We start from the raw sequence: 57311 nt of genomic DNA, 5'->3' as shown, positions 1-57311 counted from the left end.
CGGTCGAGGCGTCGAAGCAGGCCCTCCAGCGGGCCGGCCTGACCACGAGCGACATCGACCTGGTCGAGATCAACGAGGCGTTCGCCGCCCAGGTGATCCCGTCCTACCAGGACCTGGGCTTCGACCTGGACAAGGTCAACGTCAACGGCGGCGCCATCGCGGTCGGCCACCCCTTCGGCATGACGGGCGCCCGCATCACCGGCACGCTCATCAACAGCCTCCAGTTCCACGACAAGCAGTTCGGCCTGGAGACGATGTGCGTGGGCGGCGGCCAGGGCATGGCCATGGTCATCGAGCGGCTGAGCTGAGCCGTAGCGGAGGGTAGGGGTCGCCCGAGGAACGAGGGCGGCACCTGCCCGCAGCGGTGGCGAAGCTCAGCGCGACCAAAGATCGAGCGGCTGAGCTAGTCTCCCGGGCACGACGGACTAACCCCGCCGCGTCCAAGCCGTGACCGAATCTCCCCCAGGATGTGACATACGTCCCGGGGGAGAGTCGTTTTCCCAGGTCACGGCAGTTTCAGGACCGAACACCAGGCACAAATACCTGTCCATTTCGTGACGTAATGCACTGACAGACGACGCCACCCCACGACAAGCTGATGTAGGAAGTCGGGGGATCGACTCGAATCGGGAGTACGTCAGTGAGCGCACTGTCTCTTGCCCTGCTGGTGACCACGGCTGCTGCGACGGCCGTGGGCGCCGCCGCCCTGCACGCCGCCCACGGTCTCCGCAAGCAGGTCACCGCGCTGCGTGGCGAGCTCGCCGCGGCGCACGGCGTGACCGTCCCCCATGCCCGGCAGACGCCCGCCGACGAGATACGGGCCGCGGTGGCCGAGGCACTGGCGGAGGAGCGCGAGCGCGAGCTGGCGGAGGCGCGGGCCTTCTGGGCCGCGCAGGAGGCCCGGGACGCCGCCGACGCCCCGTCGCTGCTCGGCGGGCTGGCCGGCCCGGCCGAGGAGGGTCCCTTCTTCGTACCGCGGCAGTCCGACTTCGTGGGCCTGGAGGCGATGGCCCTGGAGGCCATGGAGGCGGAGGCCGCCGCGCTCGACGGCCGCGAGACGCTCGAGGGTCGGGAGACCTTCGACGCGCGCGAGACGTTCGAGGGACGCGAGACGTTCGACGGACGCGAGGCCTTCGACGGCCGTGACCCGCTGGACGTGTTCGACACCTTCGACGCCCTGGAGGAGTTCTCCGAGCTCAGCGGGGAGCTCACCGGGCCGACCGAGTACCCCGAGGACTCCCCCGAGCTCGCCGCGGCCCGCCGCCGGCACCCCTCGCACCCGGACTTCGTGCCGGTCCAGACCCCGGTGGTCACCGACCACGAGCGCACGGTGTCCCGCCTGGAGGAGCTCGCCGACACCCGCACGGCGCTGACCGACGTCCGCCCCGGCCCGCTGGGCACGCTGGACGTGTACGTCTTCGCCGACGGCACCACGCTCTGTATGACGCCGGGCCACCGCGAGACCGCCGAGCGCCTGGCCGAGGCGCTGCGGGCCGGCCGGACCCCGGTGCTGCTGGGCGGCTCGGGCGTGTCCGGCGCCTACGCGCTGACCTTCTCGTGCGGCGAGGCGGCCGAGGACAACGTGTACATCCTCGCGGACCGCGTGATCGCCAGCCTGTAGCCCTGGGGGGCGCCCCGGGGCCGGGCTCTACAGCCCGGACCTGGCCTCCGCCTCCCGTACCAGCCTCACGGCCTCGTCCAGGTCCCCCTCGGGAGCACCGGCCGGGGCCGTTCGCAAAGTTTCGGCCAGATCCGTGGCGGCGACCGTCAGCTGGTCGGCGACCGTGAAGACACCCGCGTCCGGCATGGTCACCGGCTCCCGTCCGGGGAACTCCAGACGCTGCGCCCGGTTGGCCAACTCCCTTGCCAGGGCGAGCCCTTCGGCGGCGGCGCCGCGCTGGAGGCGGCTCTGCGGGGCGGCCCGCAGGCGGTCGGCGAACCGCTCTGCGGCGGCGGTCAGTTCACTCGTATCGCGCACCGTGCGACCCTATGCGCCCTCCGGGGGCCATTGCCAACGGGCGGACGCTCGGGCACGGTGACGTGAAGGAGCACACGGCACAACGCGTCCGGAGGCGCCGATGTCCCACGCATTCTCCGAGGAAACCCACCGCAACCTGCTCGCCCGCATCCCCCATTGCACCGGTCGTGAGATCGCCGACTGGCTGAGGGCCGTCGAGGAGGGCCCGTCCCTGATCCGCTTCGAGGAGAAGGTCAGCTGGCTGCGCGGCGAGCACGGCCTCGCCTACGGCCACGCCAAGGCGATCATCCACGAGTACGACCTGCGTCGGGCGGCCCGCCGCATGCTCTGACGGCGGGCGGCCCCACCCGCCGGCCCGCATCCGCCGCCGGCCCCACCCGCCGGCCCCGGCCCGCCGCCGGGCTCAGTCCTTCACGTGACGGCCGAGGAAGTCGCGGACCAGTGCCGCGATCTCCTCGCCGTGCGTCTCCAGGGCGAAGTGCCCCGCGTCGAGGAGGTGGATCTCGGCGTCCGGCAGGTCCCGGGCGAAGGCCTCGGCGCCGGCCGGGCCGAAGATCTCGTCGCCGCGGCCCCAGGCGGCGAGCAGCGGCGGCCGGTGGGTGCGGAAGTACTCCTGGAAGGCCGGATAGGCGTCCAGGTTGAACTGGTAGTCCCAGAACAGCTGGAGCTGGACCTCCTTGTTGCCGGGCCGGTCGAGGCCGGCCTGGTCGAGGGTCCAGGTCTCGGGGCCGATGCGGTCGAGCCGGTCGGCGGGGACGCCGTGGGTGTACTGCCAGCGGGTGGCCTCGGCGGTCAGCAGCGCGCGTACGTCCGCCTCGTGCGCCTCCCGGTCCTTCGCGTGGGCGAAGAGGACGTCCCAGAAGGGCGTGAAGCCCTCCAGGTAGGCGTTGCCGCTCTGGGTGACGATCGCGGTGACCCGCTCCGGGTGGCGGGAGGCGATGCGCAGGCCGATGGGTGCGCCGTAGTCCTGGATGTAGAGGGCGAAGCGGTCGAGCCCGAGCCGGTCGAGGAGGGCGAGGGTGATCTCGGTGAGCCGCTCGAAGCCGTAGTCGAAGGCGTCGACGGCGGGTGCGGCGGAGGCGCCGAAGCCGATGTGGTCGGGCGCGATCAGGTGGTACGCGTCGGAGAGGTCGGCCATCAGTCCGCGGTACATGTGCGAGCTGCTCGGGAAGCCGTGCAGCAGCACGAGGGTGGGCCGGGACGGGTCGCCGGCCTCCCGGTAGAAGACCTCCAGGCCGTCGATGGTCACGGTGCGGGCGCGCAGGGCGAAGCCGGACATGGGTCATCCCTCCAAGAAGGGGAGAACGATCGTTCTCCCGATGCCCTGTAGAGTAGGAGAACGATGGTTCTCTACGCAACGGGCTTGTCGAGGAGTGAGCGGTGATGGACGCGGAGACCGCCGAGCTGAGGCTCCTGGAGACGGCCGAGGCCCTGTTCGACGAGAAGGGCGTCCAGGCCGTCGGCATGGACGCCATCCGCGGCGCCTCCGGCGTCTCCCTCAAGCGCCTCTACCAGCTCTTCCCGTCCAAGGACCACCTGGTCTGGGCGGTCCTGAAGCGGCGCGACGCGGCCGTGCGCGAGGCCATCGCCGCCCATGGCGCCACCCACGCCACCAACCCGTACCAGCGGGCGCTGGCGGTCTTCGACTACCTCGGCGACTGGTTCGCCGCGCCCGACTTCCGGGGCTGCGCCTTCATCAACACCTTCGGCGAGATGGGCGGGATCTCCCCGGACATCGCCGAGATCGCCCGCGGGCACAAGCAGGCCCTGCGGGACTACTTCGCCGAGCAGACCGACGCCCTGAACGCCCCGCCCGCCCTCGCCGACCAGCTGGCTCTGCTCGCCAACGGCGCCATGGTCGTCGCCGGCATCCACGGCACCTCCGAGCCCGCCGCCCGGGCCAAGGACGCCGCCAGGGTGCTGCTCGACGCCCACGTCGACTAGGACCTCGCACCGGCGGACACGCGGAAGGGCCCGCCCGGCGGATGCCGGACGGGCCCTTCCCTGGTCACGCGGTGCGTCAGTCGTCGCCCTGCAGGATCGACAGCAGACGCAGGAACTCCAGGTAGATCCACACCAGGGTCAGGGTGAGGCCGAAGGCCGCCATCCAGGACTCCTCGCGCGGAGCACCGTAGGTGATGCCGTCCTCGACCTGCTTGAAGTCCAGGGCCAGGAAGCAGGCGCCGAGGATGATGCCGATGACGCCGAACAGGATGCCGAGGCCGCCGCTGCGGAAGCCGAGGCCGTCACCGCCGCCGAAGACGGCGAACAGCAGGTTGACCGCCATCAGGAGCACGAAGCCCATCGCGGCCGCCATCACGAAGCCGTAGAAGCGGCGCGTGACGCGGATCCAGCGCATCTTGTAGGCGATCAGCACGCCGGCGAAGACCGCCATCGTGCCGAGCACCGCCTGGGTGACCACGCCGTCGGCGATGTAGGTCGAGACGGCGGCGGAGATCACGCCGAGGAAGACGCCCTCGAAGGCCGCGTAGGCCAGGATCAGCGCAGGCGACGGCTTGCGCTTGAACGACTGGACGAGCGACAGCACCAGGGCGACCAGGGCGGCGCCGATGGCGATGCCGTAGGACTTGTTGATGTTCGCCGGGTCGACCGGCAGCAGCAGCCAGGACAGGACGGCCGTCAGCACGACCGTGCCGAGCGTGATCGCCGTGCGGCTGACCACGTCGTCGATCGTCATGACGTTGGCGCGGGCCTGCTGCGGCGCGCCGAGGTGGGTGTCCGCCTGCGCGTACGGGTTGGTCGCGTACGGGTTCGCCGCACCCTCGGCGTAGGGGTTACCGGTGGCGTACGGGTTGGTTCCGACGGCGGGGCCCCCGGCCTGCGGCTGCTGCGCGTTGAAGCCGGCGTAGCCGTTGTCGCGGCTGAACCCCCGTCGCGAGAAGACCGGGTTGCTGCTCCTCATCTCACTCCTCCATGGCCGCACTGCGCGGCCTTGCGTCAAGAGTAATGCGACGGCAAAAGAAACTCCCTCGTGCTGGGGGAGGATCTTTATACGATCGTGTCGGGGAGGGCAGGTCGGCGGGGGTGAGCGGTGTGCCCGGAACCGGATTCGAACCGGTACGGCCCGAAGGCCAGCGAGGTTTAAGCTCGCCGTGTCTGCATTCCACCATCCGGGCGTGACGCGATGCTCCGCGTTGGCACAGGAGCCTATCGGGGCGCGTCGCCCGTTCAGCGGAACGGTCGCCCGATGTTGTCTTATTTTATTGACGCCTGAGGGTGCGTCAGCGCAGGTGGAGTGCCCTGTGGCGTAGTGCGGCGGGGATCGCGGCCGCAAAGACCCGGCCGCCGGATTGACGAAAAGTCGCCGCCGGATCCGACCCGACTTCGTCACCTCTGCACCCCCTCCCCGGGGGCCCTCGGCGGGGCCGTTCGCGGGCCCCTTCCCCGCGCCCCCTCTCGGGGTCGCCGTCATACCTCAGGATGACCGCGCGCCCCCGCGGTCCGACTCCAGTCGCCCCCGGGAACGGGCATGTGGACGGACGCCGGGTGCCATAACGCTCGACACGATGGAGTGGTTCCCGAACGCCAGCAGTGACAGGAGTCGCCGACGTGAAGACCACCAGCCACACCGTGCCCCGCACCACCGCGGTCGCCGCCCGTGCCACCGACCTCTCGAAGGTCTACGGACAGGGCGAGACCCAGGTGGTCGCTCTGGACCGGGTCAGCGTGGACTTCCGGCAGGGCGAGTTCACCGCGATCATGGGCCCCTCCGGCTCCGGCAAGTCGACCCTGATGCACTGCGTAGCCGGCCTGGACTCCTTCAGCTCCGGCTCCGTCCGGATCGGCGAGACCGAGCTCGGCAGCCTGAAGGACAAGCAGCTGACCCAGCTGCGCCGGGACAAGATCGGCTTCATCTTCCAGGCGTTCAACCTGCTGCCGACGCTGACCGCCCTGGAGAACATCACGCTGCCCATGGACATCGCGGGCCGCAAGCCCGACAAGCAGTGGGTGCAGCAGGTCATCGACATGATCGGCCTGTCCGGCCGGCTCAGCCACCGCCCCGCGCAGCTCTCCGGCGGCCAGCAGCAGCGCGTCGCCGTGGCCCGCGCGCTCGCCTCCAAGCCCGAGATCATCTTCGGTGACGAGCCGACCGGAAACCTCGACTCGCGCTCCGGCGCCGAGGTGCTGGGCTTCCTGCGCAACTCGGTGCGCGAGCTCGGCCAGACGGTCGTCATGGTGACCCACGACCCGGTCGCCGCCTCCTACGCGGACCGGGTCGTCTTCCTCGCGGACGGCCGGATCGTCGACGAGATGCTCCACCCGACGGCCGACGGCGTGCTCGACCGCATGAAGGCCTTCGACGCCAAGGGCCGCACGAGCTGAGCCGAGCCCCGCCCTCCTCGCTCTTTCGACCCCTCCCCCGCGCCGCGCGCCCGAGACGGCGCCGCCGGGGCCCACTCCAGGACTCCCACCATGTTCCGTACCGCCCTGCGCAATGTGCTCGCGCACAAGGCCAGGCTGCTGATGACCGTCCTCGCCGTCATGCTCGGCGTGGCCTTCGTCTCCGGCACCCTGGTCTTCACCGACACCCTCTCGAACGCCTTCCGCGCCCAGTCCTCCAAGAGCTACGACGACATCGCCGTCGCCGTCACCACCGCCCCGAACCAGCAGGACCCGAACGCGACGCCGGGCCTGTCCGAGCAGACCCGGCAGAAGATCGCCGCGCTGGACGGCGTCGCCGACGCCACCGGCCGGGTGAACGGCTTCGCGGGCGTGCCGGACAAGGACGGCAAGCTGATCGGCGTCGGCTGGTCCAACAAGGGCACCAACTTCGCCCCGGGCCGCGACGGCAAGGACCCCGCGTACGACTTCACCTCCGGCACCGGCCCGGTGAAGGACGACCAGATCGCCCTCGACAAGGACACCGCCGCCAAGGGCGGCTACCAGGTCGGCGACCGCGTCCGCGTCGCCACCAACGGCCCGGTGGAGACCTACACCCTCTCCGGTGTCTTCACCACCGAGGACGGCGCGGTGAGCGCCGGCGGCAGCCTCGTCCTGTTCGACACCGACGTCGCCCAGAAGCTGTTCCTGCGCCCCGGCCACTTCATGGACATCAGCGTCAGCGCCGAGCCGGGCGCGGACGCCGACAGGATCCTCGCCGCCGTCAAGCCGGTCGTCGGCGACACCGCCGACGCCCAGACCGGTCAGGCCCTCGCCGACCAGCAGGCCAAGGACATCGAGGAGGGGCTGAGCAGCCTCAACCAGATGCTGCTCGGTTTCGCCGCCATCGCCCTCTTCGTCGGCGTCTTCCTGATCTCCAACACCTTCACGATGCTGGTCGCCCAGCGCACCAAGGAGCTGGCGCTGATGCGTGCCGTCGGCGCCTCGCGCAAGCAGATCACCCGCTCGGTGCTGGCGGAGGCCGGTCTCGTCGGCGTGGTCGCCTCCCTGGTCGGCTTCGGGCTCGGCATCGGTCTCGCCGCGGCGCTGCGCGCCGGCATGAACGCCTTCGGACTGAAGATCCCGGCCGGTGACCTGGTCATCGGCGCCACCCCGCTGCTCTCCGCGCTCGCCGTCGGCGTCCTCGTCACCATGCTGGCCGCGTGGCTGCCCGGCCGCCGGGCCGCCAAGATCCCGCCGGTCGCCGCCATGAGCAGCGTCCACGCGGTGGCCACCACCAAGTCGCTGGTCGTGCGCAACACCATCGGCGCGCTCATCACCGCCGCGGGTCTGCTCGGCATCGTGCTCGGCGCCGGCCAGGGCGGCGACGAGGGCCGGATGCTGATCGCCGGCGGCGCCTTCCTCGCCCTCATCGGTGTGATCGTGCTGATCCCGCTGCTGTCCCGCCCGGTGATCGCGCTGGCCCGGCCGTTCCTGAAGCCCTTCGGCGTGGCCGGCTCCCTGGCCGGGCAGAACGCGGTGCGCAACCCGCGCCGGACCGGCGCCACGGCCTCCGCGCTCGCCATCGGCCTCACCCTGGTCACCGGTCTGTCGGTGCTCGGCGCCACGGTCGGCTCGGCCGTCGACCGGATGACGACGGACCAGATCAAGGCCGACTACATGATCACCATGGCGAGCGGCGAGGGCCTCAGCCAGGCCGCGCTCGACGCCGTGCGCAAGGCGCCGGGCGCCACGGCGGTCTCCCCGCAGCAGGCCGGATACCTCCAGGTGAAGGGCGACTTCGCGTCCGTCTCCGGCGTGACCCCCGGTGACGTCGAGAAGGTGCTCAACCTCCACGTGATCGACGGCTCGCTCGGCTCGCTCGCCGACGGCCAGGTCGCGGTCGCCGAGAAGACGGCGAAGAAGCGGGGCTGGAAGGTCGGCTCGACGCTGCCGGTGGAGTTCTCCGACAAGAAGAAGGGCTCGCTGAAGGTCGGCGCGGTCTACGAGGACAGCGAGTTCGTCTCGCCGCTGCTCCTGGACACCAGGGTCCTCAACGCCCACGACCCCAAGCCGTACATCCCGCAGATCTTCGTGAAGACCGAGGGCGGCGCGTCGGCGGCGGCCGAGAAGGCCGTGACGAAGTCCCTCGGCGACAACCCCGCCATCACGGTCATGGACCAGAAGGACATCCGCGACGAGTTCGGCGGCGTCATCAACATGATGCTGAACATCATGTACGGCCTGCTGGCGATGGCCCTGATCATCGCGGTGCTCGGCGTCGTCAACACCCTGGCGATGTCGGTCTTCGAGCGGCAGCAGGAGATCGGCATGCTGCGGGCGATCGGTCTGGACCGGCGCCGGGTGAAGCGGATGGTCCGCCTGGAGGCCGTGGTCATCTCGCTGTTCGGCGCGGTGGTCGGCATCGCCCTCGGCTCCTTCCTGGGCTGGGCGATCGGCGAGACGCTGAGGAGCAGCCTGCCGGACTACGCGCTGGTCCTGCCGTGGGGCCGGATCGGGATCTTCCTGCTCCTGGCCGGGCTGGTCGGCGTCCTGGCCGCCATGTGGCCGGCCCGCAGCGCGGCGAAGCTGAACATGCTGGCCGCGATCAAGGCCGAGTAACCGCCCGTACGGACACGAAGGGCCGGTCTCCCGCTCGGGGGGACCGGCCCTTTCGCGTACGCGGTACGGGTCGGCCGGTACGGGTCGGCCGGTACGGGTCAGCTGCCGGCGCAGTACGCCATCAGGTGCTCGTGGTTGGCCTTGTACTGGGCGAAGAGCGTCGGGTGGTCGATCTTCAGCAGGGTCTCGTCGTTGGCCCGCAGCGCCGGGTAGGTGTAGTTGTGGCTGCCGGTCCACACCAGCTTCTTCCCCGCCACGCCGTCGTAGGTGCCCTCCACCAGCAGGTACTTGGAGTGCAGTCCGGCCTTGGCGACGCCGGTGCCGCGGTCCTCGTAGCACTGGACGCGCTGGGTGAGCTTGCCGGAGATCACCGACTCGACGGCGCTGCCCAGGGAGCCGGGGTAGCCGTCGTGGGCGAGGATCACCGAGCAGCCGGCGTTCTTGAGGGAGACCAGCTTGGTGGCGACCTCGTCGCGGGTGAAGAGGTTGGCGGCCATGCGGATCTGGGTGCCGCCGGCGCAGGAGACGTTGTCGAGGATCAGCTTGACGGTGTCGGTGGAGGCGTCGGCGTCGTAGGAGCTGCCCGCGGCCTCCTGGCGCGGGAAGAAGTACGTCTTGTACGGGCCGGTGGCGCTGGTCGGGGTCTTGTAGTAGTGGCTGAGCCCGCCGGTGGACGTGCCGTGGTGCAGGAGGTCGGTGAAGTAGGACTGGTAGATGCCGTAGAGGCCGCTGTCGACGATGGTGACGGCGTTGTTGAACAGGTCGGTGCGCTGGACGCCGGTCATGTTGGCCGAGGTCTGCACGACGACGTCGCTCGCGCCGCCGGTGTGCGAGAACAGCCAGAACTTGTTGTGGTTGATGGCGCCGTCGGTGTCGCTCGGCAGCTTCCGGGAGCCGATGCAGCCACGGCCGGCCGGGCAGGCGAAGACCCAGGAGGGCTGGGTGCGGTCGGTGCCGAGGCGGGCGGCCAGGCGCTCGTACTCGCCTCCGGTCATGGTGGCGGAGGTGTGGTCGACGATGACCCTGACCTTGACGCCGCGGGTCTTGGCGGCGCCGAGCGCGTCGGTGACGGGGTCGTCGGTGAAGGTGTAGAGCCCGGCGGTGATGGTGGAGCCGGCGGGGGCCCGGCCGATGAGGTCGATGACGTGGTCACGGACCCGGTCCTGGGCCGCGGTGTCGCCCGCGGGGTCGTTGAAGGTGGCGGTGGTGGTGACGGCCTCGGCGGCCGTGTCGGCGGCGCCCGCCGGGAACTGAGCGGCGGTCAGCAGCCCGGCGGCGGCGGTCAGGGCGAGCAGGAGACGGGCGGGGCGGCGCAAGGATTTCCCCCTCGAACGACAAACAGGGCAGATACATGACAAGGAACGTCACAGCGGGGCGGGGCACCGGCTCTCACCGGCACCCCGCCCCGCGCAACGTATCAACGCGCCTCGGACTCGCTCCACACCCTCGGCCGCAGCGGCAGTCCCGACCCGCCCGACGCCGGCGTCTTCACCGCGAGGAACTGGTTCACGCCGATCCGGTTGCGCTCGAAGGACACCGCGGACGCCGCCATGTAGAGCCGCCAGATCCGCGCGCGGCCGGGCGAGACCAGCCGGACCGCCCGCTGCCACTCCCGCTCCAGGTTCGCCACCCAGCGGCGTAGCGTCAGCGCGTAGTGCTCACGGATCGCCTCCACGTCCCGCACCTCGAAGCCCGCGTCCTCCAGGGTCGTCAGGGTGCGGCCCATCGGGGCGAGTTCGCCGTCCGGGAAGACGTACGCGTCGATGAACGGATCCACCTCGTAGGCCGACTCGTCCGGCTCGGGGCGGCGCGAGATCTGGTGGTTGAGCAGCCGCCCGCCGGGCTTCAGGAGCCCGTACAGCGTGTCGGCGTACTCCCGGTAGCGCACCGCGCCCACGTGCTCGGCCATGCCGATCGAGGAGATCGCGTCGTACGGCCCGTCCGCCACGTCCCGGTAGTCCTGCACCCGGATCTCGATCCGGTCGGTCAGGCCCTCCTCCGCGATCCGCTTGCGGGCGTAGGCGGCCTGCTCGCGCGAGAGGGTGACGCCGACGACCTGGGCCCCGTACTCACGGGCGGCGTGGATGGCCATGGAGCCCCAGCCGCAGCCGACGTCGAGCAGCCGGTCGCCCTCCTTCAGGTTCAGCTTGCGGGCGATCAGGTCCAGCTTGTCCCGCTGGGCCTCCTCCAGGGTCCCGCCGTCCGTCCAGTACGCGCACGAGTAGACCATCGAGGGGCCGAGGACCAGCTCGTAGAAGTCGTTGCCCACGTCGTAGTGGTGACTGATCGCCTGCTTGTCGCGCCGCTTGCTGTGCCGGACGCCGCTGCGGCCGCGGATCTCCTCCACGGGCGGCTTCGGCGGCGGGAGGGGGCCGGCCAGCTTCAGCAGGGCCTTGGCGGCCGCGCGCACCTTGGGGTCGCGCACGGTCTCCAGCTTGCCGCGCGGCTCCTCGTCGCGCTCCCAGATGAATCCGGCGAGCCGGTCCAGGACTTCGTACAGATCCCCGTCGACGTCGATCTCCCCCGCCACCCACGCGCGGGCCAGGCCCAGTTCCCCCGGCTTCCACAGCAGCCGGCGCAGGGCGCGGCGGTCGCGGACGATCAGTACGGGGCCGTCGGCGGGGCCGGCTTCGCTGCCGTCCCAGGCCCGCAGGCGCACCGGGAGCCTCGCTCCCAGCACCTCCTCGGCCAGGGCGGTCAGCCGCGACGCGGCGTCGGCCATGGTGCAACACCTCCGTGATCTCGTGCCCCAGAAATGCTCGTCACCAGGAGAACACCGTCCGTAGGCGAACCCATCCCCTCGCGCGCGTAAACGGCGTGAAAAACACGCGAAGGGCCGTCCGCACCACGGATGGCGGACGGCCCTTTTACGGCCTTGCGTGTACCTCTGGGTACTTCTGGTACTGCTGAGTACTGCTGGTGCTGCTGATGTCGCCGGGGTACCGCCGGAGAGATCAGGCCTTGGCCTTCTCCTGCGCCGGGGCGGCCGGCTGCGGGGCGGGCTTGGCGGCCTCGTAGAACTCCTCGCGCGGCGACTCGATGGCACCGAGGGAGACGACCTCGCGCTTGAGGAACATCGCCAGGGTCCAGTCGGCGAAGACGCGGATCTTGCGGTTCCAGGTCGGCATGGCCATGCCGTGGTAGCCACGGTGCATGTACCAGGCGAGACGGCCCTTGAGCTTGATCTTCATCTTGCCCATGACGATCATCGCGACGCCCTTGTGCAGGCCGAGACCCGCGACCGCGCCCTTGTTGGAGTGCGCGTACTCCTTCTGCGGGAAGCCGCGCATGCCGGCCACGACGTTGTCGCCGAGGACCTTGGCCTGGCGCAGGGCGTGCTGGGCGTTCGGCGGGCACCAGGCGTTCTCGACACCGGCACGGCGCGCGGCCATGTCCGGGACCTGGGCGTTGTCGCCCGCGGCCCACACGTAGTCGAGACCGTTGACCTGGAGCTTCTCGTTGCAGTCCACGTGACCGCGGGGGCCGAGCGGCAGACCGAAGCGGGCGAGCGCCGGGTTCGGCTTCACACCGGCGGTCCACACGATCGTGTTGGAGTCGACCTCCAGGCCGTTCTTCAGCACGACGTGGCCGTCGACGCAGGAGTCCATCGAGGTCTGGAGGTAGATCTCGATGCCGCGGCTCTCCAGGTGCTCCTTGCCGTACAGGCCGAGCTTCGGGCCCACCTCGGGAAGGATCTTGTCGGCGGCGTCGACCAGGATGAAGCGCATGTCCTCGCGCTTGACGTTCTGGTAGTACTTCGCCGCGTCGCGGACCATGTCCTCGACCTCGCCGATGGTCTCCGCGCCGGCGAAGCCGCCGCCCACGAAGACGAAGGTCAGCGCCTTGCGGCGGACCTCCTCGTCGGTCGTCGAGTCGGCCTTGTCGAGCTGCTCGAGGACGTGGTTGCGCAGGCCGATGGCCTCCTCGATGCCCTTCATGCCGATGCCCTGCTCGGCGAGGCCGGGGATCGGGAAGGTGCGGGAGACGGCACCCATCGCGATGACCAGGTAGTCGAACGGCAGCTCGTACGCCTCGCCGACCAGCGGCGCGATCGTGGCGACCTTGCGGTCCTGGTCGATGGTGGTGACCCGGCCGGTGAGCACCTCCGCTCCGCGCACGACGCGTCGCAGCGGGACGACGACGTGGCGCGGCGAGATGCTGCCGGCGGCGGCTTCGGGGAGGAAGGGCTGGTAGGTCATGTACGACCGCGGGTCGACGACCGTGACGGTCGCCTCCGCGTAGCGCATCTTCTTGAGGATGCGCCGAGCTGCGTACAGGCCTACGTACCCGCCGCCTACTACGAGGATCCTGGGACGCTCCGTGGTGCTCATGCCATCGAGTATCCACCCCTCCAAGGGGGGGTGCTCGTGCGCCCCTTCACAAGGTTCGGGGGGACCTCTGCTACACTCCGCCGCCCACGTGACCCATGTCATGGTCCAGCAAAGGAACCAGGGTGTACGGGCGAACGTTGTTCACCCCTTGTGAACTGGCCCGGAGAGCCTTCCTTAACGCTGAACCAAGGGGAGCGTTCACACGATGGAAACATCGAGCGAAGTGGCCTCCAGACCTGCGAAAGGGCCCTGAGGAGCCCGCAGAAGTGCCAAATAAGCTTCCCGGGGCACCCTCAGGGCCCATTTCCTTGTGAAGAACTTCACGAACGTTTTCCGACGGTGTGTCGTCGGCGCCCTCCGGAGCCCTCCATAGCCGCCCGCTATGCCAGGGATAGGGCGATCCCATCGAGGATGTCGTGCTCGCTGACGACCACCTCGGCGGCCCCGGTGCGCTCCATGACCTCCAGCAGGACGAGTGCCCCGGCGATGATCACGTCGACCCGTCCCGGGTGCAGGACGGGGATCGCGGCCCGCTCGTCGTGCGTGGAGACGAGCAGCCGGCCGACGACCTCGGCGACCTGGTCGAAGGAGATCCGGGAGCGGTGGATCCGCTCGGAGTCGTACGCGTCCAGGCCGAGCGCCATCGCGGCGACCGTCGTGACGGAACCGGCGAGCCCGACGAGGGTGTCGGCCTCGCCGATCGGCACGGTCTCGGCCGCCAGGTCCAGTGCCGCCCGGACGTCGGTGACGATCGCCTCGATCTCCGCGGCGGCCGGCGGGTCGCTGCGGACGTGCCGCTCGGTCAGCCGTACGCAGCCGATGTCGACCGAACGCGCGGCCTCGACGTGCGTGTTGCCGACCACGAACTCGGTGGAGCCGCCGCCGATGTCGACGACGAGGTACCGGTCGTCGCCGCGCAGCTCCGCGGTGGCTCCGGTGAAGGAGAACGCGGCCTCCTGGTCGCCGGTGATGACCTCGGGCTCGACGCCCAGGATCTCCACGACGCCGTTCACGAAGTCGGCCCGGTTCTCGGCGTCGCGGGAGGCGGAGGTCGCGACGAAGCGGATCCGCTCGGCTCCGAGCTCCTTGACGACCTCGGCGTACTCGCGGCAGGCCGCGAAGGTCCGCTCCAGGGCCTCCGGCGCGAGGCGGCCCGTCCTGTCGACGCCCTGGCCGAGCCGGACGATCGTCATCCGCCGGTCCAGCTCGATCAGCTCGCCCGTCGCGGGGTGCACGTCGGCGACGAGCAGGCGGATGGAGTTCGTACCGCAGTCGATGGCGGCGACCCGGGTCATTCCGAGGACTTCCCTTCGGCGGCGTCGGTGCACGGGGTGACGCAGGGGCCCTTCGCCCACCACTCCGGCAGCATGGCGATCGCCTCGTCGCCCAGCGGGTTCACGCCGGGGCCGGCCGCGAGCGAGTGGCCGACGAGCACGTGCAGGCACTTGACCCGGTCGGGCATGCCGCCGGCGCTCGGGAAGCCCTCCAGGACCTCGATGGCGTCCCGGCGCGCGATGTAGTCCTCGTGCGCGGCGCGGTAGGCGGCGGCGAGCTCCGGGTCGGTGCCGAGCCGGGCCTGCATCTCCTTCATGACCCCGTTGGCCTCCAGGGTGCCGATGGCGGAGGCGGCGCGCGGGCAGGTCAGGTAGTACGTGGTCGGGAACGGCGTGCCGTCGGGGAGCCGGGGCGCGGTCTCGACGACGTCCGGGTTGCCGCACGGGCAGCGGTGCGCGATGGCGCGCAGGCCGCGGGGCGGCCGGCCGAGCTGCTCCTGGAACGCGGCGACGTCCGCGTCGGTGGGCTCGGTGCGTTCGGTCTGCGGAGGGGGCGTTTCCATGTCTGCCTTGCTCGTCGGTCGGTGCGGGCGTCGGTGCGGACGCCGTGACGGATCTTCTGGCGGATCGCGTGACGGCTGCCGTCAGGGGCGGTCGGCGCGGTCCACGCCGTCCCACAGGTTGTCGTACCACGGACGGTCCGTCGCGCCCTGCTCGGTGCGGGGCCGGTGCTCCGCGTCGGGGTCGTTCACGGTGAAGCCGGTCTCGCCCGGCAACACGTAGTGCAGGTGCTCGCGGGCCAGCCGCCGTACGTAGGCCGGGTCCTGGAGGCGGGCCTTCTCGTCCCGCAGCTCCTCGACCCGCTTCGCCGCCTCGGCGGCCTTGCGCTCCTGGTCGGCGATCTCGCCCTGCTGCGAGACGTACTGCCGCATCGGGTAGGCGAGCGCCACCACGAGCGAGCAGACCACCAGGGCCAGGAAGGCCGCGCGGCCGGTGAGCCGCGAGCGGCGGGCCTGGCGGCGGGTCTGGGAGCGGTAGACACGGGCGGCGGTCTGCTCGCCGAGCAGCCTGATCCGGGTCGCGGTCGAGAACCGGTCCCGGTCCTTCACGGCCATGTCGTGCGCCTCCCCGTGTCACGCGCCTGTGTTCAAACGTACGTCCCCGCACACGGTACGGGACCGGGTGCGGGGACGTAGGTAACCGGGCTTCCGCCGGATCAGCCCTTGAAGCGCGGGAAGGCGCTGCGGCCGGCGTAGACCGCCGCGTCGTCGAGGATCTCCTCGATGCGCAGGAGCTGGTTGTACTTGGCGACGCGCTCGGAGCGGGCCGGGGCGCCGGTCTTGATCTGGCCGCAGTTGGTGGCGACGGCCAGGTCGGCGATGGTGACGTCCTCGGTCTCGCCGGAGCGGTGGGACATCATGCACTTGAAGCCGTTGCGCTGGGCGAGCTCGACGGCGTCCAGGGTCTCGGTCAGCGAGCCGATCTGGTTGACCTTGACCAGGAGGGCGTTGGCGGAGCCCTCCTCGATGCCGCGGGCGAGGCGCTCGGGATTGGTGACGAACAGGTCGTCGCCGACGAGCTGCACCTTGGTGCCGAGCTTCTCGGTGATGGCCTTCCAGCCGGCCCAGTCGTCCTCGAAGAGCGGGTCCTCGATGGAGACCAGCGGGTACGCGGAGACGAGCTCCTCGTAGTACTCGGTCATCTCGGCGGCCGAGCGGGACTTGCCCTCGAACTCGTACGAGCCGTCCTTGTAGAACTCGGAGGCGGCGACGTCGAGCGCGAGCGCGATGTCCTTGCCGGGCACGTAGCCGGCCTGCTTGATGGCCTCGAGGATGAGGTCGAGGGCCTCGCGGTTGGAGCCGAGGTTCGGGGCGAAGCCGCCCTCGTCGCCGAGGCCGGTGGACAGGCCCTTGTCCTTCAGGACCTTCTTCAGGGTGTGGTAGACCTCGGTGCCCCAGCGCAGGGCCTCGGAGAAGGACTCGGCGCCGATCGGCGCGATCATGAACTCCTGGATGTCCACGTTGGAGTCGGCGTGCGAGCCGCCGTTCAGGATGTTCATCATCGGAACGGGCAGCAGGTGCGCGTTCGGGCCGCCGAGGTAGCGGAAGAGCGGCAGGTCGGAGGCCTCGGAGGCGGCGTGCGCGACGGCGAGGGAGACGCCGAGGATGGCGTTGGCGCCGAGGGAGGACTTGTCCGGGGTGGCGTCCAGGTCGAACATCGCCTGGTCGATCAGGCGCTGCTCGGTGGCGTCGTAACCGACCAGCTCGGGGCCGATCTGCTCGATGACGGCGAGAACGGCCTTCTCCACGCCCTTGCCCTGGTAACGGTTGGGGTCACCGTCGCGGAGCTCGAGGGCCTCGAACGCACCGGTGGAGGCACCGGACGGGACGGCAGCACGGCCGGTGCTGCCGTCGTCGAGGCCGACCTCGACCTCGACCGTGGGGTTGCCTCGGGAGTCCAGGATTTCCCGGGCTACGACGACGTCGATGGACGGCACGAGCATCTCCTTCTGGGATGTGACGCTGGTTGTGACGCATGCGGCAAGGTCTCGTTCGCCTTGCGACAAGAGCCTAACCGCCCGGGGGCCTCCGGCCAGCCGGGCGCCCGCCCCCTGGGACGAAAAAGGACCCGAGGGCATGCATCCCGGGACGAAAGCCCCCTACCTACTCATCGGTAGGGCGGGAAAGGGCAGACCCCGGCCCGGAGCGCACGGGGGAAGGGCGCTCCGGGCCGGGGTGGTCACCGCGGGGAGGGGGCAGTCGCCCGGACTACTTCAGGTGGAGCTGCTGGCCCGGGTAGATGAGGTCGGCGTCCTGGACGACGTCCTTGTTCAGCTCGAAGAGCTTCTCCCAGCCGCCCTCGACGCCGTGCGCCTGGGCGATCTTGCTGAGCGTGTCGCCGGTCACGACCTTGTACTCGCCGTCGCCCTTCTTGACCTTCTTGCCGGTCGGGGTGGTGACGGTCTGCTTCGACTCGCTCTTCTTGGCCGTGCTCTTCGGCGCGGTGCGCTGCTCGCTGCGGGTGGTCGGCTGCTCGGCCTTCCGCTCCGGCCGCGGCTGCGCCTGCTCGGCGGAGCCGCCGTCGTACGAGGCGCTGGACAGGCCCACGCCGCAGCTCGGCCACGCGCCCTTGCCCTGGCCCGCGAGGACCTTCTCGGCGACGGCGATCTGCTGGGACTTGGAGGCCTGGTCGGCGGTGGGGGCGTAGGCGGTGCCGCCGTACGCGGCCCAGGTGGAGGCCGAGAACTGCAGGCCGCCGTAGTAGCCGTTGCCGGTGTTGATGGACCAGTTGCCGCCGGACTCGCACTGGGCGACGGCGTCCCACTCGGAGGCGGTGGCGGCCGAGGCCGAGGACGCGCCCATCAGCGGGGCCGCGATGGCGACACCGGCGGCACCGGCGAGCGCGACGGCGCGGGTGGCCTTGGAGGAACGACGGTGTTTGCCCTTGCCGGAAAGCAGCATGGAAATCTCCCTCACCGACGCCTGCGAGGTGAGCTGTCGGGTTCGGGCCGATGGGGCCTCCCCGGTTCCGTCGGAACCCGGGAGGAATTGCCCGGCCGCGTGACGTGCACGCGGCTTCACCCCAAGCCGGTCGTCGGCCGCCCGTCTCGGGCGGCCGGGGCCGGCGACTTACCTGGGTCCCCCGCTCCTGCCTTCGGCGCTTGCGCGACGACTGTTCCCATCGACCGGCGGCAGGATTCGGCGTTCCCGGTCGGTGGGGCCCGCGGTGGCGAGCGGTCACGACCGTAGACACAGACCCGGGGGAAGTTCAAAGACCATCAAGCCGGGAAAATCGCCCCTACTTGCACCCCGTCAGGTGGCGTTTGCGCAGGTGAGCGGCGGCGCGAGCAAAGTTTGCGGACGTGACACGCCCGTTCGACAAGAGAGACCCATGTCTCACTCGCACAGAACGGACATTAGCCCCCGAACTACTCCCCGAGCACGGTCGGTTCGGGCAGCAGTTCCAGGCTCTGACCAGGGAGGATGAGATCCGGGTCGGAGCCGACCGTCTCCTTGTTGGCGTCGTAGAGGGCGTTCCAGCCGCCGAGGAGACCGTTCTCCCGCGCAATGTCCGACAGACTGTCACCCGGCTTGACGGTGTATTCGTCCGCCTTGTCCGAATGGTCGCCGGTCACACCGCCCGTCGCCCCGTCAGCCGGTGCCGCATGGCGCCCGGATTCGGAGCCCGTGTCCGTCATGCCCGGTTCTTCTGTCGCGGCGTCACCCCGGTGCTTGCCGGTGCCGGGGGCGGTCCCGCCCGGCGAGCCGGGCGCACCCGGCGCACCCGGCGTAACGGACACGTCCGGTGTTACGGGCGTACCGGGCGTTACGGGACTGCCGGGGGTCACGGGGGTGGTGGGCGCGGTCGGGGACCCGGTCGAGGGCGCCGTCGGGGAGCCCGTCGAGGGACCCGTCGACGGGGCGGCCGGGGAGGTCGGGGAGGTCGGCGCGACGGGGGTCGTGGCCGGCGCCGAGGGCGCGGCGGTCCCGGTGCCGGTGGTGGTGTCGGCCGGCAGGCCGTCGGTGCGGTTGGACTCGGGGACGGGCCCCATGGGCTTCTTGGGGGTGACACCGGGGCCCGGGTCGACGGCGGGCACCTTGCCGTCGTTCGTGAGGCCGGCGATCGGGGCGCAGGTGGCCCACTGGGTGTCGCCGGCGGCGAGCGCCTTGTCGGCGATCGCGATCTGCTGCGCGCGGCTGGCGAGGTCCGCGCTCGGGGCGTAGGCGAGGCCGCCGTGCCGCTCCCAGCTCTCCTGGGTGAACTGCAGCCCACCGTAGAGCCCGTTGCCGAAGTTGGCGCTCCAGGCCCCGCCCGACTCGCATTCGGCGACCCGGTCCCAGGTCGCCGCGTCGGCGGCGGAGGCGGAACCGGCGGCGAGCAACGGCAGCGCCATGGCCGATCCGGTCACACCCGCGGCGACGACGAGAGCGGGAGCCTGGCGGGGTCTGCGGTGACGTCCGTTTCCGGAGCGCATACGAAAGAGCCTTTCGCGTGACTGCTGAGGTTGCGGGTGAACGTAGCGGCATTCGAACGGAAGTCACAAGCCGATGCAGCCCCGATCACGCGAAGATCACATTTCTGACGGAACGTCAGTCAGCGGGCGGTGGTGCCCTCCGGGGCGAAGGCCACCGGAAGGGTGCGAAGTCCCCGCATGATGAGCCCGCCGCGCCACCGCAGTTCCTCCGGTTCCACGCCAAGTCGCAGGTCCGGCAGGCGGGTCAGCAGGGTCGCGAGCGCCGTCTGCCCCTCCAGACGGGCCAGCGGCGCCCCCAGGCAGTAGTGGATGCCGTGCCCGTACCCGAGGTGCTGGTTGTCGCGCCGCGCGAGGTCGAGCGTGTCCGGCGCGTCGAACCGCTCCGGGTCCCGGTCCGCGGCCGCGAGCACCACGAGCACCGGGTCACCGGCAGGGATCTCCTGCCCGCCGATCGTCAGCGGCCGCGTGGCGAACCGCCAGGTCGCCAGCTCCACCGGCCCGTCGTACCGCAGCAGCTCCTCCACCCCGGTCTCCAGGAGGCCCCGCTCCCCGGCGGCGAGCGACGCCTGGAGACGCTCGCGCTGCTCCGGATGGCGCAGCAGCGCGTAGACCCCGTTCCCGATCAGGTTCACCGTCGTCTCGAACCCGGCGAAGAGAAGGATGAAGGCCATCGCTGCGGCCTCGTTCTCGGTGAGGTGCTCCCCGTGGTCCGAGGCCCTGATGAGCCCGGAGATGAGGTCGTCGGCCGGGTCGAGCCGCTTGCGGTGGATGAGCTCCGCGAGATAGCCGCGCATCTTCTTGACCGACCGCGCCACCCCACCGCGCGGCCCTCCGCCGTGCCGGATCATCATCCCGGCCCAGTCCCGGAAGTCGTCCTGGTCCTCGCGCGGCACCCCGAGCAGGTCGCAGATGGCGTAGATGGGCAGCGGGAACGCGAACTCGTGGATGAGGTCCGCGCTCCCCCGCTCCGCGAAGCCGTCGATGAGCCGGTCCGTCAGCTCCTGCACGCGCGGCGCGAACTCCGCCACCCGCCGCGGGGTGAACGCCTTCGACACGAGGCGCCGCAGCCGGGTGTGGTCCGGCGGGTCGATGTTGAGCAGATGCGTCATCAGCTCCGCCTTGCGCTCCCCCGGGATACCCGTCTTCCCCTTGGCGTGCGCCGGCTCGTCGTGGTGCGCCGGATTCTTCGACAGCCGCTGGTCGGCCAGCGCCTGCCGGGCGTCCGCGTACCGGGTCACCAGCCACGCCTCCACCCCGCTGGGGAGGGTGGCCTTGTGCACGGGCGCGTGCTCGCGCAGCCAGGCGTAGGCCGGGTACGGGTCGGTGGCGAACTCCCAGGTGAAGAGCTCGGGCGCGGGGGGCGTGCTCATGCACCGACCGTACAAGGCGTGGGGGGTGGGGCGGACGGGCAGTGGGCGGGCGGGCCTGCGGACCGACGGGCGGGCGCGGTGCCGGGAGGTGCGGGCGGGCGGCGGGCCCGATGCGGGCCCCTCGCCGGCACCGCACCGGGCGGCGGGCGGGCGGCGCACCGACGGCCGGGCGGGCGGGCGGGCGTTGTCAGTGGGCCGTACTACCGTCGGCCTCACCATGATCTTCGGGGGGAAGGGATTCTCATGACCACGGACAGCGCGGGAAGCAAGGGCACCACCGGCACCGTCGTCTCCGCCGACGGCACCACCCTCGCGTACGAGCTGCGCGGCTCCGGACCCGCCGTCGTGCTCGTCGGCGGCGCCTTCATGACGCGTGGCGACTCCGCCGACCTCGCCGCGCTGCTCGCCGAGCGCTTCACCGTCCTCACCTACGACCGCCGGGGCCGCGGCGACAGCGGCGACACCGCGCCGTACGACGTCGTCCGCGAGATAGAGGACCTCGACGCGCTCGTCGAGGGCCCGGCCGGCGGCTCGGCGATGGTCTTCGGGATGTCGTCCGGCGCCGTCCTCGCCCTGGAGGCCACGGCCCGTGGCAGCGCCGTGACCCGTCTCGCGCTGTACGAGCCGCCCTTCGTCACCGACGCCAGCCGGCCGCCGCTGCCCGCCGACTACGTGGAGCACCTGACGGAGCTGGTGGCGAAGGAGGCGTACGGGGACGCCGTCGCCTACTTCCTGACGGCGGCGGTCGGCCTGCCCGGCGAGGTCGTCGCCGGCATGCGGCAGGCCCCCTTCTGGTCCGGCATGGAGGCCGTCGCCCACACGCTGCCCTACGACGGCCGGATCATGGGCGACACCATGTCCGGCCGCCCGCTGCCGGTCGACCGCTGGGCGTCCGTCACCGTTCCCGTCCTCGTCGGCAGCGGCGACGCCGGCGCTCCGCACATGCTGACCGGCGCCCGGGAGCTCGCCGCCACGTCCGAGCGCTACACCCTGCGGGTCTTCCCCGGCCAGGAGCACGGCATCGACCCGGGGGTCCTCGCCCCGGCCCTGATCGACTTCTTCGGCGGCGCGGTGTCCTGACGAACTACCGCCGTCCGGGCGTGCGGTGACACTCCGTGGCTTAGATTCACGGCGTGGATGCCCAGTTGCTCAGAAGCACGTTCGCGGTCGTCGAGAGACGGGCGGAGCACGCCGTCACCTTCTTCTACTCCCATCTCTTCTGGCACAACCCGGGCGTCCGCGAGCTCTTCCCCGAGGACATGGCCCCGCAGCGCGACCGGCTGTTCGCCGCGCTCACGCACGTGGTGACCCGCCTGGAGGACCCGGGGCTCGCCGGGTATCTGGGGCAGCTGGGGCGCGACCACCGCAGGTTCCTGGCCACGCCGGCGCTCTACAGCGCGGTCGGCACCAGCCTGCTGGCCGCGTTCGCGCACACGGCCGGGGCCGCCTGGACGGTCGAGGCGGAGAAGGCGTGGACCGAGGCGTACGGGCTGGTCGCCGACCTCATGAAGGCGGGCGCCCAGGAGTCGGCGCGGGCGGGGCAGCCCGCCTGGTGGGACGCCGACGTCGTACGCCACGAACGGTACGGCGACGACCTCACCCTGCTCACCCTGCGGCCCCGGCAGCCCTACCCGTATCTGCCCGGCCAGTACGCGAGCGTCAGCACGCTCCACGTCCCCCGGGTCTGGCGCACCTACTCCCTCGCCAACGCGCCGCGCCCCGACGGCACCGTCGACCTGCACGTCAGCCGGGTCGCCGGCGGGCTGATGAGCACCGCGCTGACCTCCACCCTCCGGGTGGGCGAGACCCTGCGGCTGAGCAGCCCGGGGGGCGCGCTGACCGCCCGTACCCCGCCCGGCAAACCGCGCACCTACATCGCGGCGGGCACCGGCTGGGCACCGGTGCGCGCGCTCCTCGAAGAGGCTGCGGCGGACGAGCCGGAGCTGGAGGGGCGGCTCTTCCTCGTGGCCCGCGCGAAGGAGTACCTGTACGGGCGGGCCGACGCCGAGCGGCTGAGCGCGCTCATACCCGGGCTGCACGTCACCTGCATCACCGCCGCGCCCTGCCGCCCCCGCGACCAGGCCACCGAGCGGCTGGTCCAGGCGCTGCGGTCCTCCCTCAACTGGCCGGCCCACGACGTCTACCTCGCGGGCCCGCCCGCCTTCCTCACCGAGGTCGCCGAGGAACTGGAGGAGCTCGGCGCCGACCCGGCCCGCGTCTTCCACGACCGCCTGCCGGCCGTGGGCCGGTTCGCCCAGCGCCCCGGCAGCCGCGCGGAATGGCTGATCGAACCGCCCCCACTGCACTGGCACGACCCGGCGGCCCGCGCGCCGCGTGAGCCGTACGCGTGACGTCGCGTACGGGGGCGGGGCGGCGGGGGGCCGAGAGACGCGGGCCGGGAGCTGAGGAAGGCGGGCCGGGGCCGAGGAACGCGGGCCGGGGCCGAGGAACGCGGGCCGGGAGCCGTCAGTCCCGGTCGGCCGGACCGACGCCCTCCGCCGCGCGGATGGCGTCACGGTAGAGCCGGCCCGCCGCCCGCAGGGCCGCCTCCGGGTCGACGCCGGCGGCCTCCGCCCGTACGGCGAGGGCGAGGAGCTCGTAGCCGATGCCGTCGCCGGCGGGCAGCGGCACGTCGAGGCCGGCGGTCCGCACCCGGTTCGCGAGCTTGGCCGCGAGGGCGAGGCCCGGCTGCCCGAGCGGCACCCCGTCGGTCACCGACTCCCGCTGCTTCTCGACGGCCTTGGTGCGCCGCCAGTGCTCCTTGACCTCTTCCGGCGTGGTCGCTGTCGCGTCACCGAAGACGTGAGGATGCCGGTGGATCAGCTTCTCCACGATCGTCCCGGCCACGTCGTCCACCGAGAACGGCTCCTCCTCGTCCTCCTCGGCGATCCGCGCGTGGAAGACCACCTGGAGCAGGACGTCGCCCAGTTCCTCGCGCAGCGCCTCCCGGTCGCCGTCCTCGATGGCCTCGACGAGCTCGTACGCCTCCTCGATGCCGTACTTGGCGAGCCCCTCGTGGGTCTGCCGCGAGGACCAGGGGCACTCGCGGCGGATCCGGTCCATGACCTGGACGAGGTCGAGCAGCCGCGCGCCCGGCAGGTCGTACGAGCCGGGCAGCAGCTCCAGGTCCGGCATGGCGACGCGGCCGGAGCCGGCCATCCGCGCGAGCCCGTCGGTGAGCGCGCGGTCCCCCTCGCCGGCCGGCAGCACCACGATCGTCCGGCCGCCGGCGCAGGCCTCGACCAGCTCCTCGGCGGATGGCCGCAAGAGCTCGACGGCGACCCCCGCCTCCCGCAGGTACGGCAACTGGGGGTGAGCGGCGTCGGGGCACAGCACCCGGTCGGCCGCGCGCAGCGCCTGCCAGGCGGGCCAGGACAGCAGTCCGGGCGCCACCCGGTGGCTGGCGGTGAGCAGGACGATGCGGCCGGGGCCGGGACCGGAGGCGTCAGTGTTCACCCCTCGACCTTACGTCGCGGCCCGAGGGCTCAGGCGACGGCCTCCGGGGCCTTGCTGATCTGCCGTACCCACGGCGCCGTGTACGCGGCGAGCTGGATCTTGTCGTCGTCCCAGGCGCCGTAGCGCGGGTTCACATCGATCCGCAGCTCCTTGGAGGCCCGGCTGAAGGCGTCGGTGAGCTTCTTCTGGCCCTCGGGGCTGTCGGTGACGCCCAGCTTCGCGGCGATCTTGTTCATGAGGACGGCCCGGCGGGCGACGTCGTCGATCTCGTCCGGCGCGACGCCCTGCTGCTGGAGCAGCACGGCCTTCATCTGCTCCTCGCCGCCGCTCTGGCGGGCGAAGTCGCCACGGGTCCGCTGGATCTCACCGCGGCTGGCGGTGACGCCGTTGTCCTTGGCGACCTTCGCGACCACCCGGTCGAAGATCATCCCGTGCAGCTTCTGCCGACTGAGGTCCCCGCTCTCCCTGAGCAGCTGCGCGCCCTGCGGCGAGGCCTTCTGGGCGGCCCGGACGTCCTTCACCTGGGCCTGGAGGCTGGACACCTCGATCCGCTGCCCGCCGACGACGGCCGCCGCGCCCGGGTGGGCGTCACTGCCGCAGGCGGTGAGCAGCGGGGCCGCGGCGAGGAACGCGGCGGCGGAGACGGAGAGCGCAGTGCGGCGGTGCAAAGGAGCCTCCCGGCGTGGGTCGTGCGTCAGTGGAACGACCGTGCGGTGATCGATGTTAGGCAGTCGCCGTGGCGCGGGCCACTACTTGGAAGCGACTGTCTCAGTTGAATCGGTCAACGACTCACGCGTTCGGGTGGTGTCGGGTCCCCGCATGATCGTCCGGGGGCCGTGGCCGAGCCCGTCTCCGCACCGGAGGAGCGTCAGGACGATGGAGCGTTGCGCATCTCCACGAGCTTCTCCGCCTCCGCGAGCCTGCCGCCGATCCGGCCGCCCCGGCTGATCTCCTCGTCGCTCACGGACTCACCCATGGCGAAGATCTCGTGGATCCCCTCGAAGCGGTGCGCGACGAGCATGTCGAGGAACCACCTGACCGCCTGCGACCGGTCCACCGCGACCCCGATCCCGTCCCGGTAGCGCGAGGCCACCGCGAACATCGCATCGGTGTTGCCCGCGTGGGCGGCAGCCTCGTACCAACGGTGGGCGCCGTTCGCGTCTCCGGCCGCGTCGAGTTCGTCGCCGAGCCGGACCGCCGCCTCGTCGACGCCTCCCCGGGCGGCGGATTCCAGGAGGGACAGGGCTTCGTCCCTCACGTCGGGACGTCCCAGCTCGTCGAGAAGGAGAATCGCGAGGTTGTACTGCGCGATGACATCCCCTTCTCCCGCAGCCGCCCGGAACAGCTCCTCGGCCGCGACGACGTCCTTCGCCACACCGGCACCCTCGATCAGGAGGTACCCCAGACTCCGCCGTGCCTCGTTGTTTCCGCCCTCGGCGGCTTTCCGGAACCAGACGGCCGCAGCGGCGGGATCCTCGTCCCACGCCAGCAACACGCCGCCCAGGACGTTCTGACAATCGACATCCCCCGCGCGTGCCGCCACCTCCAGCTCAGCCTTGGCTGCGGGAAGCAGCGCCAGCGCCTCGGCGTTCTCGGCCTGAGCCGCGTGCAGCAGCCATCGGGCCCGCTCGGCGACACCGGACACCGAGGCCAGTTGCAGCATCGCCCCGGCGTCGCCGGCTTCGGCCCTCTCCAACGGATTGCTGTTCACGCTCACTCAGGCCCCCCGACAGCCGCGGTCCGCAGTCATCGCAGCAATGTAGCGCGCCGACTCGGCACGTTCCCTGTCCGCGTGACGTCGGCGGCCCGTCGTGACCCCGCCCTCCGACGGCTCCGCTAGCGCGCGGGCTCCTTGGCGGAGGTCTCGACGTCGGTCGGCTCGTGGGGGTGGTCGGGTCCCAGCATGATCGTCCGGGAGACCAGGAAGGTGACCGGGATCGCTGCCGCCGCCGCGATCAGGGGGGCGTAGCGGGTGTCGGTGCCGAGGAGGTCCACCAGGACGTAGACGCCGGCCGTCGTGATGACGAAGTTGGCCGCGTTGGTGAGGGGGAAGAGGAGGAACTTCCGCCAGGTGGGGCGGGTGCGGTAGGTGACGTACGAGGTGAGGAAGAAGGAGCCGACCATGGACAGCGCGAAGGCGGCGACGTGCGCGGCGATGTACGGCAGCCAGTGGCCGAGGAGCAGGTAGAGGCCGTAGTAGGTGCCGGTGTTGACGGCGCCGACCAGGCCGAAGCGCACCACCTGCCAGGTCACGGCGGTCCGGGTCATCGGCGGACGAGCTCCTCTTGCCTGCTGGTGGTGACGCGTGCGTTGGTCGCCTTCACCAGGTAGTGCGGGCGGCGCTTCACCTCGTAGTAGATGCGGCCGACGTACTCGCCGACCAGGCCGAGCATCACCATCTGGACGCCGGCGAGTGCCGTGACCGTCACCAGCAGGGTGACATAGCCGGGCGTCTCCACGCCGTTCACGAGGGCGACACCGACGATCCAGGCGGCGTACGCGAAAGCGACGGCGACCAGGATCATTCCGAGGTAGACGGCGGCCCGCAGCGGTTTGTTGTTGAAGGAGAGAAGGCCGTCGAGGCCGTAGTTGAGGAGCTTTCCGAAGGTCCATTTCGAACGGCCCTGCTCACGCACCGCATTCTCGTACTCGAAGGTCGTCGACCGGAATCCGACCCAGGCGAAGAGACCCTTGGAGAAGCGGTTGTATTCGGTCAGTTCGAGAATCGAGTCGACCGTGCGGCGGGAAAGGAGCCGGAAGTCGCCGACGCCGTCGACGAGCTCGACGTCCACGAGCCGGTTGATCGCCCAGTAGTAGGCGCGGGCGGTCAGGGTGCGGGTGACCCGGTCGCCGGTGCGGGTGCGGCGGGCGATGACCTGGTCGTATCCCTCGGCGTGCAGGGCCACCATGCGGTGCACGAGCTCCGGCGGGTGCTGGAGGTCGGCGTCCATGATGACGACGGCGTCGCCGGCCGCGTGCCGGAGGCCGGCCAGCATGGCGGCCTCCTTGCCGAAGTTGCGGCTGAAGGAGACATAGCGCGCCCGGGGGTCGTCGGCGGCGATCCCCTCCAGGAGCGGCAGCGTACGGTCACGGCTTCCGTCGTCCACGTAGACGATCTCGAATTCTCCGTCGAAACGGGAGAGTTCTTTCGTCACATGGTCGTGGAAGCGACCGATGATCTCTTCTTCGTTGAAGCACGGGACCACGATCGAGAGCAGCACGCACGCCACGACAGCCGGTGCGGATGTCGCCCCCGGATTTGGTCGGTGACGGTCAGGCGACCATTGCGTGAACTGCCCGGCGGGCCGGTCGATTTCGGTATGGTCGCTGCCATATTCGTTCCACGATGAAGATCCCGAACATGCGTGCAGCCGGCCGGGCGCCGATGCCGCCCGGACCACTGGCGCCGGCGCTCGCCGCGCTGCTGACCGCCGTCGCCGTGTGCGCGGGCGACGCCGTCGCCCGCACCTTCCCGTTCGGCCCGCACCGGCGCAGCGTCAACGACCTGGGCAACCAGTTCCTGCCGTTCCACTCCCGGCTGTGGGACCTGCTGCACGGGCGGGCCGACGGCGGGCTGCTCCTGAACTGGCAGTCCGGCTGGGGCACCAGCTTCCTGCCCGACCTCGGCACCTATCTGACGAGCCCGTTCGCCCCGCTCGTCGCGCTCTTCCCGCGCGCGGACCTCGCGTACGCGCTGTACGCGATCACCGTCCTGAAGATGGCGGCCGCGGCGGCGGCGATGGCCTGCGCGCTGCCGCGGACGCGGCCGGGCGTGTGGTGGGGCGCGGGACTGCTCGGCGCGGCGTACGGGCTGTGCGGCTGGGCCCTCCTGGAGGCCGTCTACAACCCGATGTGGATGGACGGCCTGATCGCCTTCCCGCTGCTGTGCCTGGTAGGCGTGTGGGTACGGGAGGGCCGGCGGCCGCTGCTCGGTCCGCTGGTCGTCGCCGCGTGCTGGCTCGCCAACTTCTACACCGCGTACATGGCGACGCTGGGCGCCGCGCTCGTGCTGCTGGTGTCGGTGCCGCACGGGCGGGACCTGGTCCGGGTCCTGGTCCGGGGCGCGGTGACCGTGCTCCTCGGGATCGGGCTCGCGGCGCCCTTGCTCGTGCCGGTCTTCCTCGGGACGCGGCACGCCCACCCGGGCGTCGTACGGGACTTCGCGGCGGCGAGCGGGCCCGATCTGGCGGCGCGCCTGATGCCCGTCACGTACGGCTTCTCCACCCCGGCGCTGTTCGTGTGCACGGCCGTCCCGGTCCTGGCCGCCTCGCTGCTCTTCCGCCCCGGGCCGCGCCGGACGGAGTGGCGGTGGCCGGCCCTGGCCGTGGCCGTCGCCCTGTCCCTCCAGTGGGGCCCGACGCATCTGGTGTGGCACGTCTTCGCCACGCCCAACGGCAGCCCGTACCGCCAGACCTTCGTCCTCGCCGGCGTCCTCGTCCTCGCCGCGTGGGCGGCCCTCGCCGACGGCCTGCCGGACCGGCGGGCGCTCCTCGGCGGGGCGGGCGTGGTCGGCCTCCTCGGCCTCGGGGCCCTGGGCAGCGGGCAGGCGACGGTGTGGGGCGGGGCGCTGTTCGCGGCGGGTCTCGCGGTCCTCTTCGTACGGCGGGGCCGGCTCGCCGTGCTGCTGCTGGTCGGGGTCCTGGTGGCGCAGGCGGCGGCGACGACCGCGTACGGCGACCGGGAACGGCTGCGCCGCCTCGACGACTACCCCGCGTGGAGCGCCGCCGACGGCCGGCTCGCCGACGCCCTCGCCGAGGCGGACGGCTGGCCCGCGTACCGCACCGACTCCGGCCGTCCGCACACCACCGCCAACGAGCCGATGACGCTGGGCGGCCAGGGCGGCGCCTACTACAGCAGCCTCACGCCCGACGTCCTCACCCGCACCATGGCCGCGCTCGGCGCCGGCTGGACCTCGCGCGGCCGCAACCTCCAGAGCCTGGACAACCCCGTCACCGACGCCCTGTTCGCGGTGGGCGCGCGCCGGCGGGACGGCGCCCTGGTCCGTACGGGCCCGGCGCTGCCGCTGGTGACGGTACGGCCGTCCGGGCCGGGCCCCGCGTACGGCCCCTCTCCGTTCCGCAACCAGGAACTCCTCCTGGGCGCCCGCGTCTACGAGCCGCCGGGCCCGACCGGCGCCTGCCGCGTCGGCACGGAGGCCTTCCTGTGGGCGCCCGACGTCACCGGCACCGCCCGCCTGGGACCCGTGACGGTCCGGCTCCGGGGCGAACTCCCCAGGTGGCGGGCCGCGCTGGTGTCCCTGGGCGTCCAGCGGGTGCCGGGGCTGCGCCCCGAGATCCCCGCGGAGGCCGCGTCGGCCGCCGGGGGCGTCGAGCTCGCCTGCCTGGACCACGGGCGTCTGCGGACCGCCGTGGCCGCGCTCCGGGCGGCGGCCCCGGCCAAGATCCGGGTGACGTCCACGGGCGTCCACGCGCTCCTCCGCCCGGGCACCACCGGCACGCTCGTCCTGTCCGCGCCCCGGATCGCCGGCTGGACCTGCGACGGCCGCCCGGCGTCGTCGTACGGCGGCCTGGTGGCGGCCCCGGTGCGGCCCGGCGCCCGGGAGGTGAGCTGCGCCTTCCGTCCCCCCGGCCTGCGGGCGGGCCTGGCGGCGGGCGGGGCGGCGCTGGTGCTGCTGGCGGTCTGGGTGGGTCTGACGGCCCGGCGCCGTTCCCGCGACGGGGGCGGCGGAGGCGGGGAGGGCGAGGGGGACGTCGGAGGCGACGGGGGCGGTGAGCCTGCCGGGGAGAGGCGTCCCCGTACGCCGGTCGTCGATCCGCCCGCCTCGTCGAGGGTATGACGCGGGTCACATCCCGTCCTGTCACACTCCCCCGGCGCGCTCCGTCGTAGCTGTGTAGCGAACATCGAGCACGGCGGAGGAGCCCCCCATGGAAGCCCGACTCAACCTCTTCGGCAGCCCGACCGGCAACAAGGTCATCAAGCACTTCACCGCCGCGGGCAAGGCCATCGCGGACACGGGTCTGCCGTACGCGACCCAGGAGCTGGTGAAGATCCGCGCGAGCCAGATCAACGGCTGCGGCTTCTGTCTGGACATGCACACCAAGGACGCGGAGGCGGCCGGCGAGACCTCGCTGCGGCTGCACATGGTCGCGGCCTGGCGCGAGACGAAGCTCTTCACCGAGGCCGAGCGCGCCGCCCTCGCGCTGGCCGAGCAGGGCACCCGTATCGCCGACGGGTCCGGTGTCCCGGACGAGGTGTGGGAGGAGGCGGCCAAGCACTACGACGAGGAGCAGCTGGCCGGTCTCGTCGGGCTGATCGCCCTGATCAACGCGTACAACCGCGTGAACGTGATCCTGCAGCAGCCGGCGGGCGAGTACCGGGTGGGCATGTTCGGCTGAGCGCCGAAGCGGGGCGGCATGCGCGAGGGGCCGGTCCCGTCGGACCGGCCCCTCTCCTGCGTACGGCTGCTTACTTCGCCGCGACCTCTTCGAGGCAGAGCACGAACTTGTCCGAGCCCAGCTGCTGCGCGAGGGCCGAGTACTTGTTCTGGTCGCACTTGCCGAGGTCGAAGGTGCCCTCGTGGACGGCGGCGACCTTGAAGAGGGCGGCCTTGCCCGAGTCGCAGCCCTGGGTGTCGACCTTCGGGGCGTCGTCCGGGCCGGTCACGGTGACGCACTCGCCGACCTTGGCGTGGACCGGGGCGTCACCGGTGAGGTGCGGCAGACCGACCTTCACGGCGACGGCGACGATCACCAGCACGACGATGCCGCCGATCTTCTTCAGCAGCCCGCCCTTCTTCTTCTCCGGGGCGGGAGCCTGCTCGGGGGCGCCCGGGGCGGGAGCGGCGAACGGGTCGGACGGCTGAGGCGTGGTCATGAAGGGTTCCTTGGAAGGCGTGGACATGATCAGACGCGCACGTTACACAGCGCGAAACGACCAAATCGGACCTCTACCTTCCGTTTCCGAATCAGATGCGCAGTCGTGACTCTGCCGAGCCGTCAGAAGGCCCCGGGCACCCGCCAGGCGCAGGACCGTCAGGTGTGGGACCGTCAGGCGGGGGACCGTCAGGCGTAAGGCCCTCAGCCGTGCGCGCCGCCCATCTGGCGTCGGCGGTCGAGCGCACGGCGCAGATCGGCGGCCAGCGGGTGGTAGGGCCCGTCGAAGCGCTCCACGTCGTACAGGAGGGCGCCGAGGCCGGAGAGGGCCGCCGTGTGGTCACCGATCGCGAGCTGGAGCAGGCCGATCCGGTGCCGGATATCGAAGGCGCGGGACCGCTGGGCGGGGTCCGTCTCCGCGCCGTGCTCGTGGTACGGCAGGAGCGCGCGGTACTCGGCGAGCGCGGCGGACGGGTCGCCGAGCTGTTCCAGGCACACGGCCGCGTCGTAGCGGAACCGGAGGGTCTGCGGGTCGGCCGGGCCGGCCTCCGCCGCGCGGTCCTCGGCGAGGCGGCGCAGCTCCGGGAGCGCCCGGCGGTACTGGCCGTCGTCCATCAGCGTCGTCGCGTACTGCTTGCGCAGGATGCGGACGACCGGCGAGTGCTCGCCGTGTTCGGCGGCGGCGGCCGGGAGGATGCCGCCGAGGATGTCCACGGCCTGGGTGATGGAGCCCTCGCCGAGCAGCCGCTTCACCTCGTCCACGGCCGCCGCCACGTCCGGCTTCGCCGGAGCCGGCGCCGCGCCCGGGAGCGGGACCGGGACGGGAGGCGTCGCGGCCTGCACCGCGTGGTCGGGCCAGGGGGCGTGCGGGCGGCGGAAGGGGCGGGTCGGATCGAGCGGACCCGACGGCCCCGGCGCGCCGCGCGGCGGCAGGAGCGGCAGCAGGTACTCGTACACCTCTTGCGCGCCCGAGGGCCGGGCCTGCGGGTCCTTGGCGAGCAGGCGCAGGACGAGCGCTTCGAGGGCCTCGGGCACCTCGGGGCGCAGCCGGCGCACCGGAACGGGCGGCTCGTACAGGTGGCGGTGCAGCACGCCGAGCGCGGTCGAGCCGGCGAAGGGGACGTTGCCGCTGAGGAGTTCGTGGAGCAGCACGCCGAGCGCGTACAGGTCCGTGTACGGGCCGACGGCGCCGCCCATGGCCTGCTCGGGCGCCATGTAGGCGGGGCTGCCGATGGGTGAGCCGGTGTGGGTGAGGCGGGTGGTGTCGGTGTCGAGGACGGACGCGACGCCGAGGTCGAGCACGATCACCGTGCCGTCGGGGCGGACCATCACGTTCCGCGGCTTGAGGTCCCGGTGCACGATCGGCACGGCGTGCACGGCGGCGAGCACCGCGCACAGCTGGGCGGCGACGGACACCGCCCACGGCCAGGGGTAGGGGTCGTGCTCGGCGAGGTGGTCGGCGAGGTCGGCGCCCTCCACGTACTGCATGACCAGGTACAGGTCGTCGCCGTCGCTGCCCGCGTCGTGGACGGTGACGAGGCCGGGGTGGCCGACCTGTGCGGTGACCCGGCACTCGCGCACGAAGCGGCGCCGCAGCTCGTCGGCGGCCGTGGCGGGGCCGCTGATGGCGGCGGGGTTGAGCAGCTTGACGGCGACCCGCCGGTCGAGCCGGCCGTCGTACGCCGTCCAGACCTGGCCCATGCCGCCCTGGCCGATCAGGGTGGCCAGCTCGTAACGCCCGCCGACGACCCGGCCGTTCACTTCCCCTCGTCCTTACGGAGCAGCCGGCTCAGCTCGTCGAGCTCCGCGCGGACCTCGTCGATGCGGGGGCCGGTGCCGGGGCCGGCGCCGCCGGCCACCGGGGGCGACGGGGGCGTGTGGAACTGCGGGGGCGTCGTGGGCGGGGCCACGGCGTGCGGCGGGGGCGACGCGAGGGGCTGGGCGGGGGCGACGGGCTGGGCCGGGACGGGGGTCACGGGCGCGGCGGGGGCCACGGGCGGGTAGCCGTAGCCCTGGTGGCGCTGCGGGACCGTCGCCGCGTACGGGTTGTACGGCGGCGGGACCTCGCCCGGCACCGGCGCGCCGGCCGCACGGACGCGGGCGTGGCGGATGTCCGCCACCAGGAAGTACGCGGTGAACGCCACCGCGTTGAGCAGCACCATTCCGACGACCAGGTCGCCCTGGAGGGACGTGTCGTTCTCGTCCTCCGGTATCAGCACGAAGGCCGCGATGACGACGGCCACCGACACCGCGAGCAGGACCCAGTCCACGACCCTGCGAGTCAGCAGGCCGATCCGCAGCGCCGTGACCCAGGTGAGCATGCCGAGGCTGAGGAGCGGCAGCACCGCGAAGAGCACCCGCAGCACGATGACGGACGCCGGAACACCGCGCTGCGGTGGCGCGGGCTGCGGGTAGCCGTGGCCCTGGCCGTACATGGCTGCTCCTGGTCACCTGGACGAGATGGCTCTGCTGTCGGGGACGAGCGTATACACCGCCTCGGACATCGGTCCCGGGGTTCCGGGTTCCGGGATCAGGGGGCCACGGGCCAGGGGGTCAGGGGGCAGGGCGGCAGGGGCCGGAGGCCGGGGCCAGGGGCCAGCGGTCAGGGCGCGACCGAGCCGTCCGCGAGGCCGTCGTACATCCCCTGCACCAGCTGCTCGCCGAGCCGTCCCGCGAGCCGCAGCGCCTCCTCGAACTCGGCGAGGGCCCGGAACCGTTCCCCGTAGCGCCGCTGTTCGCCGAGCGGCAGGCGAGGCAGCTGGAGGCGGCGGACGTCGAGCCGGGTGGCGGTGGAGGCGTACGAGCTGGCCTGGCGGTTGTTGGCGGTGGCGCGCAGGAAGCCGGCCAGGAACCAGGGGTCGAGGGCCGCCGGGTCGGGGCGCAGGAGGTGGACGTTGCGGCCGAGGGCGGCGCCGGCCGTGGTCGCGTCGACGACCCGGGCGACCGAGCCGCCGCCGAGGACCGGGACGACCACGTCGCCGGCGGCGAGCAGCACGGGTTCCTCCGCGGGGCCTTCGGCCGGGGCCTCGGGGAGCGTGCCGGAGGGGGCGTGGCCGGCGAGGACGTCGGTGTCGGTGAGGACGGGGACGGGGGCCGGGGCGCCGGCCGGGGTGGCGCCGGTGCCGCCGGCGCGCAGGGTCAGGGCGCCCGCGCGGGCGAGTTCGCCGACCGTGGTGGCGGGCCAGCGCAGGGATCCGGAGCCGCTGTCGGCGGCGGGCGGCGGGGTCAGTTCGCGGGTGCGGCGCAGGGTCTCGGTGAGCCGCTCGCGGACGCCGGTGAGCTGGGCCGCGCCCTCGGCGGCGGGGGGCGGCGGGAGGTGGCGGGCGGGTGCCAGGTCGACGTCGTCGTCGAGGAGTTCGATGACGGGGACGGCGCGGCTCTCGCCGGGTGTCTCGGTGAGGGTGCCGTCGCGGTCGAAGGGCCGCCAGGCGGCCAGGACGGCGCTCTCGACGGCCGCCCAGTCCAGGCGGTCGCGGCCGCCGGTGGCCGCGCCCGTCGCCGCGCCGCCGGCGGCGGTCTCGTGCGCGGTGTCGACGAGGAGCAGTTCGGCGGCGGGGCGTTCGCCGGGCACGGGCCTGCGCAGCACCCAGAGGTGGAGCGGGATGCCGTACGGGGGCGCGGCGCCGGCGGGCAGGGCGACGACGGCCCGCAGGGCGCCGCGGCGCAGCAGGTCGGCGCGGATGCGGCGGCCGGAGCGGCGGGAGGCGGCGGCGGGCGGCATGAGGAGGACGGCGGTGCCGCCGGGGCGCAGCCGGGCCAGGGCGTGCTGGACCCAGGCCAGCTCGGACTCCGTACGGGCCGGGAAGCCGTACTCCCAGCGGGCGTCGTAGGCCAGTTCGTCGTGGCCCCAGTTGCGCTCGTTGAACGGCGGGTGGCACAGCACGGCGTCGGCGGCGAGGGCCGGGAAGGCGTCGGCGCGCAGGGTGTCGCCGGACAGGACGCGGACGTCCACGGCGGTGTCGGTGGCGAGCGCGAGGCGCAGCGCGGTCAGCGCGGCCAGGTCGGGGTCGGCGTCCTGGCCGTAGAGGGCGGTGGGGGCCGGGGTGGTGCCGCCGGGGGCGGGCGCGGCAGCGGTGGCGGTGGCGGTGGAGCCGGGCGCGGTGGCGGTGGAGCCGGGCGCGGTGGCGGTGGCGGTGAGGAGGGCGCCGGTGCCGCAGGCGGGGTCGAGGACGGTGGACGCCGGGCCGGCGAGCGCCGCCATGAGGGCGGCGGGGCCGGGCGGAGTGAGCGTGTACTGGCGGGGGTTGGCGTCCAGATGGCGGCCGAGGAGGAAGTCGAAGACCTCGCGCGGGGCCGTCCCGGCCGCCATGTCGGCCACCCCGCGCAGGAGCGGGACGGACGGGGCGAGGGCGCGGGCCGTGGGGGTGTGGACGCTCCGCTCGGCGCCGAAGCGCTCGGTCAGCGTCTCCTCCAGGGGTACGGGAAGCAGCTCCGCGAGCCGCTCGTCGGGTGCCGCGGCGAGGGTGGGCCAGGCCGCCGCCCGGTCCCGTACGAGGAGGAGGGCGCAGCCCGCGTGGACGAGGGCCGTGACGGCGCCGGCGGGGTGTCCGGCGATCTGCTGCCAGACGCGCTCGCCGAGCGGGACCTCGGCCAGCTTGCCCTGGGCGCGCAACCAGGCCTCGACGTCGGCGAGGGCGAAGGAGGGGCTGGTCTCGGTGCCGCCGACCGGTTTGGGGAAGTCGGCGTGGCGTCGGCGCCAGTTGCTCACGGCGGCCCTGCCGACTCCCGCGAGGCGGGCGATGCCCGCGGCGGTCACCTCAGCTGCGCTCTCCGGCACGTGCCGCTCCTCTCGTCCCGCCTGACGTGTGACGCCGATCTTACTGACGAACGCCCGCCACACCACTTCACAGCGTGAGCCGATCCATTTCCTGTGAACCGTGTTGACTCGGTTCACAGGCTCTGCTGTTATTGATCCATCGCGCCAGTCATCTTCACTGTCCGGGAGGACACACTCATGTCGCACGACACGCAGCTCCCGCACGCCCCGGCTCCGACCGCCCTGCGCAACGGACTCGGCACCGCCGCTCTGATCCTCGGCATCATCGGCACGCTCTCCGGCCTGATCCCGCTGCTCTTCTGGCTGGCGGGCATCCTCGGCCTGATCGCGCTGATCCTGGGCCTGGCCGGCAAGGGCCGCGTCAAGCGCGGCGAGGCCGGCAACAAGGGAGTCGCCCTGACCGGCGCGATCCTGGGCCTCGCGGCCCTGGTGCTCTCGGTGGTCGGCGCGGTCATCACGTTCACGGCCGTCAGCGACGCCGTGGAGGAGATCGACAAGACCATCCAGGACGCCGCCCCGAAGGACCCGGGCGGCAAGGCCGGTGCCGGCAAGGCGCTCGCCGCGGGCGAGACGACCTCGTACGACGACGGTCTGAAGGTCACGGTCTCCGCCGCGAAGCCCTACACCCCGGGCGAGTCCGCGGTGGGCCACACCGAGGGCAACAAGGCGTACCAGGTCACCATCACCCTCGAGAACACCGGCAAGAAGGCCTTCGACGCCGCGCTCGCCCTGCCGGAGGTCCGTGCGGGCAAGGACGGCGTCACGGCCGAGCAGATCATCGACGACAAGGTCTCCGCCGGCTTCCAGGGCTCGGTCCTGCCCGGCAAGAAGGCCACCGCGACCTTCGCCTTCGACGCCCCCGCCGACGCCAGGAACCTCACGGTCGAGCTGGCCCCCGGCCTGGACCACAAGGCCACCCAGTGGGAGCTGAAGGTCGGCTGACCTACCCGCCCCTTCCGGCCCCTTCCCCCGCTCCCCCTGCTTCCCCGTACCACCCCATCCCCCTCGGAGAACCACCATGCCTGCCACCGTCCGCCCCCGCCGCGCCGCCCTCGCCGCCGCCCTCTGCTCCGCCGTCGCGCTCGGCGCGACCGCCTGCGGCCCCTTCTCCGGCGGCGACGCGAAGGCCACCGGACCCTTCGGCGACCTGACCGGGCCCCGGATCGTCGACAAGGCGGTGGCCGAGACAAAGACCGCCACGTCGCTGACCATGGACATCTCCCTCAAGACCACCGAGGGCCCGCTGAAGGCGTACGTGTCGACCGACCTGGCGGGGAAGTGCGCCGGGACCATGACCGTCGGCACGGCGGGCACGGCCGAACTGCTCCGGCCCGCCGACAAGGCCGTCTACCTCCGCTTCGACGAGGCCTTCCTGAAGGAGCAGGCCGAGGGAGAGCCGGAGGAGGTCCAGAAGGCCCTGCTCAAGGAGCTCAAGGGCCGCTGGGTGAAGACCGACGCCGAGGATCCGGACGCCAAGGACATGCTCGAACTCTGCGACCTCAAGGCGCTCCTCGCCGACTTCGAGCAGACCACCGCCGGCACGGTCCGGGGCGAGGAGACCACGGTCGGCGGGCGCGAGGCGCTGACGCTGACGCAGGACCTCAAGGGCGAGAAGACCACGTTCTACGTGGCCACCGAGGGCAGGCCGCACCTGCTGAAGGTGGTGACGACCGGCGGCGAGGAGCCGGGCACGATCACGTTCTCGGACTACGACAAGCCGGTGGCGGCGCAGACGCCGCCGAAGAAGGACGTCGTGGACGAGAAGAGCCTCGGCTGACGGTCCGCCGGGTACGCGCGGACCGCATGAGACGTGAAAGCGGACCGCGTGAGACGTGAAAGGCGTGAAGGCCTCCGGAGGGGGGTGGCCTTCACGCCTTTCGCACGTGGTTCGGCGAGGGGAGCCGGGGGCGGGTCACAGGCGGTGGCGGACCCAGACGTTCGGCTCGACGTACACCGCGTAGCCCCGGGACGCCTCGCAGTGCACCGGCACCAGGGCGCCCTCGACGTCGACCGGGCCGTCGGTGTCGAAGGGCAGGCCCGTCCAGCGCCGCCACTGCTCCACGGAGCCGCCGATCGTCATCGACGCCGGGGCGACCTTCTCCACGGTGCCGCCCGCGCGGACGTGGACGCGCAGCCACGGGTCGTGCGGCAGACCGTCGGACGCGCGGGTGCGGAAGGCGTACTCGTGCATGGAGGACGCGGCCTCCAGGTGCTTGCCGTTGGGCCGCACCGGGGCGACGACGTCGGAGAAGCCGAGCCGGCGGGCGTTGTCGCGCATGGCCGCCAGCATGCGGTGCGAGACGCCCTGCCCGAGCGCGCTCGTGTCCACGGTGATCTCGATCGCGCTGACGGTGTCGGGCGTGCGGCCGTGCCGCAGGTCGGAGAACGCCCAGAGCAGGACCTGGTCCCAGCCGGTGTCGGGCAGTTCGCCGCGCCCGTCCGCCTGGAGCTGGAAGGGCACGCTGAACCCCCGCGCCACGAACGGCCCGTCGACCCCGTCGGTGGCCACGAGGACGTACTCGGGGAAGTCGGTCACGATCTTCCCCATGTGGGACCAGCCGACCGGGTCGTACATCATGAACTCGGGCCAGAGGTGCTTCATGCCCCACATGGCGCCCTGGAGTTCGGGGCGTTCGGCGAGCGTCGTGATGTGCAGGTCCATGGGCGGGAGGCTAACCGCGGCCCGGGAAGCGAGAGAAACGATTTTTCGCCGCCGCGCGCCTACGGAAGCCGCTGGTCCGGGCAGCTCCCGAGCACCCTCTTCATCGCGTCCCGCTCGGCGCCGGTCACCCAGACCCCGTACTTCTTCTTCACCGCGACCTGCCGGGCCACGTACGCGCAGCGGTACGCCCGGTTCGGCGGCAGCCAGGTCGCCGCGTCACCGTCGGACTTGCGGCGGTTGGCCGCCGCGTCCACGGCGAGCAGGTTGAGCGGGTCGTTGGCGAACCGCAGCCGCGTGCCGGCGTCCCACTTCTGCGCGCCCTTCTGCCAGGCGTCGGACAGCGCGACGACGTGGTCGATGTCCACCTTGCTGCGGCCGCGGACGTAGTCGACGGACCCGCCGGTGTACGGGTCGTCGGCCAGGGTGCCGGAGGCCACCTTGCAGTGACCGCCGTCCTTGAACCGGACGCCGGTCAGATCGCGCCGGAGTATGTCGTCCCGCGTGCCGCAGCCGTTGCGGTCGACGTCCGTCCAGGCGCGCCCGAACTTCTCCCGGTCGTAACCGGTCTTCGGCGCCCTGCCCTTCACCGTCAGCGCGTCCACGGCGGCGAGGGCGGTTCCGGCGTCTCCCTTGGCGGAGGGGGCGTCGGCGCCGGGCGAACAGGCGGCGCCGGCGAGCAGGACGAGGAGGGCGAAGGCCGGGGCGGTGAGGGACTTCTGATGCGTCGGCACCCCACGATCCTAGGGCGGGGCCTGCGGATCCCTGATGTCGGATGTTGGATATTGGATATTGGATCCGGGGTATCGGGGTATCGGATGCGGGGTATCGGATGCGGGATATCGGATGTTGGATATCGGATGTTGGATATCGGATCCAATATCCGAACGCCCACTCCCGCTCCCCGCCGCCATCAGATCCTGGATATCGGATCCGATATCAGATCTTCCCGATCCCCAGCGTGTTCTCGGGTGGCAGCAGTCCGGATCCGATGGCCGCCAGCCACGGCCCGCCCAGCAGCTCCGCCAGCCGCCCCGTCGCCTCCGGCCCCAGCGCGGCCCACGGGGCGGCGGCGAGTTCGTCCGTGCGGCGTTCGACCTCGGCGCGCAGGGCGTGTCCGGCGGCGGTGGCGGTGCCGTCGGGGTGGAGCAGGCCGCGGGCGGCGAGCCGGTCGCGGGCGGCGTTCCACTGCGCGTCGCTCCAGCCGCGGCCGGCGAAGCTCTCCTCGGCGGCGGCGCCGATCGCCGCGAAGGAGACGAGGGACTCGACGGGGTCGAGTCCGGCCGCCATCAGGGCGACGAGGTGGCCGTCGCCGCGGTGTTCGCGCAGGAGGGTGGCGGCCTGCCAGAGGGCGAGGTGAGGGACGTCGGACCAGGGGAGTTCGGCGTGCGCGGCGGCCAGGGGGCGCCCGGCGGTGCCGGCCGCCTCGGCGGCGCGGCGGGCCAGGGCGGCGGCCTCGGCGAGGGTGGGGCTCGCGAGGACGTCGGCGCCGAGGTGCGCCCGGTAGGTCCGGTCGACGGCGCGGAGCCGGGCGGCGAGGACGTCGGCGGGTGCGGCGGCCTCCCAGGCGGCGGGGACGTACCGGGCGACCTTGTCCGGACTGAAGGAGTAGAAGGCGGAGGCCACCCGTTCGGCGCCGACGGGGCCGAGGGCGGCGGCGCGCCAGGCGAAGTAGGAGGGCCAGCGCTCCTCGACGTCGTAGCCGAGGGCGGCGGCCTCCTCGAAGGCCTCGGGGGCGTAGTAGTGCAGGGCGTGCAGCGGTTCGAGCAGGTGCCACATCTGGCGCACCCGGCCGGGCTCGACGGCGCTGCCGGCGCCGGAGCCGTACGTGGTCTCCTCGGTCATGACGTCCACGTCCTCCCTCGCATCCTCATCTTGTCACTGCCTAGATTCCTCCCACCCCCGCAACTTGTCAATGACTAGATCCGGCGTACGCTGCTGCCATGACCAGTCGGCGCACCTACCACCACGGCGACCTGCGGCAGTCCGTCCTCACCGCCGCCCTCGACGTCCTCGCCACCGACGGCCCCGGCGCGCTCAGCCTGCGCGACCTCGCACGCCGCGCGGGCGTCTCGCACGCCGCCCCCGCGCACCACTTCAAGGACCGCACCGGGCTGCTCACCGCGATCGCCGCCGAGGGCTACGACCTGCTCGCCGACGCCCTCGCCGAAGCCCCTGACCTGCGGGAACGCGGGGTGCGGTACGTACGGTTCGCCGCCGCCCACCCCGCGCACTTCCAGGTGATGTTCCAGCCCGACCTGTACCGCGCCGACGACCCCGCGCTGCTCGCCGCCAAGGAGCGGGCCGGGGAACGGCTCCGGGCCGGCATCGCGGAACTGCCTCCGGTGCACGGCGCCCCGGACGCCCGGCTCGCGGGCGTGGCCGCCTGGTCCCTCGCCCACGGCTTCGCGACGCTGCTGCTGAGCCACAACCTCACCGCGCCGCTGGCGGGCCGCGACCCGGAGGAGACCTTCCGTACCCTCACCGGCCTGCTCTTCACGGCGGGCACCGCCCCCGCGACGACCGCCCTCGAGACGGCCGCCCCCGCGCCGCCCGCCGGGGAGCCGACCGGGGAGCCGATCGTCCCGGGCGACGAACCGGTCATCCCCATCGAGGAGCCCGCCCCCTCCCCCAGCGCCCCGACCGGAGGGACGTCATGACCCACCCGACCTGGGATCCCGCCGGGCCCGGCGTGCTCGCCCTGCCCTCCGGCCGGCTGGTGCGCGGGCGCGGCCTGCGCCACCCGCTTCCCCCGGGCCCCGAACCGGACTTCGCCGTCCACCTCCTCGGCAAGGAGCCCCCCGAGGTCCCCTGGGAGACGGTCTGGGTCCGGTGGCCGGACTTCTGGCTGCCGCACAGCCACGGCCTCGCGCGCACCGCCCTCGGCGAGGCCTGGGACCGGGCCGCCGCCGAACGGGTCGAACTCGCCTGCCTGGGCGGGCGGGGACGTACCGGAACCGCCCTGGCCTGCCTCGCCGTCCTCGACGGGGTCCCGCCGGACGAGGCCGTCGCGTACGTCCGCGAGCACTACGACAAGCGCGCCGTGGAGACGCCCTGGCAGCGCCGTTACGTCCGCCGCTTCCCGGCCGCGCGACCGGACGGCCAACTCCCCGGGGAATAACCGGAGTCGGCCGCCGCTTGTGCGTGATCGTCAACGACACGACATTCACGGGCGGATACAGATGCGAACCACGAACACCCTCCGGCGCACGGCCATCGCCGTGCTCGCCGCGACGACCCTCGCCACCCTCCCCTTCGCGGCGGCGGGAACGGCCACCGCGCACACCACGGCCGCGCACACCACGGCCACCGCTCAGGCTCCCGCCTCCGCGTGGCGCGGTGCCTGGGCCACCTCGCCGCAGGCGCCGGGCGGGCTGTTCGGCCCCAACTGGTCGGAGCAGGGCTTCTCGAACCACACCGTCCGGCAGGTCGTCCGCGTGACGACCGGCGGCACCGCCGCCCGGATCGAGCTCTCCAACCGCTACGGCACCAAGCCGCTGCGGATCACCGGCGCGACGGTCGCCCGTACCGCCGAGGCAGGCGCCGTCAAGCCCGGCACGGTGCGCCACCTGACCTTCGGCCACGGCCGCTCCGCCACGATCCCCGTCGGCGGCACCCTGCTCAGCGACGGCGTGCCGTTCCGGCTGAAGGCCCTGGAGTCGGTCACCGTCACCCTCCATCTGGCGGGCGAGACCGGCCCGGCCACCTTCCACCGCTTCGCGGGCGCCACCAGCTACCGCGCCTCGGGCGACCACCGCTCCGACGTGTCCGGCGCCGCGTTCGGGGAGACCAGCACGTCCTGGTACTACCTGACGGGCGTCGAGGTCCTCGGGGGCCAGGCACCCCGCCGGGACACGATCGTCACCTTCGGCGACTCCATCACCGACGGCGTCGGCGGCACGAACGACGCCGACAACCGCTACCCCGACGAGCTGGCCGAACGCCTCGCCGCCGACGGCACCCCGCGCGCCGTCCTCAACCACGGCATCGGCGGCAACCAGGTCGTCAACGACACGACGTGGGCGGGCGAGAAGGGCATCGAGCGGTTCAAGAAGGACGTGCTGACCGAGCGCGGTGTGCGCACGGTCATCCTCCTGGAGGGCATCAACGACATCGGCGGCAGCGGCCCCTCCTTCCCCGGCGGTCCCACCCCCGAGGTCTCCGTCGAGCAGCTGATCGACGGCCACCGCGAACTGATACGCCAGGCCCACGCCAAGGGCATCAAGGTCGTCGGCGCGACCCTCACCCCGGTCAAGGGCTCCTTCTACTTCAGCCCGGCCAACGAGGCCAAGCGGGACGCCTTCAACGAGTGGGTCCGCACCTCCGGCGCGTACGACGCCGTGGTCGACTTCGACCGCGCCGTCGCCGACCCGGCCGACCCCGACCGCATCCTCCCCGCCTACGACTCCGGCGACCACCTCCACCCGGGCGACGCCGGCTACCGCGCGATGGCCGAGGCCCTCGACCTCGACACGCTGTGACGGCGGTGCCCCGGGCCCGCCCGCGCGGCCCGGGGCACCCCGCCCCTGTGACCTGACCTCCTACGACCCCAGGATCTCCGCCAGGAACTCGCCCGTCCACGCGAGCAGTTCCCGCCCCACCACCGGCTTCCCGCCGATCTTCCCGGTCGTCGGCCGCGGCACCAGGATCTGGTGGACGGCCGGCTTGATGACCGTGCGCGGATAGAGCCGCTTCAGGCGCAGCTCCTGCGACTCGCGCAACTCCACCGGCGCGAAGCGGATGTTGGGACCCTGCAGGACGATCTCGCCGACGCCGCACGCACGCGCGAGCATACGCAGCCCGGCCACCAGGAGCAGGTTCTCCACCGGCTCCGGCAGCTTGCCGTAGCGGTCGGTGAGCTCCTCCCGTACGGCCTTGATGTCCTCCTCGGTGTTGGCCGAGGCGATGGCCCGGTAGGCCTGGAGGCGCAGCCGCTCGCCCGGCGCGTAGTCGTGCGGGACGTGCGCGTCGACCGGGAGCTCGATCTTGACCTCCAGCGGCGGCTCCTCCTCCACGCCGCCCTCCAGCGAGGCCCGGTAGTCGGCCACGGCCTCGCCGACCATGCGGACGTACAGGTCGAAGCCGACGCCGGCGATGTGACCGGACTGCTCACCGCCGAGCAGGTTGCCCGCGCCGCGGATCTCCAGGTCCTTCATCGCCACGTACATGCCCGCGCCCATCTCGGTGTGCTGGGCGATGGTGGCGAGCCGCTCGTGGGCGGTCTCGGTCAGCGGTTTCTCCGGCGGGTAGAGGAAGTAGGCGTAGCCGCGCTCGCGGCCGCGGCCGACCCGGCCGCGCAGCTGGTGGAGCTGGGACAGGCCGAAGTTGTCGCCGCGTTCGACGATGAGGGTGTTGGCGTTGGAGATGTCGATGCCGGACTCGACGATCGTCGTCGACACCAGCACGTCGAACTTCTTCTCCCAGAAGTCGACCACGACCTGCTCCAGGGCCGACTCGCTCATCTGGCCGTGGGCGGTGGCGATCCGTGCCTCGGGCACGATCTCCCGCAGCCGGGCCGCGGCCCGGTCGATGGACTCGACCCGGTTGTGGATGTAGAAGACCTGGCCCTCGCGCAGCAGTTCACGGCGGATCGCGGCGCCGATCTGCTTCTCCTCGTACGGGCCGACGAAGGTGAGCACCGGGTGCCGCTCCTCCGGCGGGGTGGTGATCGTCGACATCTCGCGGATGCCGGTGACCGCCATCTCCAGGGTGCGCGGGATCGGGGTCGCGGACATCGTCAGCACGTCGACGTTGGCGCGGAGCTTCTTCAGCTGCTCCTTGTGCTCGACGCCGAAGCGCTGCTCCTCGTCGACGATGACCAGGCCCAGGTCCTTGAACGTGGTCTCGGAGGAGAACAGGCGGTGGGTGCCGATGACGACGTCCACGGAGCCGTCCTTCAGGCCCTCCAGCGTCGCCTTCGCCTCGGCGTCCGTCTGGAAGCGGGACAGGGCGCGGACGTTCACCGGGAACTGGCTGTAGCGCTCGGAGAAGGTGCCGAAGTGCTGCTGCACCAGCAGCGTGGTGGGGACGAGGACGGCGACCTGCTTGCCGTCCTGGACGGCCTTGAAGGCGGCCCGTACCGCGATCTCCGTCTTGCCGTAGCCGACGTCACCGCAGATCAGACGGTCCATGGGGACGGTCTTCTCCATGTCCTCCTTCACCTCGGCGATGGTGGACAGCTGGTCGGGCGTCTCCGCGTACGGGAAGGCGTCCTCCAGCTCCCGCTGCCAGGGGGTGTCGGGGCCGAAGGCGTGGCCGGGGGCGGCCATCCGCGCCGAGTACAGCTTGATGAGGTCGGCGGCGATCTCCTTGACCGCCTTCTTCGCGCGGGCCTTGGTCTTCGTCCAGTCGGCGCCGCCGAGCCGGTGCAGGGTCGGGGCCTCGCCGCCCACGTACTTGGTGACCTGCTCCAGCTGGTCGGTCGGGATGTACAGGCGGTCGCCGGGCTGGCCGCGCTTGGCGGGGGCGTACTCGACGAGCAGGTACTCGCGGGTGGCGCCCTGGACGGTCCGCTGGACCATCTCGATGTAGCGGCCGACGCCGTGCTGCTCGTGGACGATGTAGTCGCCGGCCTCCAGCGTCAGCGGGTCGATGGTCTTGCGCCGCTTGGCGGGCATCCGCTGCCCGTCCTTGCCGGCGGCCTTCTGCCCGGACAGGTCGGTCTCGGTCAGGACGGCGAGCCTGAGGCCCGGGTCGACGAAGCCGTGGTCGATGGAGCCGCAGGCCACGTGGACGACGGACGGGGAGATGTCGCTCAGGTCGGCGTCGAGGCGGGCGGCGATGCCCTCGCCGCCGAGGACCTCCACCGTGCGGGAGGCCGGGCCGTGCGCCTCCGTCACGTACACCGTGCGCCAGCCGTCGGCGAGCCAGCCCTTGGTGTCGGCGAGCGCGCGGGCGGTGTCGCCGCGGTACGACTCCGGGGCGCGCATGCCGAGCTTGAGCGTGTCGGCGTCCGTGTCGAGGCCGCTCTCGTCGGCCGCGAACGGCGACACCGACCACCACATCATGCCGAGCTCGCGCGCCCGGTCCCGTACGTCCGCGATCCCCCACAGGGAGGCGGCGCCGACGTCGATGGGGGCCTCGCCGCCGCCGGCCGTGGCCGCCCAGGACGCCTGCAGGAACTCCTGGGAGGTCGCCACCAGGTCGGCGGCCCGGGTGCGGACCCGCTCCGGGTCGCAGACGACGGCCATGGAGCCGGCGGGCAGGACGTCGAGCAGCAGCTCCATGTCGTCGACGAGGACCGGCGCGAGGGACTCCATGCCCTCGACGGCGATGCCCTCGGCGATCTTGTCGAGGAGCTCGGCGAGCTCGGGGTGCCGCTCGGCCAGCGCGCGGGCGCGGGCCCGTACCTCGTCGGTGAGCAGCAGCTCGCGGCAGGGCGGCGCCCACAGGCCGTGCTCGGCGACTTCCAGGGACCGCTGGTCGGCGACCTTGAAGTAGCGGATCTCCTCGACGTCGTCGCCCCAGAACTCGATGCGGAGCGGGTGTTCCTCGGTGGGCGGGAAGACGTCCAGGATGCCGCCGCGGACGGCGAACTCGCCGCGCTTCTCCACGAGCTCCACCCGGGAGTACGCGGCGGCCGCGAGGCCCGCGACGACCTCCTCCAGGTCCGCCGTCTGGCCGCTCCTGAGCGCGACCGGCTCCAGGTCGCCCAGGCCCTTGACCTGCGGCTGGAGCACGGAGCGGATGGGCGCGACGACCACGGAGACGGGGCCCGCGGCCGGGTCGTCGTCGCGCGGGTGGGCGAGGCGGCGCAGCACGGCGAGGCGGCGGCCGACGGTGTCGGAGCGGGGCGAGAGCCGTTCGTGCGGGAGGGTCTCCCAGGAGGGGTACTCGGCGACCGTGTCCGGGTCGAGGAGGGAGCGCAGGGCGGCGGCCAGGTCCTCGGCCTCCCGGCCGGTGGCGGTGACCGCGAGCACCGGCCGCCCGGCGTCGCGGGCCAGCGCGGCGACGGCGAAGGGGCGGGCGGCGGGCGGGCCGACCAGGTCGACATGCGTGCGGTTGCCGTCGCGGGCGGCCGTGACCGCCTCGGCGAGGGCCGCGTCTTCGACGACGACGTCAAGCAGACCGTGCAGGCTCATGGGTCTTCCATCCCGACAGTGGGCAACGCGAACCGCCCGACACGTCTCACGGGCCGGGGTCTCCACCCTACGACGCCCCACCGACACCCGCCGCCGAACGCGACCGGGGCGCGGCCCGCGGCGACCACCTGGGGCGACCGCCAGGCACACCGCATGGCAGCACCAGAGGCGACCGCCAGGCACATCCCTCGGCAGCACCCGGGGCGCCCCCGACGACCATCGGGGGCGCCCCCGACGAGCGCCCCCGGGGCGCCCCGCCGCGAGCGAGGCGCCCCGGGGGCCGAGGCGTGGTGCTACTCGGTCGCGATCGCGTTCAGGACGTTCATCCGGCCCGCCCGGAACGCCGGGATCAGGGCCGCGAACAGGCCCACGAACGCCGAGCCCGCGAAGACCGCCAGGATCGTCGGCCAGGGGATCTCCAGGACGCCCAGGCCCTCCAGGGCCAGGAGCTTCTGGGCGGCGGTGCCCCAGCCCATGCCGAGGCCGAGTCCGAGCAGCGCGCCGAAGAGGGCGATGACCACGGACTCCAGGCGGATCATGCGGCGCAGCTGGCGACGCGAGAGGCCGATGGCCCGCATGAGGCCGATCTCCCGGGTGCGCTCGACGACCGACAGGGCGAGGGTGTTCACGACCCCGAGCACGGCGACGACGATGGCGAGGGCGAGCAGCCCGTACACGATGTTGAGCAGCTGGCCGACCTGGTCCTTGAGGGTCTTCTTGTAGTCGGCCTGGTCGGCGACCTTGTACTGCGGGTAGGGCTTCAGGGCGTCCTTCAGGGCCTGGTAGGCGGCCGTCTCCTGGCCGTCCTTCGCCGTACCGAAGACGATCGTGCTGCGGGGCATCCGGTCGTCCGGCAGGTGGCGCGCGACCGTCGTGATGTTCGTGTACATCACGCCCTTGTCGATGTTGTTGTCGTCGGAGGTGATCGCGGCGATGCGCAGCACCGCCCGCTGCCCGCCGTGGAAGGCGACGGTGAGCCGGTCGCCGACCTTGACGCCGTGCTCGGCGGCGTAGGCGCTGCCGACGGACATCGCGCCCGGCCCGTAGGCGTCGGTGAGCGTCCCGGCGGTGGTGTCGCGGCGCACGTCCTTCGCGTACGTGGGGTCGGCGGCGACCAGGCCGGTCTTCTTCGCCTTGCCGCGCGGGTCGGTGACGGTGGCCTCGACCCACTTGTACTCGGTGACGTGGTCCAGGCCGGGTGTCTTCTCGATGGCGGCCTGCGCCTGCGGCACGATCGGCTGGCCGTTGGTCGCCTGGACGATGAAGTCGGCGCCGACGGACCGGTCGAGCTCCTCGGTGGCCGAGGCGACCATGGAGGAGCCGACCACCGACAGGCAGGCGACGAGCGCGAGACCGATCATCAGGGCGGCGCCGGTGGCTCCGGTACGGCGCGGGTTGCGCAGCGCGTTGCGTTCGGCCATGCGGCCGACGGGGCCGAAGACGCGCAGCACGACGGCGCCGAGGACCCGGACGACGCCGCCCGCGAGGAGCGGGCCGATGACGACGAAGCCGAGGAGGGACAGGACGACGCCGAGGCCGAGCCAGAGCGAGCCCGCGCCGGCCTTCTCGGCCTGGGTGGCCGTCCACAGCGCGGCGGCGCCGGCGGCGGTCAGGAGCAGGCCGACGGCGGCGCGCACCTTGCCGGCGCGGCCGTCGGCGGGGGTGCCGGCGTCGCGCAGGGCGGCCATCGGGGACACCTTCCCGGCCCGGCGGGCGGGCACGAAGGCGGCGAGGACGGTGACGACGACACCGAGGACGAGGCCGGTGACGGGGGTGGTCCAGCGGACGGTGAGGTCCTGGGTGGACAGCTCCATGCCCATCGACGTCATGATCTCCATCAGGCCGACGGCGAGTCCGACGCCCGCCGCGACGCCGGCGAGGGAGCCGACGACGCCGAGGAGCAGGGCCTCGACGAGCACGGACCGGTTGACCTGGCCGCGGCTCGATCCGATGGCCCGCATGAGGCCGATCTCGCGGGTGCGCTGGGCGACCAGCATGGAGAAGGTGTTGACGATGAGGAAGATGCCGACGAGGAAGGCGATGCCGGCGAAGCCGAGCATGGCGTACTTCATGACGTCGAGGAAGCCGGCGACGTCCTCGCGGCCGGCGTCGGTGGCCTCGGCGGCGGTCTGCAGCTGGTAGCCGGAGCCGAGCTTCGCGGCGATGGCCGCCTTCAGCTTCTCGTCGCTGACGCCGGGCGCGGCGTCGACGCTGACCTGCGTGAACAGGCCCTCCTTGCCGAGGAGTTCGCGCTGGGCGGTGGCGGTGTCGTACCAGACGACGGTGGCGCCGGGGTTGGTCACCTTGAAGGCGGCGATGCCGGAGATCCGGGCGGTGAAGTCGCCGGTGACGGCGATGGTGCGCAGCTCGTCGCCGATCTTCAGCCGGTGCTTGTCGGCGGTGGCCTCGTCGACGACGACGTCGGTGGGGCCGCGCGGTTCGTGGCCGGAGGCGATCTCGACCGACCGCAGCTCGTTGGGCGACCAGTTTCCGGCGATGGTCGGCGCGCCGGAGGTCGGGCCGATGTTCTCGTCGCGGGAGTCGACGACGGTGACGGACATCGACACGACGCCGCCCTGGACGGCACGGACGCCCTCGACGCTCCTGACCTGGTCGGCCACGGAGGCGGGCAGGGCGGCGGGGCGGCCGTTCCGCGGTATCTCGTCGTTCGCGGCGGCGTCCTTCGGACTGACGGTGACGTCGGACGCGGTGGTGGCGAAGAGCTTGTCGAAGGTGGTGTTCATGGTGTCGCTGAACACCAGGGTGCCGCAGACGAAGGCGACGGAGAGCAGGACGGCCACGGCGGACAGCGCCATGCGGCCCTTGTGCGCGAGGAAGCTGCGCAGGGAGGTCTTCAGGACGGTCATGACGTGCGCCCCCGGGCGTCGAAGTCGGGGGTCTGGGGGTGTCCCCCGGAGAAGAGGAGCATGCGGTCGAGGACCTGCTCGGCGGTCGGCGCGTACATCTCGTCGACGATCCGGCCGTCGGCGAGGTAGAGGACGCGGTCGGCGTAGGAGGCGGCGACGGGGTCGTGGGTGACCATGACGATGGTCTGGCCGAGCTCGTCGACGGACTGCCGCAGGAAGCCGAGGACTTCGGCCCCGGCGCGCGAGTCGAGGTTGCCGGTCGGCTCGTCGCCGAAGATGATCTCGGGCCGCGCGGCGAGCGCGCGGGCCACGGCGACGCGCTGCTGCTGGCCGCCGGACAGCTGGTTGGGCCGGTGCTTCAGGCGCTCGCCGAGGCCGACGGTGTCGACGACCCGCCGCAGCCACTCCTGGTCGGGCTTGCGGCCGGCGATGTCCATGGGCAGCGTGATGTTCTCCAGGGCGTTCAGGGTGGGCAGCAGGTTGAACGCCTGGAAGATGAACCCGATCCGGTCGCGCCGGAGTTGCGTCAGCTTCTTGTCCTTCAGACCGGTGATCTCGGTGTCACCGAGGAAGATCTGGCCGCCGCTGACGGTGTCGAGACCGGCGAGGCAGTGCATGAGCGTGGACTTGCCGGAGCCGGAGGGCCCCATGATGGCCGTGAACCGGCCTCGTGCGATGTCCACGTCGACGTGGTCCAGCGCGACGACCCGGGTCTCCCCGGAGCCGTACGCCTTGACGACCTGCCGCGCCCGCGCGGCGACGGCCGTCCGCTCTCCCGTGTCCCCGTGCCTGGGGACGCTCACAGCCGAAGTCACGGTATGTCTCCTAAAGAGGGGTAGAGGTGGGCGCGGTCGATGTCCGCGTTCGAGTCTGTCCGGGTGGCGGGGGCCGGGGCACTGGTGCCCGGCGCAGTCTTCGCCCTGGGGTTGTCCGTAAGAACAAGCTAAGGACAGCCGGGCCCCCGGCTCGTCCTCCGCCGGGACGAACGGCCCCTGGACCGAATGGGGGAGGCACCCCTAGGGGTTCCTCCTCCCCCGGTCCGAGTGAGAGGCTGCCCCGGGCGCACTTAGATGTACGAAGCATCCGACGGGTCGGAGAGAGGGGCGGGGCCGGATGGCCGAGGCGACCACGGGGAGGGCGGCGCCGCCGAGGGCGGGCGCCACACGGCGCGGGCCGGTCGTCGCCGCGCTGATGCTGGGCATGGCGCTCGCCGCGCTCGACGGCACGATCGTCGCCACGGCCGTGCCGCAGATCGTCGGCGACCTCGGCGGCCTGTCGGTCTTCTCCTGGCTGTTCTCCGGCTATCTGCTCGCCGTGACGGTGACGCTGCCGGTGTACGGGAAGCTCAGCGACACCTTCGGGCGCAAGCCGGTCCTGATCGCGGGCATCGTGCTCTTCCTGGTCGGCTCCCTGCTGTGCGCCTCCGCCTGGAACATGGGCTCCCTGATCGCCTTCCGCGTGGTCCAGGGCCTGGGCGGCGGCGCCCTCCAGGGCACGGTCCAGACGCTCGCCGCCGACCTCTACCCGCTGAAGGAACGTCCCCGCATCCAGGCCCGGCTCTCCTCCGTGTGGGCCACCTCCGCCGTGGCGGGCCCGGCGGCGGGCGGCCTGCTCGCCGGGTACGCGGACTGGCGCTGGATCTTCCTGATCAACCTGCCGGTGGGGGCGGCGGCGCTGTGGCTGATCGCCCGCCACCTGGTCGAACCGGGCCGCCGCCCGGCGCCGGGGGCGGGTCCCGTACGGGGCGCGGCGGACGGGCCCGTACGGGGTGGCGTGACCGGAACGGGGGTCGAGGCGGGTCCCGTACGGGGTGGGGCGGACGGGCCCGTACGGGGTGGCGTGACCGGAACGGGGGTCGAGGCGGGTCCCGTACGGGGTGGGGCGGCCGAGCCCGTACGGGACCGGGGTGCGGACCGGTCCGGCCGGCGGCCCGGGTGGTGGTGGCCCGTGCGGTGGTGGCCCCGGCGGTCACCGCGGTCCGGGGCGGCCCGGCCGCGGGTCTCCGTCGACTGGGCCGGCGCCCTCGCCATCTTCGGCACCGGCACCCTCCTGCTGACCGCCCTCGTCCAGGGCGGAGTCGCCTGGCCCTGGCTGTCGGCGCCCTCGCTCGGCCTGTTCGGCGGGTCGGCCGCGCTCGCCGCGCTGACCGTCCTCATCGAACGCCGGGCCGCGGAACCGATCATCCCCGGCTGGGTGTGGCGCCGCCGCACCATCGCCGCCGTCAACGTGGCCCTCGGCGCGCTCGGGCTGCTCATGGTCGCGCCGACCGTCTTCCTGCCCACGTACGCGCAGGCCGTGCTCGGCCTCGGCCCGATCGCCGCCGGTTTCGTGCTCTCCGCGATGACCCTGAGCTGGCCGGTCACGGCCGCCCTCTCCAACCGGGTCTACACCCGCATCGGCTTCCGCCAGACCGCCCTGCTCGGCATGGGCCTCGCGCTCCTGGTGCTGCTCGCGTTCCCGCTGCTGCCCTTCCCCGGCGAGCCGTGGCAGCCGGCGCTGCTGATGCTGCTGCTCGGCGGGGCGCTCGGCTTCTTCCAGCTGCCGCTGATCGTCGGGGTCCAGTCGACCGTCCCCTACGAGGAACGGGGCACGACCACCGCCTCCGTCCTCTTCGTCCGCCAGGTCGGCCAGAGCGTCGGCGCGGCCCTGTTCGGCGCCGTCGCCAACGGGGTCCTGGCCGCGCGGCTCGGCGAGGGAAGCGGTGGGGGCACTGGAGGCGGAGGAGGCGCGGACCTGGACGGGCTGGTCCGCGCCCTGGAGACCCCGGGCGCGCTCACCGGCCCGGCCGCCGACCATCTGCGCCGGGCGGTCGACGCGGCCGTCGACTACGTCCACCTCGGCGCCGCGGCCGCCGCCGCCCTCGCCATCCTGGCCCTGCTCACCCTCGCGCCGCGCCGCTTCCCGGTCCTGGAGGACGGCGAGCGCGGGGACCGGGACGAGGACGCCTCTTGAGGGCGCCCTGACCCCCGCCTCCGACGCCCGGAAGGGCCGGGACCGGACTCCGGTCCCGGCCCTTCCGGGTTCTTCGCGGGTTGTCCCGGGTTCCTCCGGACCTCACCGGCCCTCCGGGGCCTCCGAGTCCGCCGCAACCTCCGCGTCCTTCGCGTCCTTCACGCCGTCGGCGTCGGCGTCGGTGACAGTGCCGGTGTCAGTGTTGGCGTCGGCGTCGTCCGGCCGCGCCTCGCCCTCCCGGGCCTCGGGCTTCTCCGGCCCCGGGCCCCCCACGCGGCCCGTCAGAGCCGCGAGCGAGGAGCGGATGTGCTCCATGTGCGAGTGGATCTCGTCGCGGGCCTCTTCGTGCTCGCGCAGCACCCGCTCGGTCTCGCGCTCGATCCGCTCCCGCTTCAGACGCGCCTCCGCGAGCAGCTCGGCCGCCTTCGCCTCGGCGTCCTCCTGGCCGTGCCGGGCGGCCTCCTCGGTCCTGGCCAGGGCGCGCCGGGCCTCCGCGAGGCGGCCCTCCGCCTCGGCGATCAGCTCGTCGTTCCGGGCGTCCAGCTCGGCCGCGGCCGCCTGCGCCGCGCGCTCCGCCTCGTCCCGTACGGCACGCTGCTCCTCGCGCTGCCGGGCGAGCAGCTCCTCGCCGCGCCGGGCGGTCTCCTCCGCGTACGCGCGCGCCGCGTCCCTGGCGCCCTCCGCGTCCCGGCCGGCGACGGTACGCAGCTCGCCGGCGCGCTCCTCGGCCCGCTCCAGAGTGGCGCGGGCCGCCTCGTCGGCCGCCGCGCGCACCTCTTCCGCGTAGGCGCGGGCCGCCTCCCGGGCCTCGCGTGCGGCCACGTCGGCCGCCTCGGCGAGCTCCTGCGCCTCGCCCTCCGCGGCCCGTACAAGCCGCTCGTCCTCCTGCTCCGCGAGCTCCAGGATCTTCTGCGCGGCCTCGCCGAGGGACTCGTACCGCTGCGGCTTCAGACCCGCGACCACCTCCCGCAGCCGCGCCAGCTCCTCCGCCATCTCCTCGGCGAGCACGGTCAGCCGCTCGGCCCGCTCCACGGCACCGTCGCGCTCCTCGGACAGCGCGGCGAGGTAGGTGTCGACCTGCTCCGGGCGGTAGCCCCGGCCCCGTCCGAACGCGAAACCCATCCCTGACGCCCCTTCCCTCACGAGCTTCTGACCTGTGCGCACTCCGCGCCGCCCCTCCAGGATGCGCCATAAGAACGGACAAAAGACGCCCGACGTGAGCACACACCGAGCGCCTTTGGTCACATCCCGTCTACGGGCCGACCGACTACAGCAGACCGTCCCACATCTGCTCCAGGAGCACCGACCACCAGTTCTCCGGCGACGACAGCGCCGCCGGATCCAGCATCGCCAACTGCGCCTGGAAATCGACCGTCCACCGGCCCGCCTGCTCCGGGTTCAGCCCGAACCGCAGCCGCCACATCCGGCCGAGCAGCGCCAGGCAGCGCACGAACTCCGGCAGCCCGGTGTTCACGAACTGCGGCGGCACCGGCTGCCCGCCCGGACCCGCCTCCACCGGTACGGCGACGATGTGCGCCGTCCCGTACTGGACACAGATCGCCCGGCCGAAGTCCGAACCCAGCACCAGATACGAGCTCGCGTCCGACGCCGGCTGCACCTGACGCTGCGCCGCCAGCTCCGCCAGCGTCGGCACCACCGGCATCGCCGGCTGCGCCCAGAAGAACGGCCCGAAGTCGGCCGGCAGACCCGCCCACACGAGCGTCACCGCCAGCAGCTCCGGCACACCCTGCCTCGACACCGCCCGCTGGTCGAAGCGCAGGATGCCCGGACCGAACGCCCCGGCCAGCTCCTGCGCCACCGCGTCCGGCGGCAGCGGCGGCGCCGGCTGCACCTGCGGCAGCGGCGCCCGCACCGGCGCGGGCCGCGCCGGGCCGTCCGCGACCTGGTGCAACTCGCCCTGGTGCGTCAGCAGTTGACGCATGCCCTGCTGACGGCCCGCGTGATCACGGCCGTACGGCGCGATGTTGGTGATCCGCGCCTGCGGCCAGGTCTCCCGGATCATCCGCGCGCAGTAACCGCCCGGCAGCTCACAGGACTCCAGCTCCGTGTGCAGTTCGAGCACCTGCTGCGGCGGCACGTTCATCGCACGCAGCTCGTGCAGGATCTGCCACTCGGGGTGCGGCGTGCCCGGCGCGGAGCGGCGGATGATCTGCTGCTCCGAACCGTCGGGCGCGCGGTAGCGCAGCACGGCCTGGTAGCCCGGACCCACGGTCGGCACGCCCGTCGGCTGCGGCTGCGGATAGCCGTAGGCCGGCGGCGCGGGCGCGCCGAGGGGCGCGGGCGCGGGTCCCGGCGGCGGAGGCGGCCCGAGGGGACCGGCCTGGCCCGGGTGCGCCAGCATCGTCGCGGCGTGCGCCACACCACCGGGCGGCGTACCGGCACCGGCACCCGGCACACCCGGCGGCGGAGGCGGAGGCGGCGGAGCACCCGGACCACTCTGACCCGGCTGCCCGGCCTGGCTCGGATGCGCCAGCATCGTCGCGGCGTGCGCCACACCGCCCGGCGGCGTACCGGCACCGGCACCCGGCACACCCGGCGGCGGAGGCGGAGGCGGCGGAGCACCCGGACCACTCTGACCCGGCTGACCGACCTGGCTCGGATGCGCCAGCATCGTCGCGGCCTGGTGCACGGCGGGCGGCGGCGTCGACCCGGGCGGGGCCGGAGGGGCGGGGGGCCCGGGAGGTCCAGGAGGGGCCGGCGGGCCGGGAGGCTGCGGGCCGTCGGGCCCGAGCTGCGACACCAGCTGCGTCCGCACATAGCCACCGGGCGGCGGCGTCTGCGCCTTGCTGGTCGCCGCGTCGGCGATGTCGGCGGCCCCGGGAGCGGACGGAACGGGAGGCGCGGGGGGAACGGCAGCCGCGGGGGGCGTGGGCGGCGCCATCGGAGGGGTCGCGGGAACGGCGGGCGCGGACGGCGGCGCGGGCGGAACCTGCGGGCCGCCCTGTCCGAACGTGCCGTCCGTGTTCAGCCGCGGCGCGATCGCGGTCGGCGGCAGCGCGCTGCCGCCCTTCATCAGCGCCGTGGGCGCGTCCGGGCCCACCGACGGCGGCGGCGCGTCCTCGTCGTCCGCCCCCGACAGGGGCGGCGCGAACACCGTCGCCGGCAACGGCACGGCGCCGTCGGCACCGCCCACGCTGGCGTTCGCGTCGGCCCAGGGGCTCTGCGCGGGCACGCCGTCCGAAGCGGTCGGTTCATGGCCGTCCTCGGCGGCACCCGAAGCCGCCGCCCACGGCGCGTCCGACACCTCCGGCGCGGCCTCGCCGGCACCGTCGCCGGCGTCCGCCGACGCGTCGGCGGACGCACCGGACCCGGACCCGGACCCGTCACCGGACCCGGCCCCTGCGGAACCACCCACGGACGAAGCACCGTCCGAAGCGGCCTCCCACGGCGCGGCCGACACCTCCGGCAGGGAGTCCCCGGCCGAGCCCGTGGCGAGGGCCCCGGTCCCGGCGAACGCCCCGTCGGCCGACGGGCTCTCGGCGGACGGCCCGCCGACGGACGAGCCCCCGACGGACGGCGCCCCGGAAGCGGCACCCGAAGCCGCCGCCCCGGCACCAGGCTCCCCAACACCGGACACCCCGGCACCAGGCTCTCCGGCACCAGGCTCCCCAGCCCCCGGCGCCACCGGCGCAGCCTCCGGCAGCGCGCCCGCGGGAGCCGTACCCGTACCCTCGCCGCCGCCGCTCCCGCCGCCGCCCGGCATCGGCAGCGGCGGCGTGTGCGAGGCCGACTCCGGCGACGCGTCCGCGGCCGCCTGGGACGCGTTCGAGGCCACCGGCGGAAGACCGATCTTGTCCGCCGCCTCCTGCAGCCACTCCGGCGGACTCAGCAGGAACGACGTCTGGTTCAGATCGACCCGCGCCGCCTGGGCCGGAACCGGAGCCGCCGCCTCCGCGGCCGCCGCCCCGTACTCCTCCTCATAACGGCGGATCACCTCACCCACCGGCAACCCCGGCCACAACGTCGCCTCGCCACTGTCCCGCGCGATGACCAGACGCTGCCGGCCCCCGTCCGGAGTCGGCGCCTCCGCCCGGTCCTCCGCCCACACCACGAAACCGAGACCGAACTCCCGCACCCGCACCTCACGATGCAGATACGCCGGCACATCGCCGTTGATCCACTCCTCGGCACGCTCCTGCGCCTGCGCGAACGTCACCACAGCCAGCTCACTCCCCCACCGGGACCACGGGCACGGCACGCGCGAAGCCACCGTCCACCATCAGATTCGCCACCGTCTCCAGCTCCGGCGGACTGCCCGCCAACCGCTGCAAGAACGCGTCGAAATCCTCACCACAGGGCAGCAGCAACCGCTCCACCCGCTCGTTCACCGTCCAGCCGGCCGCCACCTCGCCACCGTCCCGCGCGTCGTCATACGCACAGAACCACACCGAGCCGACCGCCTCGCCCTTCACCTTCACCGCGAGCAGACCGCCCTGCACGAAGGCCACACCCAGGAAGTCCTTCGTCAGATGATCACGAAGACACTTGTTGACGTACACCAGGTCATTGACCCCCGCCTCCTCACGCACCGTGAAGAACGGCTGGTCCACCAGAAGCCCCAGCTCCGCGTCCAGCGCCGTACCCACCGGCGCACAACCACCCGCCGCCTTCAAGAACGCGCGATACGCACCCGGCAGCCGGTACCCCAGATCCTCCTCCACCCCCTGCACCTGCTGCTCCGACACCGCCGCCCCGCGCTTCGGCAACCGGAAATGCACCGGCCGGGTCTCCTGCAACGGCCGCGTACCCCGCTTCGACTGGTCCACCGACCCCG

At 72.8% G+C, this 57311-nt stretch carries 46 protein-coding genes, 1 tRNA gene, 1 pseudogene and 1 riboswitch (2 of these 49 running past the window's edge); of the genes and pseudogenes, 16 read left to right on the top strand and 32 right to left on the bottom strand.

The window, feature by feature from the left end; translation table 11 throughout:
* Together ABTZ91_RS22070 and ABTZ91_RS22065 are read left to right on the top strand one after the other, a co-directional pair.
* Positions 1 to 308, top strand: partial view of an acetyl-CoA C-acetyltransferase gene (locus ABTZ91_RS22070; RefSeq protein ID WP_352078893.1) — the 3' end only. The gene continues 913 nt to the left of window position 1, outside the view; only the last 308 of its 1221 coding nucleotides appear in the window; its start codon lies beyond the left edge, outside the window; the stop codon is at positions 306 to 308.
* 332 nt (positions 309 to 640) lie between these two features.
* Positions 641 to 1621, top strand: coding sequence for a hypothetical protein (locus ABTZ91_RS22065; protein ID WP_352078892.1), 981 nt, complete (start codon positions 641 to 643; stop codon positions 1619 to 1621).
* A gap of 27 nt (positions 1622 to 1648) precedes the next feature.
* On the opposite strand, the gene ABTZ91_RS22060 is transcribed toward ABTZ91_RS22065, so the two are convergent.
* Positions 1649 to 1978 (bottom strand): hypothetical protein, encoded by a 330-nt coding sequence (locus tag ABTZ91_RS22060; protein WP_352078891.1) that lies wholly within the window; start codon positions 1976 to 1978, stop codon positions 1649 to 1651.
* A gap of 100 nt (positions 1979 to 2078) precedes the next feature.
* On the opposite strand from ABTZ91_RS22060, the gene ABTZ91_RS22055 reads away from it, so the two are divergent.
* Positions 2079 to 2309, top strand: a complete 231-nt coding sequence (locus tag ABTZ91_RS22055) for a DUF4287 domain-containing protein (protein ID WP_345487683.1) — start codon at positions 2079 to 2081, stop codon at positions 2307 to 2309.
* A gap of 72 nt (positions 2310 to 2381) precedes the next feature.
* Here the strand turns inward: ABTZ91_RS22055 and ABTZ91_RS22050 are convergent, their stop codons facing one another.
* The gene (locus ABTZ91_RS22050; protein ID WP_352078890.1) at positions 2382 to 3257 is read right to left on the bottom strand and encodes an alpha/beta hydrolase; all 876 of its coding nucleotides are present in this window, start codon (positions 3255 to 3257) and stop codon (positions 2382 to 2384) included.
* Positions 3258 to 3361: 104 nt separating this feature from the next.
* Between ABTZ91_RS22050 and ABTZ91_RS22045 the strand changes: the two genes are divergently transcribed.
* Positions 3362 to 3922 (top strand): TetR/AcrR family transcriptional regulator, encoded by a 561-nt coding sequence (locus ABTZ91_RS22045; protein ID WP_352078889.1) that lies wholly within the window; start codon positions 3362 to 3364, stop codon positions 3920 to 3922.
* 76 nt (positions 3923 to 3998) lie between these two features.
* On the opposite strand, the gene ABTZ91_RS22040 is transcribed toward ABTZ91_RS22045, so the two are convergent.
* Both ABTZ91_RS22040 and ABTZ91_RS22035 read right to left on the bottom strand, forming a co-directional pair.
* Positions 3999 to 4901, bottom strand: coding sequence for a Bax inhibitor-1/YccA family protein (locus tag ABTZ91_RS22040; RefSeq protein WP_352078888.1), 903 nt, complete (start codon positions 4899 to 4901; stop codon positions 3999 to 4001).
* 132 nt (positions 4902 to 5033) lie between these two features.
* Positions 5034 to 5115, bottom strand: a tRNA-Leu gene (locus tag ABTZ91_RS22035).
* A 433-nt stretch (positions 5116 to 5548) separates the two neighbouring features.
* Between ABTZ91_RS22035 and ABTZ91_RS22030 the strand changes: the two genes are divergently transcribed.
* Positions 5549 to 6322 (top strand): ABC transporter ATP-binding protein, encoded by a 774-nt coding sequence (locus ABTZ91_RS22030; protein WP_352078887.1) that lies wholly within the window; start codon positions 5549 to 5551, stop codon positions 6320 to 6322.
* 90 nt (positions 6323 to 6412) lie between these two features.
* Positions 6413 to 8941: an FtsX-like permease family protein gene (locus ABTZ91_RS22025; protein ID WP_352078886.1), complete on the top strand. Its 2529-nt coding sequence runs from the start codon at positions 6413 to 6415 to the stop codon at positions 8939 to 8941.
* 98 nt (positions 8942 to 9039) lie between these two features.
* On the opposite strand, the gene ABTZ91_RS22020 is transcribed toward ABTZ91_RS22025, so the two are convergent.
* The 10 genes from ABTZ91_RS22020 to ABTZ91_RS21975 all read right to left on the bottom strand — a co-directional run bounded on the left by ABTZ91_RS22020 (position 9040) and on the right by ABTZ91_RS21975 (position 20891).
* Positions 9040 to 10257, bottom strand: a complete 1218-nt coding sequence (locus ABTZ91_RS22020; RefSeq protein WP_352078885.1) for a phospholipase D-like domain-containing protein — start codon at positions 10255 to 10257, stop codon at positions 9040 to 9042.
* 101 nt (positions 10258 to 10358) lie between these two features.
* On the bottom strand, positions 10359 to 11663 hold the full coding sequence (locus tag ABTZ91_RS22015) for a cyclopropane-fatty-acyl-phospholipid synthase family protein (protein WP_352078884.1): 1305 nt from the start codon (positions 11661 to 11663) through the stop codon (positions 10359 to 10361).
* A 232-nt stretch (positions 11664 to 11895) separates the two neighbouring features.
* Positions 11896 to 13272, bottom strand: a complete 1377-nt coding sequence (locus ABTZ91_RS22010) for an NAD(P)/FAD-dependent oxidoreductase (RefSeq protein ID WP_352078883.1) — start codon at positions 13270 to 13272, stop codon at positions 11896 to 11898.
* Positions 13273 to 13652: 380 nt separating this feature from the next.
* Positions 13653 to 14567, bottom strand: a complete 915-nt coding sequence (locus ABTZ91_RS22005; RefSeq protein WP_352078882.1) for a Ppx/GppA phosphatase family protein — start codon at positions 14565 to 14567, stop codon at positions 13653 to 13655.
* The gene (locus tag ABTZ91_RS22000) at positions 14564 to 15109 is read right to left on the bottom strand and encodes a DUF501 domain-containing protein (RefSeq protein ID WP_352078881.1); all 546 of its coding nucleotides are present in this window, start codon (positions 15107 to 15109) and stop codon (positions 14564 to 14566) included. Before ABTZ91_RS22000 ends, ABTZ91_RS22005 begins: the two co-directional genes overlap by 4 nt.
* Positions 15110 to 15190: 81 nt before the next feature.
* On the bottom strand, positions 15191 to 15661 hold the full coding sequence (locus tag ABTZ91_RS21995) for a septum formation initiator family protein (protein WP_352078880.1): 471 nt from the start codon (positions 15659 to 15661) through the stop codon (positions 15191 to 15193).
* 101 nt (positions 15662 to 15762) lie between these two features.
* Positions 15763 to 17049: a phosphopyruvate hydratase gene (gene eno / locus ABTZ91_RS21990; RefSeq protein WP_352078879.1), complete on the bottom strand. Its 1287-nt coding sequence runs from the start codon at positions 17047 to 17049 to the stop codon at positions 15763 to 15765.
* Positions 17050 to 17314: 265 nt separating this feature from the next.
* Entirely contained in the window at positions 17315 to 18007 is a 693-nt protein-coding gene (locus tag ABTZ91_RS21985) for a transglycosylase family protein (RefSeq protein WP_352078878.1), read from the bottom strand.
* Positions 18008 to 18010: 3 nt separating this feature from the next.
* Positions 18011 to 18216: riboswitch (cyclic di-AMP (ydaO/yuaA leader) on the bottom strand.
* A 258-nt stretch (positions 18217 to 18474) separates the two neighbouring features.
* Complete coding sequence (locus ABTZ91_RS21980; RefSeq protein WP_352078877.1) at positions 18475 to 19521, bottom strand: transglycosylase family protein; 1047 nt, start codon at positions 19519 to 19521, stop codon at positions 18475 to 18477.
* 119 nt (positions 19522 to 19640) lie between these two features.
* Positions 19641 to 20891: a cytochrome P450 gene (locus ABTZ91_RS21975; RefSeq protein ID WP_352078876.1), complete on the bottom strand. Its 1251-nt coding sequence runs from the start codon at positions 20889 to 20891 to the stop codon at positions 19641 to 19643.
* A gap of 243 nt (positions 20892 to 21134) precedes the next feature.
* Here ABTZ91_RS21975 and ABTZ91_RS21970 point away from each other — a divergent pair, with 243 nt between their 5' ends.
* Together ABTZ91_RS21970 and ABTZ91_RS21965 are read left to right on the top strand one after the other, a co-directional pair.
* On the top strand, positions 21135 to 21971 hold the full coding sequence (locus tag ABTZ91_RS21970) for an alpha/beta hydrolase (RefSeq protein WP_352078875.1): 837 nt from the start codon (positions 21135 to 21137) through the stop codon (positions 21969 to 21971).
* Between the two features lie 65 nt (positions 21972 to 22036).
* A complete protein-coding gene (locus tag ABTZ91_RS21965; RefSeq protein WP_352078874.1) occupies positions 22037 to 23242 on the top strand; it encodes a globin domain-containing protein in 1206 nt (401 codons plus the stop codon).
* Positions 23243 to 23357: 115 nt separating this feature from the next.
* Here ABTZ91_RS21965 and ABTZ91_RS21960 read toward each other — a convergent pair whose 3' ends face one another.
* The 5 genes from ABTZ91_RS21960 to ABTZ91_RS21940 form a co-directional block, all read right to left on the bottom strand.
* A complete protein-coding gene (locus ABTZ91_RS21960) occupies positions 23358 to 24347 on the bottom strand; it encodes a nucleoside triphosphate pyrophosphohydrolase (protein WP_352078873.1) in 990 nt (329 codons plus the stop codon).
* Between the two features lie 29 nt (positions 24348 to 24376).
* Positions 24377 to 25015 carry a SurA N-terminal domain-containing protein gene (locus ABTZ91_RS21955; RefSeq protein WP_352078872.1) on the bottom strand — a complete coding sequence of 213 codons (639 nt, stop codon included), beginning with the start codon at positions 25013 to 25015 and terminating at the stop codon, positions 24377 to 24379.
* A 200-nt stretch (positions 25016 to 25215) separates the two neighbouring features.
* Complete coding sequence (locus ABTZ91_RS21950; protein ID WP_352078871.1) at positions 25216 to 26058, bottom strand: tetratricopeptide repeat protein; 843 nt, start codon at positions 26056 to 26058, stop codon at positions 25216 to 25218.
* Positions 26059 to 26183: 125 nt separating this feature from the next.
* Positions 26184 to 26615 (bottom strand): GtrA family protein, encoded by a 432-nt coding sequence (locus ABTZ91_RS21945; RefSeq protein ID WP_352078870.1) that lies wholly within the window; start codon positions 26613 to 26615, stop codon positions 26184 to 26186.
* The gene (locus ABTZ91_RS21940) at positions 26612 to 27568 is read right to left on the bottom strand and encodes a glycosyltransferase family 2 protein (protein ID WP_352078869.1); all 957 of its coding nucleotides are present in this window, start codon (positions 27566 to 27568) and stop codon (positions 26612 to 26614) included. Before ABTZ91_RS21940 ends, ABTZ91_RS21945 begins: the two co-directional genes overlap by 4 nt.
* 140 nt (positions 27569 to 27708) lie before the next feature.
* Here ABTZ91_RS21940 and ABTZ91_RS21935 point away from each other — a divergent pair, with 140 nt between their 5' ends.
* The gene (locus ABTZ91_RS21935; protein ID WP_352078868.1) at positions 27709 to 30144 is read left to right on the top strand and encodes a YfhO family protein; all 2436 of its coding nucleotides are present in this window, start codon (positions 27709 to 27711) and stop codon (positions 30142 to 30144) included.
* Positions 30145 to 30232: 88 nt separating this feature from the next.
* Entirely contained in the window at positions 30233 to 30703 is a 471-nt protein-coding gene (locus ABTZ91_RS21930) for a carboxymuconolactone decarboxylase family protein (RefSeq protein WP_352078867.1), read from the top strand.
* Positions 30704 to 30773: 70 nt separating this feature from the next.
* On the opposite strand, the gene ABTZ91_RS21925 is transcribed toward ABTZ91_RS21930, so the two are convergent.
* The 4 genes from ABTZ91_RS21925 to ABTZ91_RS21910 form a co-directional block, all read right to left on the bottom strand.
* Positions 30774 to 31181: a hypothetical protein gene (locus tag ABTZ91_RS21925; RefSeq protein ID WP_352078866.1), complete on the bottom strand. Its 408-nt coding sequence runs from the start codon at positions 31179 to 31181 to the stop codon at positions 30774 to 30776.
* A 203-nt stretch (positions 31182 to 31384) separates the two neighbouring features.
* On the bottom strand, positions 31385 to 32941 hold the full coding sequence (locus ABTZ91_RS21920) for a serine/threonine-protein kinase (RefSeq protein WP_352078865.1): 1557 nt from the start codon (positions 32939 to 32941) through the stop codon (positions 31385 to 31387).
* Positions 32938 to 33615 carry a hypothetical protein gene (locus tag ABTZ91_RS21915; protein ID WP_352078864.1) on the bottom strand — a complete coding sequence of 226 codons (678 nt, stop codon included), beginning with the start codon at positions 33613 to 33615 and terminating at the stop codon, positions 32938 to 32940. Before ABTZ91_RS21915 ends, ABTZ91_RS21920 begins: the two co-directional genes overlap by 4 nt.
* Before the next feature lie 167 nt (positions 33616 to 33782).
* A complete protein-coding gene (locus tag ABTZ91_RS21910; RefSeq protein ID WP_352078863.1) occupies positions 33783 to 35957 on the bottom strand; it encodes an N-6 DNA methylase in 2175 nt (724 codons plus the stop codon).
* Between the two features lie 177 nt (positions 35958 to 36134).
* Here ABTZ91_RS21910 and ABTZ91_RS21905 point away from each other — a divergent pair, with 177 nt between their 5' ends.
* Both ABTZ91_RS21905 and ABTZ91_RS21900 read left to right on the top strand, forming a co-directional pair.
* On the top strand, positions 36135 to 36899 hold the full coding sequence (locus ABTZ91_RS21905; protein WP_352078862.1) for a DUF4352 domain-containing protein: 765 nt from the start codon (positions 36135 to 36137) through the stop codon (positions 36897 to 36899).
* Positions 36900 to 36975: 76 nt separating this feature from the next.
* On the top strand, positions 36976 to 37734 hold the full coding sequence (locus ABTZ91_RS21900) for a hypothetical protein (RefSeq protein WP_352078861.1): 759 nt from the start codon (positions 36976 to 36978) through the stop codon (positions 37732 to 37734).
* A gap of 135 nt (positions 37735 to 37869) precedes the next feature.
* Here ABTZ91_RS21900 and ABTZ91_RS21895 read toward each other — a convergent pair whose 3' ends face one another.
* The 3 genes from ABTZ91_RS21895 to ABTZ91_RS21885 form a co-directional block, all read right to left on the bottom strand.
* Positions 37870 to 38619, bottom strand: a complete 750-nt coding sequence (locus tag ABTZ91_RS21895; protein WP_352078860.1) for an N-acetyltransferase — start codon at positions 38617 to 38619, stop codon at positions 37870 to 37872.
* Between the two features lie 59 nt (positions 38620 to 38678).
* A complete protein-coding gene (locus ABTZ91_RS21890) occupies positions 38679 to 39350 on the bottom strand; it encodes an HNH endonuclease family protein (RefSeq protein ID WP_352078859.1) in 672 nt (223 codons plus the stop codon).
* A gap of 205 nt (positions 39351 to 39555) precedes the next feature.
* Entirely contained in the window at positions 39556 to 40461 is a 906-nt protein-coding gene (locus ABTZ91_RS21885) for an SCO6745 family protein (protein ID WP_352078858.1), read from the bottom strand.
* Positions 40462 to 40559: 98 nt separating this feature from the next.
* On the opposite strand from ABTZ91_RS21885, the pseudogene ABTZ91_RS21880 reads away from it, so the two are divergent.
* The 3 genes and pseudogenes from ABTZ91_RS21880 to ABTZ91_RS21870 form a co-directional block, all read left to right on the top strand.
* Positions 40560 to 41117 (top strand): annotated as a pseudogene (locus tag ABTZ91_RS21880) (TetR/AcrR family transcriptional regulator); the annotation flags it as partial.
* Positions 41118 to 41272: 155 nt separating this feature from the next.
* Positions 41273 to 41737 (top strand): protein phosphatase, encoded by a 465-nt coding sequence (locus ABTZ91_RS21875; RefSeq protein ID WP_352078857.1) that lies wholly within the window; start codon positions 41273 to 41275, stop codon positions 41735 to 41737.
* A gap of 61 nt (positions 41738 to 41798) precedes the next feature.
* On the top strand, positions 41799 to 43097 hold the full coding sequence (locus ABTZ91_RS21870) for an SGNH/GDSL hydrolase family protein (RefSeq protein ID WP_352078856.1): 1299 nt from the start codon (positions 41799 to 41801) through the stop codon (positions 43095 to 43097).
* Between the two features lie 60 nt (positions 43098 to 43157).
* Here ABTZ91_RS21870 and mfd read toward each other — a convergent pair whose 3' ends face one another.
* From mfd to ABTZ91_RS21855, 3 genes are all read right to left on the bottom strand, one after another.
* A complete protein-coding gene (gene mfd / locus ABTZ91_RS21865; RefSeq protein WP_352078855.1) occupies positions 43158 to 46697 on the bottom strand; it encodes a transcription-repair coupling factor in 3540 nt (1179 codons plus the stop codon).
* Between the two features lie 293 nt (positions 46698 to 46990).
* Entirely contained in the window at positions 46991 to 49564 is a 2574-nt protein-coding gene (locus ABTZ91_RS21860; protein WP_352078854.1) for an FtsX-like permease family protein, read from the bottom strand.
* The gene (locus ABTZ91_RS21855) at positions 49561 to 50379 is read right to left on the bottom strand and encodes an ABC transporter ATP-binding protein (protein WP_352078853.1); all 819 of its coding nucleotides are present in this window, start codon (positions 50377 to 50379) and stop codon (positions 49561 to 49563) included. Before ABTZ91_RS21855 ends, ABTZ91_RS21860 begins: the two co-directional genes overlap by 4 nt.
* Before the next feature lie 298 nt (positions 50380 to 50677).
* Here ABTZ91_RS21855 and ABTZ91_RS21850 point away from each other — a divergent pair, with 298 nt between their 5' ends.
* Positions 50678 to 52516 carry an MFS transporter gene (locus ABTZ91_RS21850; RefSeq protein WP_407078005.1) on the top strand — a complete coding sequence of 613 codons (1839 nt, stop codon included), beginning with the start codon at positions 50678 to 50680 and terminating at the stop codon, positions 52514 to 52516.
* 102 nt (positions 52517 to 52618) lie between these two features.
* Here ABTZ91_RS21850 and ABTZ91_RS21845 read toward each other — a convergent pair whose 3' ends face one another.
* The 3 genes from ABTZ91_RS21845 to ABTZ91_RS21835 all read right to left on the bottom strand — a co-directional run.
* A complete protein-coding gene (locus ABTZ91_RS21845) occupies positions 52619 to 53638 on the bottom strand; it encodes a cellulose-binding protein (RefSeq protein WP_352078852.1) in 1020 nt (339 codons plus the stop codon).
* Between the two features lie 145 nt (positions 53639 to 53783).
* Positions 53784 to 56696: an SUKH-4 family immunity protein gene (locus tag ABTZ91_RS21840; RefSeq protein ID WP_352078851.1), complete on the bottom strand. Its 2913-nt coding sequence runs from the start codon at positions 56694 to 56696 to the stop codon at positions 53784 to 53786.
* A 7-nt stretch (positions 56697 to 56703) separates the two neighbouring features.
* Positions 56704 to 57311, bottom strand: partial view of an HNH endonuclease gene (locus tag ABTZ91_RS21835; RefSeq protein WP_352078850.1) — the 3' portion only. 394 nt of this gene lie beyond the right edge of the window; the window shows 608 of its 1002 coding nt (coding positions 395–1002); the start codon falls outside the window, past its right edge — the gene reads right to left on this strand; its stop codon occupies positions 56704 to 56706.

The organism is Streptomyces sp. NPDC126499, from assembly GCF_040302485.1.
In the GTDB taxonomy this organism is placed as follows: Bacteria; Actinomycetota; Actinomycetes; order Streptomycetales; family Streptomycetaceae; genus Streptomyces.
This window is presented reverse-complemented; position numbering and strand designations above follow the sequence as displayed.

Coding starts and splice junctions, on each gene's coding strand:
- ABTZ91_RS22055 (WP_345487683.1), top strand. CDS start 2,079: ATGTCCCACGCATTCTCCGAGGAAACCCACCGCAACCTGCTCGCCCGC.
- ABTZ91_RS22050 (WP_352078890.1), bottom strand. CDS start 3,257: ATGTCCGGCTTCGCCCTGCGCGCCCGCACCGTGACCATCGACGGCCTG.
- ABTZ91_RS22045 (WP_352078889.1), top strand. CDS start 3,362: ATGGACGCGGAGACCGCCGAGCTGAGGCTCCTGGAGACGGCCGAGGCC.
- ABTZ91_RS22040 (WP_352078888.1), bottom strand. CDS start 4,901: ATGAGGAGCAGCAACCCGGTCTTCTCGCGACGGGGGTTCAGCCGCGAC.
- ABTZ91_RS22025 (WP_352078886.1), top strand. CDS start 6,413: ATGTTCCGTACCGCCCTGCGCAATGTGCTCGCGCACAAGGCCAGGCTG.
- ABTZ91_RS22015 (WP_352078884.1), bottom strand. CDS start 11,663: ATGGCCGACGCCGCGTCGCGGCTGACCGCCCTGGCCGAGGAGGTGCTG.
- ABTZ91_RS22010 (WP_352078883.1), bottom strand. CDS start 13,272: ATGAGCACCACGGAGCGTCCCAGGATCCTCGTAGTAGGCGGCGGGTAC.
- ABTZ91_RS22005 (WP_352078882.1), bottom strand. CDS start 14,567: ATGACCCGGGTCGCCGCCATCGACTGCGGTACGAACTCCATCCGCCTG.
- ABTZ91_RS22000 (WP_352078881.1), bottom strand. CDS start 15,109: ATGGAAACGCCCCCTCCGCAGACCGAACGCACCGAGCCCACCGACGCG.
- ABTZ91_RS21995 (WP_352078880.1), bottom strand. CDS start 15,661: ATGGCCGTGAAGGACCGGGACCGGTTCTCGACCGCGACCCGGATCAGG.
- eno (WP_352078879.1), bottom strand. CDS start 17,049: ATGCTCGTGCCGTCCATCGACGTCGTCGTAGCCCGGGAAATCCTGGAC.
- ABTZ91_RS21985 (WP_352078878.1), bottom strand. CDS start 18,007: ATGCTGCTTTCCGGCAAGGGCAAACACCGTCGTTCCTCCAAGGCCACC.
- ABTZ91_RS21980 (WP_352078877.1), bottom strand. CDS start 19,521: ATGCGCTCCGGAAACGGACGTCACCGCAGACCCCGCCAGGCTCCCGCT.
- ABTZ91_RS21975 (WP_352078876.1), bottom strand. CDS start 20,891: ATGAGCACGCCCCCCGCGCCCGAGCTCTTCACCTGGGAGTTCGCCACC.
- ABTZ91_RS21970 (WP_352078875.1), top strand. CDS start 21,135: ATGACCACGGACAGCGCGGGAAGCAAGGGCACCACCGGCACCGTCGTC.
- ABTZ91_RS21945 (WP_352078870.1), bottom strand. CDS start 26,615: ATGACCCGGACCGCCGTGACCTGGCAGGTGGTGCGCTTCGGCCTGGTC.
- ABTZ91_RS21935 (WP_352078868.1), top strand. CDS start 27,709: ATGCGTGCAGCCGGCCGGGCGCCGATGCCGCCCGGACCACTGGCGCCG.
- ABTZ91_RS21930 (WP_352078867.1), top strand. CDS start 30,233: ATGGAAGCCCGACTCAACCTCTTCGGCAGCCCGACCGGCAACAAGGTC.
- ABTZ91_RS21925 (WP_352078866.1), bottom strand. CDS start 31,181: ATGACCACGCCTCAGCCGTCCGACCCGTTCGCCGCTCCCGCCCCGGGC.
- ABTZ91_RS21915 (WP_352078864.1), bottom strand. CDS start 33,615: ATGTACGGCCAGGGCCACGGCTACCCGCAGCCCGCGCCACCGCAGCGC.
- ABTZ91_RS21905 (WP_352078862.1), top strand. CDS start 36,135: ATGTCGCACGACACGCAGCTCCCGCACGCCCCGGCTCCGACCGCCCTG.
- ABTZ91_RS21900 (WP_352078861.1), top strand. CDS start 36,976: ATGCCTGCCACCGTCCGCCCCCGCCGCGCCGCCCTCGCCGCCGCCCTC.
- ABTZ91_RS21895 (WP_352078860.1), bottom strand. CDS start 38,619: ATGGACCTGCACATCACGACGCTCGCCGAACGCCCCGAACTCCAGGGC.
- ABTZ91_RS21885 (WP_352078858.1), bottom strand. CDS start 40,461: ATGACCGAGGAGACCACGTACGGCTCCGGCGCCGGCAGCGCCGTCGAG.
- ABTZ91_RS21875 (WP_352078857.1), top strand. CDS start 41,273: ATGACCCACCCGACCTGGGATCCCGCCGGGCCCGGCGTGCTCGCCCTG.
- ABTZ91_RS21870 (WP_352078856.1), top strand. CDS start 41,799: ATGCGAACCACGAACACCCTCCGGCGCACGGCCATCGCCGTGCTCGCC.
- mfd (WP_352078855.1), bottom strand. CDS start 46,697: ATGAGCCTGCACGGTCTGCTTGACGTCGTCGTCGAAGACGCGGCCCTC.
- ABTZ91_RS21860 (WP_352078854.1), bottom strand. CDS start 49,564: ATGACCGTCCTGAAGACCTCCCTGCGCAGCTTCCTCGCGCACAAGGGC.
- ABTZ91_RS21850 (WP_407078005.1), top strand. CDS start 50,678: ATGGCCGAGGCGACCACGGGGAGGGCGGCGCCGCCGAGGGCGGGCGCC.
- ABTZ91_RS21845 (WP_352078852.1), bottom strand. CDS start 53,638: ATGGGTTTCGCGTTCGGACGGGGCCGGGGCTACCGCCCGGAGCAGGTC.